The sequence below is a fragment of the Corynebacterium lujinxingii genome, from assembly GCF_014490555.1.
GTDB classification, from domain to species: Bacteria; Actinomycetota; Actinomycetes; order Mycobacteriales; family Mycobacteriaceae; genus Corynebacterium; species Corynebacterium lujinxingii.
In genome coordinates this window covers 113,645-171,315 of record NZ_CP061032.1, presented here as the reverse complement: position 1 = coordinate 171,315, position 57,671 = coordinate 113,645, and the positions used below count along the sequence as shown (strand labels likewise).

The following is a 57,671-nucleotide window of genomic DNA, read 5'->3' as shown; positions in this document are numbered from 1 at the left end:
TGACGCCCTCGGGGGCGTCCTGGATCTGGCGGCTCACAGGTTCACCCGGTTTCGTCACCTTCACCGGGTACGACGGGCTGTTCAGAGAGGCGTCGTCGCCGACCAGGAAGGTTAGCTCGCGCTCGTCGACGGTGCCGTCCGGGTAGGTCGCGGTGATCTTCGGGCGGGCCATGTCGCCCGCCGCCGCACCTTCGGGCGAAGTCGCGGTCACGGTGCCGTCTCCGGCTACGTTGATGGTCCACCCTGCAGGCACAGTGGCCGGGTCAACCGTGTAGGACGCAGGCTTAACCGGCTTTTGGTTCTTGCCGATCACACGCTTGAGCGTCGGCGCTGGCGACGTCATAGTCGCGCCGATGATTCCACGGATGGTCTCAGGCGGGTAGACCACGTCAGTGGTCTGGGTGTTGTTCGGGTCCACGATGACCAGCAGCGGAATGATGTCCTGCGTGCCGTTGGAGTACGTCACCTTCACAATCGGCTGTGCGAAGCTGCCCGGGCGTGCATCAGTACCCGCGGGGGATTCGACGACCACGGTGTAGTCGCCGTTATCCGGATCACGGAAGTACGCGTCCCAGCCCTCATAGACGTTCGAGTCGTCGAGCTCGATTTCCGCGTTGTACTTATTCACCAGGTCTGTGAGCGTGTCGCCGTTGGAGTCCGCGACGTTGGTGAAGGTGCGGGTTTGGCGCCCCTCGGTCGGAGCATTGTTCGCAACACCAGAAGTGATGTTCTGCTGGCGGGAGTCGTAGTTCGGGTCGTGATTCTTCGCATCGTCGATGTCGAAGGTGTTCGTCGAGATGGTCTCGGGCGAAGTGTATCGCTTGGGCGCGAGGCTGGAGTCATAAACCGTATCTCGCAGGCTACCGTTGGCTTCGGCAGCATCCTTCAACCCCTCCAAGTTGCGCGGCATCGCGATCATCTCGAACTTGAGCTTGTCGGTCTGCGTGTATGCGGGCTGGCCCTCGATGTAGTCCGCCATCGTCCAGTAGATGTCGTTGCCCTCGCGGGTGATCTCACCCGGGACCTCATTGCCGTCGGGATCCTTCGCGATGAAGCGGAGGCGCTCGACGGAATCCTCGTCCGCGGAGACGGTACCGACCCTCACGGTCTCACCCGGCTGGATTACCGTGGCTTCGAAGTTGTCGGTATCCAGCTGGTCAGCCCAATCAATGGTGATCGGGGAGCAGTCGGCGTTCTCGCTCGGCCACGGGTTGACAACGCCGTTGACTAAAAATTCGCCACTCTTGGAGAAGAAGTAGCCGTAATCTGCCTTCCAGTCATCGTTGTACTGGCCCTTCCACCCGATGGTCATGCCATCGTTGGCGATCTGATCCACCTGGCCCTCGGTGAGATCCATATCCGCTCTGAACTTCCGGGCCGTCTCGCCGCGTGCCGGCGGTTTGATGACCATATCGGGCACGTCCTCGACGTAGTTCACGGTCCCCGTCGCGGAGGGTCCGATCGTGTCGCCCGGCTGCAGCGGGGGAAGTGTTACCGTTCTGCCCGAAATCGGGGGGTTATTCGGGCCGTCGACGACATTCAAGAAGTTGAACGTGCGCTCGCCGGAGGTGTCCGCCGTGACCTGGAGGCCGAAGTTGCGGTCCGTACCGTTTGCCATGCCCGGCACACGCCGCTCGTAGCTGAGGCCCGAGTTCGACGAATCAGTGTCAGTGAGCGTGGCGCCACAGGTCAACGCCGTGCTGTTGAGCTCGGACTGCTTCGGCTCGACAGGTTCTTGCGTGTCGGTGTAGCGGACGTTCTCAGCTGCGGCGGTGGACGGCGCCACGATTGCCGCGCCGCCGAGGGCGAGCGCGATGGTGGATGTAATAATGACGCCGGAACGGCGGGCGCTAAATGCGCGGTCGTTTTTGGGCACGTGAGCTCCTTACGTAGCGATGCCTCGAGCCGTCGATAAGCGGCTGGCGATAGTTAACATCACATCTTAGCGATGTTTGGCTACACGCGCCAAAAAGATTTTTCCGCCTACTCGCGACCCTTCGAGCCTGCTAAACCCGCTGCGGTGAGCATCGCGCTGAGCAGGAACGCCGAAACCACACTCCGGTAATCCCCTCCGTTTCCGGCCGCAGAAATCACCGTCGTGGCCCAGTGCATTGGCGTGGCCTGAGAGATCGCCACCAGCGTTGCTGGTACCCCACTGGTGGTGGCAGTCCGCCACACCCACCCGACGAGCGCAGCCTGGACAACCGACAACACCCCCGCCATTGCCATACCGACACCTGCCGGGAGCAGCAGGAGTAACACGTACGCCAGACCGGAGGAAGCCAGGGTTCCCCCGAGCATTCCAGCGAAAACTAACAGCGTCGCGCTGAGGTCCAGCCCAGACCCCAGCACCCACGCGAGAATCGCGCCGGCACATGCGATAAGAGTTGAACCCACCCCGAATATCCACCAACGCCTACCTGCAGCAAACCACGCCGCAACCGCCAACGCTGTGCCACCGAATACCGCAAGCACCGCAAGCAGCATCGCGGCCACTGGAGCGAGAGTGGAGCCGGAGTCCTCGCCCTCCTGCGCATTCTGCGCTACTGCTGGCACCGGCAGCGCTGCGCGTACCGCGGAAACCTTCTCGGCGTTGAGCCCGGCCATGTGGTCGATCTTGCCCACGCCGGCAACGAGTTCGTCGATGCCACCTGTCGCCTGCGAGGTTTGCGATTGCAGCTCCGCCAACCCGCGCGCAAGCTCAGCTGAGCCGTTTGTGGCTGTATATATTCCGTCGTGAAACTCGTAGCCGGGTACGGCAAGCTGGTTGGCGAGGTCGCGTGAGCCGTCGCGAAGCTGGTTCATCTTCGTCACAACATCCGGCGGCAACTGAGCGGTCTGTGCTTGCTCCCGCAGCCCTCGCAGGGATTCTCGGGCCTGGACTGCCTCCGGATCCTTCGCATCCTTGAGCTCTTCGAGGGTCCGGTCGATCGCGCCGACCACCTGGCCGCGCACGGCCTCGAAGCCGGTGACCTGGCCAACGACCTCCCCGATGGAGTCTGCCAGCTGGGTCGCGCCGGCCCCAAGTTGGCCAGTGCCCGCCTGGAGCTGGACCATGCCGTCGGAAAGTTGCTGGGAGCCAGTCTGGGCGGCCGTGAGGGCGTCGATAAGCTGCTGGGTCTGCTCTTGGGCCTCCCCGATGCCATCGGCAAGCTGGCTTGCCCCCTCCTCGAGCACCTTCGCCTGCTGGCCGGCCTCGCCTGCGGCCCGGCGTGCGTCGCCAAGATTGTCCGGGCCCACTTGCGGGGCGCCGGAGACCTCCGAATCCCGCGCCGCGTTCGCCCACGTGGACGCGGGACTCATCGGCAAAAACGCGCCGACCACAAGCGCCAGTAAGGCGCACACCAACCGCAGAGCATTGCCCGATTTCATGGGACTGTTCTTAGCACTCACCTGCGTTGCCCTGCGGGAGGCGCACCGCCCACCGCCTTCGTAGGGTTAGAGCCATCCCCCATGTATTGATACTGTCTTTAGCGTTCCGTACAAATCCCCCAAAAATGCATTGAAAAGGGTTCACCATGACTCTTCCCCTTGTCATCGGGCTCGTGGCAGCAACGGTGGTGCTTTCCCCGGTGCTGGTGCGCGCCATAGACAGGAAGGCCGGGTACCCGCTCGCGGCGCTTCTTTTCGCCGCCGCGGCCGTGCTGGGCTCGAAATTTACTTCCGTCGCCCAGGGCACAGACCTCACCTGGACTCGCACGTGGGCACACGATGTGATGGGCACAGGCACGTCGATCGACTTCGCGTTGCGTGCCGATGGCCTCGGCATCTTCTTCGCACTCCTCGCCCTGGTCATCGGCGGTGTCGTGTTCCTCTACTCCGCCGCCTACCTGCCGAAGCGCGACGGCAACACGAGTTTCTACACCATCATGACCGCGTTCACGCTGTCCGTGCTGTTGCTTGTGCTTGCCGACGACACCGTGCTCCTCTTCATCGCCTGGGAGCTCGTCTCCATCGCGTCGTTCATGCTCATCGCGCGCTCCGGCTCGTCCGGCGAGGCCGGCTCCTACCGCACGCTCATCCTCACCTTCTTCGGTGGTCTGACTCTACTGGCGGGCCTTGCGGTCGCGTCGGTGCAGGCGGGCACGACGCACCTCGCAGAGATCCTCGCCTCGGACGTGTGGGGCGACAACCGCGTCACCGTCGTGGTGGCGCTGCTGATCGCGTTTTCCGCTTTCACCAAGGCCGCGCAGTTCCCGTTCCACTTCTGGCTGCCGGAGGCGATGGCAGCCGCCACGCCGGTCTCCGCGTTCCTCCACGCCGCGGCCGTGGTCAAAGCCGGCATCTACGTGCTGCTGCGCTTCTCGACGATCTTTAGCGACGTCGCCGCCTGGAACGTCGTGCTGGTCGTTTTCGGCTTGTTCACCGCGATTATGTCGGCCACCTTCGCCATCACGAAGACCGACCTGAAGCACCTGACCGCGTACTCCACCGTGTCCCACCTGGGCTGGATCGTCGCCGCCATCGGCGTGGGCTCTCCGCTTGGCCTGGCCGCCGCACTGACCCACACGCTCGCGCACGCGCTGTTCAAGTCCTCGCTGTTCATGCTCATCGGTGTTGTCGACCACGAGGCCGGCACCCGCGACATGCGTCGCCTGGGCAAGCTTTACGACAAGATGCCGTTCACGTTTGTCTCCACCGCCGTCGCCGCCGCCTCTATGGCCGCGGTGCCACCGCTGTTCGGCTTCGTGTCCAAGGAATCCATCCTGGACGCCTTCCACGAGACCCCCTACGGCATGGTGCTGCTCATCGTCGCCGGTTTCGCGGCGTTCCTCACCTTCCTGTACTCGCTGAAGATCGTCTTCGGCGCGTTTGTCGACGGCCCGAAGGATATGTCGGGCGTCCACGAGGCCCCGGTCGCGCTGTGGCTGCCGGCCGCACTGCCGGGCTGGATGTCCGTCGTCCTTCCGTTCATGCTGTTCTGGGTGGACAACCCGGTCTCCGCAGGCGTGCGCGCGATCACCGGCGACGACACCTTCGAAACCCACCTCGCGTTGTGGCACGGCGTCACCCCGCCGTTTATCGTGTCCCTGCTCGTGCTGGTCGCCGGCATCGCGTTCATCTTCGTGCGCAAGCCGGTCTTCGAGGCCCTGCGCAACAAGGAATTGTTGCCGGCCAACGGCCCCGAGGTGCTGTCCTGGACCACCCGCGGCATGTCCGAGTTTGGCAAGCAGCTCGGCTCCCTGTCGGACGGCTTCAACCCGTCGCGCCATCTCTTCCCGCTGCTAGCTTCCGTGGTGGGCATGGGATTGACCGTCCTGCTGTTTTCCGACGGCATCGACGGTGTGACCCCGGCACCGCGCGCCGAGGGCATCGACGTGTGGTGGGACCTCATCCCGTTCGCCATCATCGCCATGTCGGTCCTCGGCATGGTGTTCACCCGCTCCCGCCTCGCCTCCGCGGTACTGCTCGGCACCGTCGGCGTGGGCATGACGCTGCAGATGTTCATGCTCGGCGCGCCGGACGTGGCGCTGACCCAGTTACTCGTCGAGTCGCTCACCGTCGTGGTCATCCTCCTCGTGCTGCGCTTCCAGCCGCGGATGTTCCCGGAGACGAAGCCTCGTCGTAAAGCACTCGCTGCTGTCTTCGCGTTGCTGGCCGGCCTGGTCGCCTTCTTCGGCGTGTACGGTCTCACCGGCCGCCGCGGGCGTTCCGAACTCGCCGAGTGGTACCTCACCGAAGGCGGCGAGGTCACCGGCGCGGATAACATCGTCGCGGTGATCATCGTGGAGTTCCGTGGCTTCGATACCCTCGGCGAACTCTCCGTGCTCGGCATGGCCGCCGTGGTCATTGCCGCGGTCGTGTCCTCCGTGCCGCGCCACGTGTTCGAGGCCGGCACACGCCCGCGCCCGTTCGGCCAGTCGCAGCTCAACTCCATCCCGCTGCGCAAGGCCTCCGCCCTCGTGGTGCCGGTCTTGATCGTGCTATCCGTGCTCATCTTCTTCCGCGGCCACACCGCGCCCGGCGGCGGCTTCGTCGCAGCGCTCGTGCTCGCCACCGCGTTCGCCCTGAACTACCTGGCGCGCGGCTCCGACGCGGACGTGGTAGAAAACTTTACCCCGATCCGCCTGATTGGCTGGGGCATCATCATTGCCATCGCGTCCGGCTTCCTCGGCTTCATCGAAGGCGGGTTCATGTACGCCATCCACGGCGAGATCGCCGGCGAGCACCTGACCACCTCGCTGATCTTCGACTTCGGCATCTACCTCGCCGTGCTCGGCATGGTTACCGCCGCAATCAACGCGCTCGGCGGCTACCTGCGCCCCGGCGCCGACCTGTCGGATTTGGACTACTCGCGCGACGAGGCCGAAAACCCGCTGCCGAGCATCCCCGAGCCGCTGCCGCCGGAAAACCCGGTGGACGCCCACCCCGAACCGATCAACCCGGCGCACGACCCGCAACCGGTTATCACGAAGGAGCCCTAACCCATGGTCATGGCACTTACCATCGCAGTCCTCGTCGCGGGATCGGTCTACCTGGTGCTGCAGCGCGGTATGGTGCGCATCGTCTTCGGCATGTCCTTGTTCGGCCACGCCACGAACCTCACCCTGCTCGCCGCCGGTGTCGGCGCGTGGCGCGGCGAGGCCTTCCCGTCGCGCGTACCGTTCGAGGACATGGGCGATCCGCTCCCCCAGGCGTTCGTGCTCACCGCCATCGTCATCGCGATGGCCACCACCACGATCCTGCTCATGCTCGCATCGCTCGGGCGTAACGACGACACCGCCGAGCAGCCCACCGGCACCGACGCCGGCTACTCCAAGATGCGGCTCAGCCCGTCCGCGCTGTCGACCGCCGGCCGCAACGCGCGACTCAACCCCAAGAAGCTGGAAGAGATGCGTGCACGCGAGATCCGCAAAGTCACTAACGACGATCTGAAGGTGAAGGACTAATGGCAGTCGACGCAATCCTCCCCGTCTTCGTGGCGCTGCCACTGATCGTCTCCGCGGTCACGGCGTTGAGCCCCTGGAAGAAACTCAACGACACCCTCGCCCTGCTCATCCCGGCGATCAACCTGGCCCTCGGCGTGTGGCTCTACACCTACACCGCCGAGCACGGCACGATCAGCCACGTCATCGGCCTGTACCAGGGCGGGGTGGGCATCTCCTATGCCGCGGACGCGTTCTCCGCGGTGATGATCGTGACCACCATGCTGGTTGCACTCATGTCCAACTGGTTCGCCATCAACGTCGGCGAAACCCAGGCGCGGTTCTACACCCCGCTGTCGCTGGTGCTCGTCACCGGTGTTTCCGGCGCGCTGCTCACGGCCGACCTGTTCAACTTCTTCGTCATGATCGAGGTCTGCCTCCTGCCGTCGTACGGCCTGATCGCCATGTCGGGCACCCGCCACCGCCTGTTGTCGGCACGCATGTTCGTGCTGGTCAACCTAGCGGCGTCGACAATGCTCTTGCTCGGCGTGGGCTACCTCTACGCCGTGACCGGCGCGGTCAACCTCGCCTCCCTGCAGGGTGTCGCCGCGGGCAACGGGCCGGCCACGGTGGCCACCGGCATCGTCGTCATCGCGATCGCCGCGAAGGCCGGCGTGTTCCCCGTCTACACCTGGCTGCCGCGCACCTACCCGTCGACGTCCGCCGCCGTGATGGGCCTGTTTTCCGGCCTGCACACCAAGGTCGCCGTCTACATGCTCTTCCGCATCTGGGTGATCATGTTCGACATGGACCCGCGGTGGAACACGCTGCTGATCATCGTCATGGTCATCTCCATGATCATCGGCGGTTACGCGGGCCTGGCCGAATCCACGATGCGCCGCGTGCTGGCCTACCAGATGGTCAACGGCATGCCGTTCATCCTCATCATGCTCGCCTTCACTAACGACGACGCCCGCTACGCCCTGGCCGCCGGCCTTCTGTACACGCTGCACCACATGGTCACCATCGCGGCGCTCGTGCTCAACTCCGGCGCCATCGAGGAGACCTACGGCACCGGCACCATGGCGAAACTGTCCGGCATCGCCCGCCGCGACCCGTGGACGTCCGCCGTGTTCGTCGCCGGCGCGTTCTCCATTGTCGGTTTCCCGCCGTTTTCCGGCATCTTCGGCAAGGTCACCATCGTGCTCGCCGCCGCCACCCCCGGCGACTGGCGCTCCTGGGTGGCGATCACCGCGATCATCGTGGCGTCGTTCGGCGCGCTGCTGTCCATGATGCGCCTGTGGCAGCGCGTGTTCTGGGGCCGTCCGATGCAGCACTACCCCGAAGCACTCAACGTGCGCGTGAGTTTCATGCTGCCGTCGGCGCTGCTCATGATCATCTCGCTGGGCATGTTCATCTTCGCCGGCCAGATGTGGGAGATCACAACCACCGCCGTCGACGACCTGCTCAACGTCGACGCCTACACCAGCGCCGTGCTTGGCAGCGACCCCATCGGCGTCCCGGCAGCCAACGACACTTTCGGAGGCGATAACTAATGCGAAGCATCATCCACGGGATCGGCTACGGCGCCTGGCTGATCAAGGAAATCTTCGTCGCCGGCTTCGACGCCGTCGGCAAGGCATTCAACCCGGCCGCCAAGATCGAGCCGATCGTCATCTACTACCCGCTGCGCATCAACACCGACTGGGACGTGTTCTGGTTCACCACCTCGATCACCGCCACCCCCGGCACCCTGTCGATGGGCCTGCGCCACCCCATCACCCCAGGCGGGCCGATCACCCTGCTCGTGCAGGCCGCGTTCGGCTCCGACCCCGAAGACGTCATTGCTTCGCTTGCGGATATGGAAGAGCACCTGCGTCCGTCGGTAAGCGAGCGCCCCATCGACCCGGCAAGCGTGGCCTGGGAACCCTACGTCGACCACGGACCCGATCGTGACGACGACACCGTCCCGCCCGCAGAAAGGATGGACTAGATGTTTGTCACCATCATGCAGGCCTGCCTCATCGTCATGGCGGTGTGCCTGCTCGTCATGCTCGGCGCGGTGATCCTGACCAAGGACGAACTGTCGCGCGCCGTGATGGCCGACATGATCTTCTACGGCATGATCGCCATCTTCTTAGTGTGGACCCTGTTCAACTCGTCCGCCATCGCCTACGAGATCCCGATCCTCGCCGGCCTTGTCTGCGGCGTGATCCCCACCATCTCCATGGCACGCATCATCTCGAGAGGACGCCGCTAATGGCCGCATACGAAATCGCCGTCGCAGCCCTGGTCATCCTGGCCACCATCTGTGTTATCGCCGCTGTCATCCTGCAGTTGCGCGCCCCCGACGCGATCACCCGCGTCAACCTGCTCGGCCCGCTGGTGGTCATCGCGTTTCCGATCCTGATCGTCGCGAAGCTGATCTACTCCTGGTCCACCACCGGCTTCGACCTCAACGACTTCATCCGCGCCGTCATCGCAATCGCCGCGGTGTGGATCGTCGGCTCCGTCGCATCCTTCATCATGGGCCGCTCCCTGTACGGCGTGACCGTCTCAGACAAACGGTAATGTCTTGAGGTTGTGAGCAGGCACGACGAAGGCTACGTCACGGACCTGGCGCTGCGCGCCGGCCGGGGCGATAAAGCCGCGCTCACCGAATTCATCCGGCTGACCCAAGACGACGTGTGGCGCCTGCTCGCCCACCTCGCCGGACCGCAGCACGCCGACGACCTCACCCAAGAGACGTATCTGCGCGTGCTGGGTTCGCTGCCGCGGTTCCAAGGGCGGTCGTCGGCACGCACATGGCTCCTTTCACTCGCGCGCCGCGCGTGGGTGGACTCCGTGCGCCACGACATGGCCCGCCCGCGCAAATCAACCGCCGAATACGAAGACGTCGCCGCGCGCGACCCCTCACCCGACAACCCCAACACGTGGGGCGATGTCATCGACGCACGCTCGCTTCTCGACGACCTCCCGCCCGAACGCCGCGAAGCCCTAGTCCTCACCCAAGTCCTCGGCTACACCTACGAAGAAGCCGCCAAAATTGCCGGCGTGCGCGTGGGCACCATCCGCTCCCGCGTAGCACGCGCCAGGCGCGACCTCATTGCCGGGAGTAATTAGCGCCGTAAAGCTAGGGTTGTAGCCATGCGTATTTCTCAACCTTTGGCACTGATTACTCTTGCGACGGCTCTGGCGGTGTCTGGGTGTTCGTCGGAAAGCAACGACGCCCCTGCCGACAATGCTGCCCACGACGAGCACGACCACCCAGCAGACGGCGGGCCTGCCCCGGCCGGCATCGCCGACGCGACCAACCCGACCTACCCCGTGGGCACCGAAGTCACGCTCACAGCCGACCACATGCCCGGCATGGACGGCGCCACTGCAACCATCTCCGGCGCGTACGACACCACCGCCTACGCCGTGTCCTACACCCCCACCGACGGCGGCGACCCAGTGACTAACCACAAGTGGGTCGTGCACGAAGAACTCGAGGGCGTCGGCGACACGCAACTCAGCGCCGGCGACACCGCCGTGATGACCGCAGACCACATGGCCGGCATGGAAGGCGCGGAAGCGACCATCGACTCGGCCACCGACGAAACGGTGTACATGGTGGACATCGAATCGCCGGAGATGACCATGAAACGGCACAAGTGGGTCGTTGAGAGCGAAATTCAGCCGAAGTAGCGCGGAGAATACACTGATCTAACTATGTTGAAGAACGCACTGTTAATTTCATTTGCCTTCATTGGCACCGTCGTCGGCGCAGGTTTCGCGTCGGGCCAAGAGGCGCTGCTTTACTTCTCGGCCTTCGGCACCCAGGGCATCTGGGGCGCTGTGCTCGGCTCGGTGCTCATGCTCATCGCCGGCGTGACCATCCTCCAGCTCGGCTCCTTCTTCCAGGCCAAGGAGCACATGGAGGTGCTCGGCTCCATCTCCTCGAAGGTGATGGGCTGGATTTTGGACATCGCCACGATTGTCACCCTGTTTTCCATCGGCTTTGTCATGTTTGCCGGTGCGGGCGCGAACCTGAACCAGCAGTTTGGGCTGCCCGTATGGATCGGCGCCGTGCTCATGCTCGCCGCCACCATCGGCTTCGGCATGCTCGACGTGGATAAGGTCACCGGCGCGATCGGCGCGCTCACGCCGTTCCTGCTCGCGTTCGTCATCATCGGTTGCGGCTGGACGTTGATCAACGGTCAGCCCGACTGGGACGCGCTCAACGCAGCCGCCGCGAACGTCGACTCCTCGCTGCCCAACTGGTGGATTTCTGCCCTGAACTACACCGGCCTGAACGTCATGTGCGTCGTCTCCATGGCGCTGGTGATCGGCGGCAACCAGCTGGATACCCGCGCCGCCGGCCTCGGCGGCCTGTTCGGCGGCCTGGGCTACCTGGTCATGCTGATGCTGCTGGTGCTGGCGCTTTTGGTCAAGATCGAGACCGTCGAGGGCCAGGACATGCCGCTTCTTACCCTGATCACCGACATCAATCCGACACTGGGCCTGATCATGTCGCTGGTCATCTTCGGCATGATTTTCGCCACGTCGCTGGGTATGTTCTTCGCCCTGGGCAAGCGCCTCTCCCGCGGCCGCGAAGACAAGTTCCGCCTGATTTTCATCTCCGCGTGCGTCATCGGTTTCGTGCTGTCCTTCGTTGGCTTCCAGCAGCTGGTGTCCACGGTCTACCCGATCCTGGGCTACCTGGGCCTGCTGCTCATCGTCGTCATGACGGCCGCGTGGCTGCGCGCTATTCCGAAGCTGCGCAAGGAGGGCGACCGTCGCCGCCGTGCGCTTGAGCTCACGCGCAAGCGCCTGGACCCGTCGGAGCGCTTCACCAAGAACGACGAGCGCGAACTCGACTACATCACCTCCAAGTCCAACGTGGACGAAGACGAACTCGTCGAGGCGCTCGAGGAGGAGATCTCCCAGGAACTCTCCGAAGACGAGGAATCCGACTTCGACATGGAGGACCTAGACAACCCCTCCGACCTGGTCTACGTCTCCTACACCGAGCCGGTCACGGCCGAGGAGTACAAGAAGAACCCGGACGAGCCGTGGAACGACCACACTGTCGACGACATGATCGCCGCAGAGGAAGCCGAAGAAGCCGCCGAGCGCGAAAAGGAAGAAGGCGGCTCAACCCGCATCTAACCCGCGCATAAAAAATGCGCCTCCACCGCGCGGTGGAGGCACTTTTTCGTGTACCTAGACGAGCAGTTCGGCGATCTGGATCGTGTTCAGCGCCGCGCCCTTGCGCAGGTTGTCGCCAGCGACGACGAACACCAGCCCGCGGCCGCCGTCCACCGATTGGTCCTGGCGGATGCGGCCGACAAGGGAGTCGTCAATGCCGGTCGCTTCACGCGGCGTCGGCACGTCCACCACGCGCACGCCCGGCGCGGCTTCGAGGATCTCCGCGGCACGCTCCGGGGTGATCTCGCGGTCGAACTCGGCGTGCACCACCATCGTGTGGCCGGTGAACACCGGGATGCGCACGCACGTGCCCGCAACCTTCAACTCCGGGATGTCCAGGATGCGGCGGGACTCGTTGCGCAGCTTCTGCTCTTCGTCAGTTTCGAGCGAGCCGTCGTCGACAAGCGCACCCGCCAGCGGCAGCGCGTTGAACGCGATCGGCGCGACGTACGGGCCCAGGTCGCCATGCTTATCGACGACACCATCCCGCACCAGCCCACGCGGATCCCCCAGTTCCTCCACCTGGGTAGCCAGCGCCTCGACGCCGGCCAGGCCAGAGCCAGAGACGGCCTGGTAGGAGGCGACGCGTAGGGTGCGCAGGCCGGCGTCGTCGTGAAGCGGCTTGAGCACCGGCATCGCGGCCATGGTGGTGCAGTTCGGGTTCGCGATGATGCCCTTCGGCAGGTCCTTCACGGTGTCCGGGTTGACCTCGGAGACGACCAGCGGGACTTCCGTGTCCTTGCGCCACGCCGAGGAGTTGTCCACCACGGTTGCGCCCGCGGCGGCGAACACCGGCGCCCACTCGCGCGAGGTGGACCCGCCGGCGGAGAACAGGGCGATGTCGACGTCGTTGACGGACTCCTCGGTGACTTGGGTGAGGTCCTCGACGGTGATCTGCTCGCCGCGGAATTCCAGCGTTGTGCCGGCGGAGCGCGGCGAAGCGAAGAAGCGCACCTTGTCCGCGGGGAAGTTGCGCTCTGCGAGAATGTCGCGCATCACGCGGCCGACCTGGCCGGTGGCGCCGACGACTGCGAGGGTGGTCATGAATAACTCCTTAGCGTCCGGTACCTGCGTAGACCACGGCCGGCTCGTCGCCGCCGAGGTCGAACTTCGTGTGGATTGCGCGTGCCGCTTCGGCCATGTCGGCCTGGCGCACCACGGCGGTGATGCGGATCTCCGAGGTGGTGATCATCTCGATGTTGATGCCTGCGTCGCGCAGCGCGTCGCAGAAGTCGGCCGTGACCCCCGGGTGCGACTTCATGCCTGCGCCGACGAGGGAGACCTTGCCGATCTCGTCGTCGTACGTGACGTCTTCCCAGCCCTCGTTGACCTGCATGGCGCGCAGCAGTTCCATCGTCGCCGCGCCGTTGGCCTTCGGCAGGGTGAAGGTGATGTCGGTCTTGTTGTTGTGCGAGCTGGAGATGTTCTGGATCACCATGTCGATGTTCACCTCCGCCTCTGCGAGCGCGCGGAAGACCTTGGCGGCCTCGCCGACGGTGTCGGTGATGCCGAGGATGGTGATCTTCGCCTCCGAGTCGTCGGTGGCAACACCGGTCAGTACTGCTTCTTCCATGGGGATATCCTCCAATGCTCCGGCGACCAGGGTGCCGGTTTCGTTGCTATACGACGATCGCACCCGCAAAGGCACGTTGAACGCGCGGGCGTACTCCACGCTGCGCAGGACGAGAATCTTCGAACCGGACGCGGCTAATTCGAGCATCTCCTCGAAGCAGAGCGTGTCCAGTTTGCGGGCGTCGGTGACGATGCGCGGGTCGGCGGTGTAGATGCCGTCGACATCCGAGTAGATCTCGCACTCGTCGGCACCCATCGCGGCGGCGAGCGCGACGGCGGTGGTGTCGGAGCCGCCGCGGCCGAGCGTGGTCACGTCCTTCGTTTCACGGTTCACGCCCTGGAAGCCGGCGACGATGGCGATGTTGCCCTCGTCCACAGCTTCCTGCACGCGCCCCGGGGTGACCTCCAGGATGCGGGCGTTGCCGTGGCGCTCGGTGGTGATCACGCCGGCCTGCGAGCCGGTGAACGACTGCACCTTCTCCCCGAGTGCGTGCACCGCCATGGCGACCAGCGAGTTGGAGATGCGCTCGCCGGCGGTGAGCAGCATGTCCATTTCGCGCGCCGGCGGGTTGGGGTTGACCTGTTCGGCCAGGTCGAGCAGGTCGTCGGTGGTGTCGCCCATCGCGGAGCAGACCACCACGACGTCGTTGCCCGCCCGGCGCGTTTCCACGATGCGCCGCGCCACGGCGTTGATGCGCTCGGCGCTTTCGAGTGAAGATCCCCCGTACTTCTGGACTATTAGTGCCATGTCAGCCTTCCCGCGGATCCTTCGTGTATTCCAACGGTCAAGAATAGCGTCCCAAAAGAAGCGTTTTCGAGACTCGCGTTAATATCATTCACCGTGCATAACAATTTTCTCGCCGTCGTGTTCGCGCTCGTTTCGGCGGCCACCATGGCGGGAGGCACCGTCTGGCGCCACCGCATCATGCGCGACGGCAGTTCCGTGTTGCGCTCGATGCGCCGGCCGGCGTGGTGGGGTTCGATGGGGCTGGCGTTTACCGCCTACGGGTTCCAGGCGGCGGCGCTCGCGTTTGGCACCCTGTTGGTTGTGCAGCCGATTCTCGCGCTGTCGCTCATGCTCACGTTGGTGTTTTCGGCGTGGGCAGAGCGCCGCCACATGAAGACCGCAGAGGCGTTTTGGGCGATCGTGCTCACCGCCAGTGTCGCGGGCGTGGTCGTCTTCGGCCGCCCCGTGCCCGGCGAGCGCGACCCCGCGACGTGGGAGTGGGTCACCGTCGTCGGCGTCGGCGCGGTGGTCTCGATCGCCGCGTGCGCGATTGCTTCTCGACGACGCGCCAACTCCCGCGCCCTCATCTACGGCATCATCTGCGGCGCCATGTTCGGCTTCCAGGCGGTGTTTTCCAAGGTGGCGGTGGACGACTTCGTCGCCGGCGGCGTCGCGGGCCTGATTATGTCGTGGCAGCTGTGGGCGATGCTTGTCGCCGCCACCGCCGGCACGATCGTGCAGCAGTACGCGTTCGCCGCCGGCAACCTGGCCACATCGCTGCCCGCGTCGAAGATCGTCGAGCCGCTGCTCGCGTTCTCGCTCAGCCTCACGTTGTTGGGTGAGAGCTTCCGGGACCAGTCGGTGTTCGGCTACGTGTTGGTGGGGTCGTCGGTAAGCGTGATGCTCATCTCCGCCGCATTCCTCACACGAGTGAGCATCAAATGATGTAGTCTGTGACGCATGTCGCAACGGGCGTTTCTCCTTCTACGCCGCGGCGGGAATCAGGCCTTCTAAACACGGCCGGCACCCCGTCGCGGAGTTTCTTCTGCCGGCCGTGGACACCACCACCGACCAAGGAAATTCCCGATGAGCAACGACTTTTTCGCACCGCGTGCAATCCAAACCCCCTCCGGCCCGCGTAACGACGACCAACCCGCCTGGAACAAACAACGCGGCTCCCAGATGCCCGTGGACCGCTACCTCACCTTCGCCGAAGAGGTCGAAGACATCCAGCTGCCGGATCGCACCTGGCCGGACAAGAAAATCACCCGCGCGCCGCAGTGGTGCGCCGTGGACCTGCGCGACGGCAACCAGGCGCTGATCGACCCGATGAGCCCCGAACGCAAGCGCCGCATGTTCAACCTGCTCGTCGAGATGGGCTTCAAAGAGATCGAGGTCGGCTTCCCGTCGGCGTCCCAGACGGACTTCGACTTCGTGCGCGAGATCATTGAGAAGGACATGATCCCCGACGACGTGACCATCCAGGTCCTCGTCCAGGCGCGCGAGCACCTCATCCGCCGCACCTTCGAAGCCTGCGCCGGCGCGAAAAACGTCATCGTGCACTTCTACAACTCCACCTCGAAGCTGCAGCGCCGCGTGGTCTTCCGCAAGGACCGCGAACAGATCAAGACGCTGGCCACCGACGCCGCCGAGCTGATCAAAACCATCGCCGTCGACTACCCCGACACCAACTGGCGCTGGGAGTACTCGCCGGAATCCTTCACAGGCACGGAGTTGGACTTTGCCAAGGAGGTCTGCGACGCGGTCGTCGAGAAGATGGGCGCCACGGCCGACAACCCGATCATTCTCAACCTGCCCGCCACGGTGGAGATGATCACCCCGAACGTCTACGCCGACTCCATCGAGTGGATGCACCGCAACCTGGCCAAGCGCGAGGCCGTGATCTTGTCGCTGCACCCGCACAACGATCGCGGCTCCGGTGTCGCGGCCGCCGAACTCGGCTACCTCGCCGGCGCCGACCGCATCGAAGGCTGCCTGTTCGGCAACGGCGAGCGCACCGGCAACGTCGACCTGATCACCCTGGGGTTGAACATGCTCACCCAGGGCGTCGACCCGCAGATCGACTTCTCCGACATCACCCGCATCCGCGACGTCGTCGAATACTGCAACCAGCTGCGCGTGCCGGAGCGCCACCCCTACGGCGGCGACCTCGTGTTCACCGCGTTTTCCGGCTCGCACCAAGACGCGATCAACAAGGGCCTCGACGCCCTGGCGCAAACCATCCGCCCCGACGCCACCAGCGAGGACGTCACCTGGGACGAGCTGCGCGAGACCATCTGGGAGGTGCCGTACCTGCCCATCGACCCGAAGGACGTCGGCCGCACCTACGAGGCCGTCATCCGCGTCAACTCCCAATCTGGCAAGGGCGGGGTGGCCTACATCATGAAGACCGACCACGGCATCAACATGCCGCGCGCCATGCAGCCGGAGTTCTCCGCCATCGTGCAAAACATCACCGACACCGAAGGTGGCGAGGTCAACTCGAAGAACATGTGGGACATCTTCGCCCAGACGTACCTCGACTTGGCCGAGCCGCTGGAGCTGGGCCACTATCGCATCGACGCCGCCGAAACCGAAGGCGACGACACCCGCGTGACCGCCACCGTCACCTACGAGGGCACCTCGCGCGAGATCGAAGGCGCCGGCAACGGCCCGATCGCCGCGTTCGCGGGCGCGCTCGAGCAGATCGGCATCGACTTCGAGGTGCAGGACTACTCGCAGCGCGCCCGCTCCGCCGGCGACGACGCCGACGCGGCCTGCTACATCCACGCCGACGTCGACGGCACCTCCGCCTGGGGTGTGGGCATCGCCGGCTCCACCACGCGGGCGTCGCTCGAGGCGATCGTCTCCGCTGTCAACCGCTCGAACGCCGCGAACTAGGCAGCTCCGGCGCGGACGTTTATACTTGGCCACACATTTCAGGCTGTGAGGTGAAGTATGCGGACGTACGCGGTGCCCAGCGGTGCCGTCGAGGTGCCCATCGAGCGCACGCTTGCCGACGACCACCTCTCCCCCACCGTCACCCTCCACCCCATCGACGACACGGGGTTTGAGGTGCGCGACGGCGAGGTGGTCGTCGGCACGCTCGGCGCTGGTAGGCGCGCCGACCTCGACCACATCGCCCGCCACGGCTTCATCCCCGAAGTCGCAGCACGCGTGCGCGGCGACGACATCGTGCTCACCCTGCCCCAAACCGCCGCGGCCGTGCCCGCCAACCACCCGCCGCGCGCCCCGTGGGTGCTGCTGCCCGCCGGCGACACCTACGCCATCGGCGCCTACGACGGCTACCGCGGCCCCGTCCAAGTCCTCGCGGTGATCGCGCCGGGTGGTGAGGTCAGTGTGGACGGTGAGGTCGTCGGCAAGCTTGCTGCCCCGGAGCTCGGCGTGGACGCCCTGGCCGAGCGCGACCTTGTCGCCGTGGCGCGCGGCTTCATCGACGACGGCACCTTGACGCTTACCGCGTCCCCCGCCGCCGACGACGCCGAAATCTCCCCGCTGCCCGCGCTGCCGCCCGTGCCGCGCGAGGACGACACTGGCTTTTTCGCCACCGTCGACGCCGAAGCCGCCGCGCTGGCCGCCGACACCGAAGCCGAACCCGTCGAGCCGGCCAAATCGAGCGGGCGCATCACCGGACGCGTCGTCGCCGCAGGCGCGGCCGTTATCGCGTTGGGGATCACGGCGGTCGGCACGACGATGATCACCTCGTCGTGGCGCGAGGACCAAGGCACCGTCGCCCAATTCCCCGAAACGGTGGTCACCTCGGGGCCGACCACCACCACGTCGGAGGAACCGACGACGGAGCCCACCGAGTCCACGGAGCCGACCGAGCCGACGGAGCCGACGGAGTCCACGGAGCCCGCAGCGGAGCCGTCCGAGGACGCCGCGACCACCGCGCCGCCGGCGCCCGCCGTGCGCGTGCCCACGCCGCAGCAGCAACTGCCCGTCCCCGCGCCCGCACCTGCACCCGCGCCCGTGCAGGCACCGGCCCCCGCACCTGCACCTGCACCAGCACCCGCCCCGGCCCCCGCACCCGCGCCGGCACCGGCCCCCGCACCGCGCCAGCAGGCCCCGAAGCAGGAATCGCACCCGTACGAGTACTCCATCGGCGGGCTGCGGGTCCGCTCGAACGCGCCGCTGGACCAGCCGCTGTACGAAATGCAGCCGTAGTACCCTCTGAACAATGAGTGACTACCCCTTCGTCGCAGTGTTTACGCAGGCGACGGGCATCCACCCGTCGACGGCGCGCCTACTGACCATCGACGCGGTCACATTCGACGACTCCGGCCGCATGGGTGAGGACTTCCACGCCGTGGTCAACCCCGGCACCGACGCAGGCCCCGCCCACACCCACGGGCTGACCCCGCACGATTTCGCCCAGGCGCCGCGGTTCTCGCGCCAATTGCGCACCCTGGACAAGCTTCTCGACGACCGCACCCTCATCACCCACGACTCCCCCACCACCTGGGGCTTCATCGTCTCCGAGTCGAAGCGCGCCATGAACGCCGCCGCGCGGGCGAACCGGTCGCGGCGCGGGCGCGGCAACAAGCGCCGCCAGCGGGTGGGGCACGTGCCGCGTCCGGAGGCGATCGTCGACCTGCTCGCCAGCGCCCGCCGTCGAGGCCACGTCCCGGTGGACACCCGCATCAACGCGGTGGCCAACCTCATCGGTGTGGCCTCCCCGCCGGCCGAGGCGTCGCTGGAGCGCGCGCAGGTGCCGGAGGCGGAGTTCTCCCGCGAGCAGACCCTGAAACTTATCGCGATGTACCTGGAGATGGCCGGTGACGTGGTCTCACTCGACCCGGCCGACTTAACGGGCGACAAGTTCGGCCTGCAGCGCAGCGCGATCCGCGTCGACGCGGAAAAGGCCCCGGCGATCGCCGGCAACCCCGGCATTTTGGGCAAGGGGGGCTTGCGGCGCGGCATGGAGTTCGTCGTCGCCGACGATGTGGATGTCGACCCGGACGAACTTATCGACGCCGCCGTGCGCGCCGGCATGACCTACCGCGAAAAACTCACCCGTGAGACCTCCGTGACGGTCTCCGACGCAAAGATGCGCGGCGCGGAACTGCGCGGCAAGGCGATGCACGCCGACCGCAAAAACATCCCGGTGGTCTCCGGCGCGCGCTTCGCCCGCCTGGTGGGTGAGATGGGCGGCGCGGAGTAGCCTTATCCGCATGCAAGGACCCTTCTCCCGAGCCAGGGCTTACTTGGCGACGACCGCAGCCAACCTCGCCACCGCCGCCTCCCGCGCCACCGGCCGCGGCGCCGGCGGCATGATCGGCGGGCTGGTGGCGAATGCGATCGACCCGAACATTATGTCGTCGCTAAGCGGCGGACGCCCCACAGTGCTGGTTACCGGCACCAACGGCAAATCCACCACCACCCGCATGCTCGCCGGCGCGGTGCGCGCGAAGCGCACCGTGGCCACCAACGACGGCGGCGACAACATGGACGCCGGCATCATCTCCGCCCTGCTCGCCGGCAAGGACGCGGAGGCGGTGGTGCTGGAGGTCGACGAGCTGCACGTGCCCAAGGTCGCCGAGCGGCTCAACCCGGCCGCGTTCGTGCTACTCAACCTCACCCGCGACCAGTTGGACCGCGTCGGCGAGATCAACACCATCGAGCGCGCGCTGCGTGGCGCGGTGATGGCGCACCCGGATGCGGTGGTCGTCGCTAATTGCGACGATGTCCTCATCTCGTCCATCGCCTACGACCACCCCAACGTCGTCTGGGTTGCCGCCGGCGCCGGCTGGCTTGGCGACTCCGTGACCAACCCCCGCTCCGGCGGCCACGTCGTACGCACCGACGACGACTGGTACGCCGTCGAGCCGCTCCCCGACGGCCGCGAGTTCCGCCGCCCCGAACCCACCTACACCGTCACCGACAACGCGCTGCAAACCCCGCAAGGCGCAGCCGCGCTCGAGCTCAAACTGCCCGGCCGCGCCAACCGGGGCAACGCCGCCCAAGCCATCGCGGCGGCGGTGGAGGCGTTCCACGTCCCGCTCGACGACGCCGTGCGCGCCGCCGGCGAGGTGGATAACGTCGCTGGCCGCTACACCACCGTGCACCTCGGCGAGCGCGACGTCCACCTCATGCTGGCGAAAAACCCGGCCGGCTGGCAGGAGGCCTTGTCCATGGTCGACCGCGACGCCGACGGCGTGGTCATCGCGGTCAACGCGCAGCAAGGCGACGGCGAGGACGTCTCGTGGCTGTGGGACGTCAAGTTCGAGGACTTCGGCGACACGCACGTCGTCGCCGCCGGTGAGCGCGCCACCGACCTTGCAGTGCGCCTGACGTACGGCCGCATCGACCACGAGCGCATCGCCGACCCGGTGGAGGCGATCCGCGCCTGCCCGCCGGGGCGCGTGGAGGTGCTGGCGAATTACACCGCGCTGCTGAATCTGCGCCGCGCGCTTTCCAAGCAGGAGGATTACCGTGCCTAAACTCACCATCGGCCTGGTCCTGCCCGACGTGTTGGGCACCTACGGCGACGACGGCAACGCGCTCGTGTTGCGCGAGCGCGCCCGCATGCGCGGTGTCGACGCGCGGATCGAACGCATTTTGCTTGACGACGACATCCCAGCCACCTGCGACATCTACACCCTCGGCGGCGGCGAGGACGCCGCACAGTTGCTCGCCGCAGCGCGACTGAACGCGTCGCCGGGCCTTAAGGCGGCAGCTGCCGACGGCCGGCCGATTTTCGCGGTGTGCGCCGGCCTGCAGGTGCTGGGCCGCACGTTCCACGCCCGCGGCGGCGAGGTCGACGGCGTCGGTCTGCTCGATGTGACCACTAAGCCACTTAGCACCCGCGCCACCGGCGAGATCGCCACTATCCCGACGCGCGCCGGCATCACCGCCGAGCTCACCGAGCCGCTCACCGGGTTTGAAAACCACATGGGCGCCACGGTGCTGGGCCCGGAGGCGGCAGCGCTTGGCGACGTCACCCGCGGCGTCGGCAACGGCGCCGGTGTCGCAGACTCCACCGGCGGTGCGAAGGTGGACGGCGTGGTGCAGGGCAGCGTGATCGCCACCTACATGCACGGCCCCGCGCTCGCACGTAACCCCCAGCTGGCCGATCTCCTCATCGCGCGCGCACTCGACGTGCCGCTTGCGGATTTGGCCCCGCTGGACCTCGAGGACGTTTCCCAGCTACGCCGGGAGCGCCTCGCCAAATAGTTTGTCCATCACCCCGTGGTTGGTGTTTTTCACCGGGTAGCCGCGGGGTGAGATCCATACTGGGGCACCCCGGATCATCGCGATCCGGCCGCGCTTCTTCCGCCACGGGTCGTCGTCGTTGATGCGGTTGTGGTACCGGCACAGCGGCGCCAGGTTGTCCAGGTTGGTCTCACCGCCGTGTTTCCACGCGGTGACGTGGTGCAACTCGCAGGCATCGGCTCCGTGACGGCAGCCGGGGAACGCGCACACGGGTGAGACCATCTTCGCCAAATCGCGCTGCTTCTTATTCGCCCGCCGCTCGGTCCGGTACAAGTTCACCGCACCGGCCTCCGGGTGAAACGCGGCCACCTCGAGGATGTCGCCGAACTGGGCCGCTAAAAACTCCGCACCGGTCATCGTGGTGCCGTCCGACAAGGCCAACACGACGTCGTCGCCCTCGCCGGCCATAATCCGCACAAAGTCCGGCACCGCCACCGCGAGGATCGGCCGCGGCACCGCGCGCGCCACCCCGCCACCGCCGAAAAAGATCGACGCCAAATTCTTAGCGATCTGCTCCGCGGCCGGCTTCGCGGGGTCGATGCCTTGCCGGCCGGCGAACTCGATATCGGTGATCTCGCGTTCGTCGAGGGTTAAATGCAGCGTCTTCTTCCCGTTGCGGGCAGGGCCAAACTTCGCCGCATCGCTTGCCGGCGCGTCATGGGCCGGTACTACCTCGCGTGCCGCCTGTTCGATCGCCCGGTAGCCACCGTCGACCTGAAGCAGCGACAGCCGCAGCCCCCACCGCGCGGCCACATCCGACACCTTCGCGATGCGGCGTTCAATCAGCAGCAGTTCATCCAACGAAAACCCGCCCGCCCGTGCAAGCGCCTCACGCTGCTTACGGGTGAACTTCGTGGGCCCGAAATACACCGCCTGCAGCCGCGATAACGCCCGCGCCCGGTCCGGGGCGAAGCCTGCGGCCAGCGCAACGTCGAGGTCGAAGCCGGCCAGCGTCTCCAACGCTGACGCCGACATCGCCTCCACGAGTGCTGCAAACGAATTCATGCCCCAAACACTAAACAGCCCACCCCAAAGCACAAGACCCCGCCGAAAAACTGTGGATAACCCGCCCTACATCAACCGAAAGTTATCCACAGATCAGAGCTTCAACCGCCCGGAGAGGGCGCGCGACAAGGTGAGTTCGTCGACAAACTCCAAGTCCCCGCCCAGCGGCATGCCGGACGCCAGACGCGACACGGTCAGCGACCGGAAATCCTTCAGCAGCCGCGCGAGGTACGACGCGGTGGCCTCGCCCTCGGTGTCGGGGTCGGTGGCGAGGATGACTTCGGTGATGTCGGGGTTGTCGGCGCCGTCGACGTCGTCAAGCACTCCGCCAATGCGCTGCAACAGCGGCGCGATAGCGAGGTCCTTCGGGCCGACGTTGGCCAGCGGGTCGAGCGAGCCGCCGAGGACGTGGTAGCGCCCGGTGTACTCGCCGGTGCGCTCGATGACCTGGATGTCTTTCGCGTCCTCGACGACGCACACCAGCGACTTGTCGCGGCCGGAGTCGGCGCAGATGCGGCAGACTTCCTCGCGCGAGACGTTGTTGCAGATGCGGCAGAACGTCACCCCGTCGCGCACGGCGGCGAGCGCGGCGCGCAGCCTATCGATGTCTTCCGGCTCCGTCTTCAGCAAGTGGAACGCGATGCGCTGCGCGGACTTGGGGCCGACGCCGGGCAGGCGCGAGAATTCGTCGATAAGGTCTTGCAGCGGTCCTTCGAACACGCGGGGGTCCTTTCCGTGGCATGAAAAACGCGCCCGACCGAGTGGCCGGACGCGGAAGTAAGGCGAGTTAGATGATGCCGCCGAACGGGATGTCGCCCGGGCCTGCCTGCGGTGCGCCACCCTGCTGGCCGCCTGCTGCGCCGCCGGTCAGCGGTGCGATCTTCTCCTCGGCAAGCTTGCCGGCCTGCTCGTGGGCGTCGCGGTACGCGGCGAGGATGAGATCCTGCAGGGTCTCAACGTCCTCCGGGTCCACGGCCTCCGGCTTAATGGCCAGGTCGGTGATCTCGGCGCCGCCGGTCATGGTGACCTCGACGAGGCCGCCGCCTGCGGTGCCGGTGACCTCGGTCTGCAGCAGTTCCATCTGCGCCTGCTGCAGCGCGGCCTGCACCTCGGCGGCCTGGCGGATGAGTTCCTGCATGTCTTGCGGCTGGGTCATGATTGCAACCTTTCGTCGGTAGAGATTTATTGGCCATTGTACGCGTCGCGCTACAGCGGCTTCGCGCCGAGTTCGGTGGCGAGCAGATCCATGGCGACCTCGGTGGCGTCGCGGCGATCGGCGGTCTTTTCCCCGTCGCGCGCCTCTGTGATCATGTCGCGCTCCTCGTCCTCGCGCGTGTATTCTGGCTCGGCCTCCTCGTACGGCTCGGGCGGTTCGGGCGGCGGCGGGATCTCGTCGCGTTCGCGTTGGGCGCGCTCGGCGGCTTTTTGGCTCGCGGCAGCGACGGCGGCTTGCCAGCTGTTATCGGGTTTTTTCGGCGGGGCCGGGGCGGGGTCTTCGGGGGCTTCGCTTGACGACGACCCCTCCCCCGGTTTCCACACCTCCCTCGGCGTCGGCCGCTTCACCTGGGCCGCGTCCGGATTGGTCCCGACCACGCAGCGCACCTTCACCGGCGTGCCGAGCTTCTCGCTGAACACGGCGGCGATGTCGGCGTTGTTCTTTTCGGCGTTGATGCGCTCGGCAAGCGCGCCGGTGTGGTGGCCGACGACCAGGGTGTCGCTGTCGAAGCCCAAGGGTTTCGCCTCGGTGAGCATGATCTCCGCGACCTGGTTGCGCTGGCCGACGGATTGGCGCAGGCGCGTCCAGTCGCGCTCGATGCGTTCGTACAGGTCGTCGGTGTCTGGCGCATGCTCGGGCTGCGGTTCCGGTTTCGGTGCCGGCTCGGCCTCGGGCTGCTGGGCCGGCTCGGGTTTCGGCTCGGGCTGCGCAGGGGGCGCCGGCTGCGTAGGAGGTGCAGGTTCCGGCGCAGAAGGCGCGGGCGCTGGTTTGCGCTGCGCGTTGCGGGATTCGCTCGCGGCGGCGGCCGCGGCTGCTGCGGCAGCAGCGGCACCGCCACCAGAAGAAGAACCAGCGGCAGGAGCCGAAGGCGCGACCGACGCAGCGACACCAGCACCGCCAACACCACCACCGCCCCCGGAGACGGTGAGCAGGTGCGCCATCATGATTTCGAGGAGCAGGCGCGGCGAGGTCGCGCCACTTAAGTCGGGCAGGCGGTCGTTGATCTCGGTGGCCAGCGCAGAAAGTCGCGCGGCGGAGAATTGCTCGGCTTCGGCGGTGAGGATGTCGGTGCGGTCGGCGGGGGCGTCGACAAGCCCTTGCCCGAAGGCGTCGGGCACGGTGCGGATGAGCAGCAAATCACGCATGCGGTCGAGCAAGTCGAGTGCGAAGCGGCGCGGCTCGTGGCCGGATTCGATCACTTCGTCGATGGTGCGGAACATTGCGGAGCCGTCGGAGTTGGCGAGGGCGTCAACGGCGGCGTCGAGAAGCGTCAAGTCCGTGACACCCAGCAGCGGCAGCGCGAGGTCGTAGGTCAGCCCGTCGGGCCCGGCGCCGGCCAGAAGCTGGTCCAAAATCGACAGGGTGTCGCGGGGCGAGCCGCCGCCGGCGCGGATGACCAGGGGGTAGACGTTGTCGTCGACAACAACGCCCTCTTCGGCAACGACGCGCTCGAGCAGTTCGCGCATTGCCTGCGGCGCGAGCAGGCGGAACGGGTAGTTGTGGGTGCGCGAGCGGATGGTGCCCAGCATCTTTTCCGGCTCGGTGGTGGCGAAGATGAAGATCAGGTGTTCTGGCGGCTCCTCCACGATCTTGAGCAAGGCGTTGTTGCCCGAGGTGGAGATCATGTGGGCCTCGTCGATGATGAAGACGCGGTAGCGCGACTCGGCCGGGGCGAACATGGCGCGTTCGCGCAGGTCGCGCATGTCGTCGACACCACCGTGGGAGGCGGCGTCGAGTTCCATCACGTCCAGGTTGCCCGGCCCGCCCGGCGCGAGCGCGACACACGAGGCGCACACGCCGCAGGGGGTGGAGGTGGGGCCTTCGACGCAGTTGAGCGAGCGCGCGAGGATGCGTGCCGACGACGTCTTGCCGCAGCCGCGCGGACCCGAGAACAGGTAGGCGTGCGAAATTCTGTTGTTGTCCAGCGCGGTGGACAACGGTCGCGTCACCTGTTCTTGGCCGACGACCTCACCGAACGTTGCGGGGCGGTATTTCCTGTACAGAGCCACGCCGGTTAAGTGTACTAAGCCCCACGATTCCACTGCCCGACATCGGTGCCGCGGCGCCGCAGCCTGCGCGAAAGCACGTCGAGGCCTTGATCGCGGGCGATGTCGAATTCCTCGTCGGTAAGCCCCACCAGCTCGAGCAGCAGGGTGAGTTGGCCGGGTTCGCGGTTAAGCGGGGTGCCGCGGTCGAACAGTTCCGGCTCACGCAGCCACCCGTGGCGCACGTCCGCGCCGAGCCCGCCCAGCACACCTTCCAGCAGCATGCCGGGTTGCGCGGGCACGCCAAGCGTCTCGATCTCCCTCGCCGCGGCCACGACAGCGCGCCCGAGCGTGTGCTTGTCGACGACTCCAGCCGCGACGATTTCGCATCGCACGGCGGTGGTGGGGTCGTCGTCAAGCGAAAGCCCCGTGTCTACCTGGGAGAAGCCGACGGTGCACGCGGCGGGGCGGTCGTTGATGCTGGTCAGGGCGATGGCGGAGGCGTCGATAAGCGTCAGCTCGATGTCCATGAAGGAGCCGAGCCACGCGGCGATCTGGTCAGCGGTCATGGGCCTCGATGCAGGCGAGCAGCACGCAGGTGGCCACGCCGTCCATGGCAGTGCGGACCTCGTCGAGCGGCGGCAGCGACGGCGCGAGGCGGATGTTGGTGTCGGTCTCGTCCACACCGTGCGGGAAGGACGCGCCCGCCTTGGTCAGGGTGATGCCGGCGTCCTTGGCCAGCTCCCAGACGCGGGTCGCGGAACCGCCCTTGATGTCTAAGGAGATGAAGTAGCCGCCGGCCGGCTCGGTCCACTCGGCGACCCCGTAACCGCCCAGTCGCTCCTCCAGAATCCCGATCACGGCCTCGAACTTCGGCGCGAGCGAGGAGGCATGTTTGCGCATCTGTTCGCGCAGGCCCTCGACGTCGCCGAAAAAGCGCGCGTGCGCGAGTTGGTTGACCTTGTTCGGGCCGATGCCGCGGATGGAGGCGTGCGACTCGTACCACGCAAGGTTCTCCGCCGAGGAGGCGAAAAACGCCACACCAGCGCCGGCGAACGTGATCTTGGACGTCGACGACATGTACCAGAAGCGGTTCGGGTTGCCGTTTTCCTCGGCGAGCGCGAGCACGTTCGGATTATCCGGGAACTCACCATCAAGCGAGTGCACCGCGTACGCGTTGTCCCACACCACGCGGAAATCGGGCGCGGCCGCCTCCATCGCGGCGAGCCGCTCGGCGGTCTCGGCGGAGTAGCTAATCCCGGTCGGGTTGCCAAATACCGGCACTGCCCACATGCCCTTGACCTGCGGGTCTTGCACTAGCTTTTCGACGACATCCATGTCCGGGCCGGTCGGCGTCATCGGCACCTGGATCATCTCGAAGCCAAAGTGCTCCGTGATGGCGAAGTGGCGGTCGTAGCCCGGCACCGGGCAGATCCACTTCACCTGCTCCTCGTCCTTCCAGGGGCGCTCGGAGTCGTTGTTGCCCCAGATGTACGACCAGGAAATCAGGTCGAACATGATATTCAGGCTGGAGGAATCCTCCGCGACCAGGCTGTCCGGGTCCAGGCCGAGCGCTTCGGCCCACAGGTCGCGGATGTCGCGGATGCCCTCGAGGTTGCCGTAGTTGCGCACGTCCGCACCGGTAGAATCGGTGTAATCGTCCTCGCCCGGCAGCGCCAGCAGCGCGTTGGAGAAGTCGAGTTGTTCGCTCGACGGTTTGCCGCGGGTGAGGTTGAGGTTCAGGTCGCGGGCTTTGAGTTCGTCGTAACGCGCCCGCGTCTCCTCCGCGAGCTGCGCGAACTGGTCGTCGGTGAGGTCCGTAAGTGACATGCGCTCCATCGTACAAGCTGTGTCCTACCCCACACATAGTAAAGGGACCTCACGCACCTGCCAGAGCTCGCTGACCCTTGCTGCGTTCCCGCCCTGGGGGAGTTCACAAGATAACACCGCGTGAGATCCTGGATGACACTGTAGCCACCCCACCAACCGGAACACAACCTGCGTGCCCCACCAGCAGTTTTGGCGGCGCGGGTGGTGTGCATTAATATGTCCGGAGACGCTTTGAAGGGCGCAGCCCGGAGAAGTTGCTCGCTGGAGGATTCGACTAGCGGCCTATGTCACACGCCTGGAACGCGTGCGGGTTTCACGACCCTCGTGGGTTCAAATCCCACATCCTCCGCCACCTTTCGCCCCGCGGTTTTCGCGGGGCTTTTTTGCTACCGTTTATGGGTTAAACGACAAAAAGTGTGTCTGGTCCGGCGTGTCGTGGGGGTTAGATTTGGCCTTTTTGGATGCCGATTGAGTGGGTGTAGTTGGTGTCGATAGTGTTGTCGTAGAGGGCTGGTCGTCCTGTTTCGTGGTCGGCTTGGTTCTCGTTTCGGGTCAGGGTGGATACTTTGGCGAGTTGGCCCTGTCCCCAGTTGGACTGCTTGGCGATTCGTACTGGGTCGTCAGGCAGTTCCGTTTTTAGGTAGAGCCACCAATCCAGCATCCGGCGTTGGTGTTCGCCGGTTCTGCCGCGGTGTGTTCTGGCGAGCAGTTTGAGCTGGGCGTTGATGCCGCCTTCCAGGCTGTTGGTGGTGCGTTTTATCTGGTCGGGTTCTAGCACTCCGTCGGGTGGGTTGAGGTAGACAAACAGCATCTCGGATCGCCAGAGGTGGTTGAGACTGTTGTAGGCCTTGCGCACATTCGGATGCGTGAACACCTTGATCCAGCTGCCTGTTTTCGGATCCTTCACGAGCGTCTTCTCGCCCATCCAGGTGCGGTAGATCGTGTGGAATTCCTGCAGTTGCGCACCCCACTGGGCGGCTTGATCCAAGGTGGTGATCCGGGTCAGTTTCAGCGCGAGCTGGTAGATCGTGCGGCCAGCATCGGTGCGTGGCCGGGACGTGGTGTAGCGGCGCACCACCCGTTGGGCATGTACGAGGCAGCGTTGGATTTTGGTTGTGGGCCAGCACTTTTTAATCGCGCTCAATGCTCCTTGGCCGCCGTCGATGACGGCGATGAGTGGGGCTTCGATGCGTTCGAGCAGTCGTTGGTAGTCGCGGGTGGTTTCGTGTTTGCACCAGTGCCAGGCAATGACGTGGTCGATCGTCGCCGCGACGATTAAACAGCCGCCGGCGGTGTAGGTGCCGTCGAGAAACACCTGGTCGTAGACCCGTCCGACGTGCCCGGTGGTGGGATCCGGCACATCGACGAGCCAGCACGGTTCAAAGCGGCGTTGCAATGTTCGCGGCGAGCATCCCAGACGGCGGGCAGCAGTATCGAGGTTGACGCCAGTGGTGAGGTGATCGATGAAGGCGCTGAATACTGCTGCGTTGGTGATGTCGCTGCGGCGCTTGACGCTGGAGGCACCGCATTGTTTGCAGCGCCACCTAGTGGTGCCTTTGCTAGTAGTGCCGTTGCGTTTCATTTCGCCGCCGCAGAAGCAGCGTGGTCGGTTCTTTGGCATTGCGACACCACACCACGCCGCGTGTAGCACACCACGGCAGCCACACCGTGGATTTCCCGTCCGGGAGCCAGATATATGCTCCTGGAGCATATATATTCCTAAAACCCAGAGGTCAACCTCTGAAAATCAGCGATTCCGGACACACTTTTTGTCGTTTAACCCCCGTTTATCCCCGTGACCACGCTTGACCGCCTCGCCGAACTGCTCGACGTCAGCGCCTACACCGTCGCGGACGCCGGCATGATCCCCCGCGCCATTGCGCTCGCCGCCGCCGACGAGTTGGGCGTGCCCTACGAAGACGCCTGGACCGCCGAGGACATCGCCGACGCCATCTTCGACAACTTCGCGCAATACGACGTGGGCGCCGGCATCGAGTCGCGCTTACGCACGCTGCTCGCGATTATCGACGACCACTTCGCCGACCAGCGCACCCGCGAACGCAAAGCCCGCACCTCCACCTTTGAGCGGCTTACAGCCGGCGGCTTCACACCCGCGACAACCAAATTGGAGGCCGTCAACCGCATCAGCGCGCTGACCCACTCCGGGCCGGAAACACTCGGCCCCGGCTCGAAGGAGCGCAAGTCGGTGCTGGTCAACCTGGCGACGAAGCTCGACGCGGCCCCGGTGGAGGCGACGAAGATCGAGCTCGGCCGCTGGATCGCCGAGCAGCTAGGCGGCGAGTGGGACCGCCGGCACTTCTCCTCCGGCTACACCATCACGCTGACGGGCCTAAACAACCTGTTACACCTGGCCACCCAACATTTTTCCGGCCCGCACCCCTCTGCCCTGCTGGAGGCCAACGCGCTCGTCGCCGGCGCCGCCGAAGCCTTTAAGCGAGGGGACGTCGAATGGGACCAGGCGCCCTTCGACGGCCGCACCTGCGTGGAGGAGATGTTCGCCGCCGAATACCGCAACCGCAACCAAACGGAGTGGTTTGCCTGGTACGCCGAGTTCAAAGTCCTGCCGTACTACGCAGCGAAGTTCAAGGGCGGGCCGGTGACCATCGGCAACACCGAATTCGACTACCAGGGCACCCGCACCTGGGATTTGAAGGTGCACTCCTTCGACAGCAAGGCGGACCGCACGCCGCTCAACGACCAGTATTCGATCGACCTCGCCGCCACCGACGGCGGGGTTGGCTTCATCGTGGTCAACACCGTGCCCGATTTCACCGGCGAGGCAGACTTCTACCGCTGGCACATGGAAAAACGCGGAAAGGACGCGACCAACCGCAAGCCGAACTCCCGCAAGCTCAAGGTCGCGCACACGATCACCAGTATCGAGGCCTATTACTTCGACGACACGGAAGCTATCGAGCGCGCCATCGAGCAGGGCGCGATCAAGGTATTCAACCAGGGCCGCCAGCAGGACGGGTCACCACGCAAGCCGAAGTACGAAATGGACATGGCCCGCGCCCGCGAACACGGTTCCTTGCTCACGGCACTTCCGTGAGGTCCTGGGCGTAGGCGGCCGCGACGTCTACATCAGCACCGAATACCGCCCGGTTGAGCCGCTCCACCAGCGCGAACGGGTGCTTCACGTTCTCGTTGACGATGCCGGCGTTGAGTTTGGTGACGATGTTGGTCTGTTCGGACGCGCGGATGTCGTCGATAAGCGAAGGCTCGATGTCGGGCACCGGCACCGACATCAGCACGCGGCGGGTCAGGCTCACGCCGCCGTCGTGCCAGCGCCACCACAGGTACGGCGCCGACGAGTTCAGCGTCATGGCGGCGAGGTCGCGGTCGTGCGCGGAAGCGAAGTGCAGCACCTGCTTCGAGCGGCGGCTTAACTCACCGAACGCGGCGGAGACGTAGTAGCGCGGCGTGGTGGCCACGGTCAGGGAAAACTCGGTGGGGCCAGGCACGGCGAGGTCCGCGATCGTGCGCTGCCAGCCGCGCATCTGCTCGTACACACCGTGGTGGTCGGGGTGGATTTTCAGCCACTCGCCGGCCCCGCCGATCTGGCGCGGCGCGAGCAGCGACGGCGCCTTGTCGAGCAACGCGGCCCGCGACGCTGCCCGCCAGCGCAGAATCGGCGTGATTCGCCACGTGTCCCCGTCCGGCGGGCACACGGTCACGGCGGCGCGCACGAAGTTCGTCTTCGACGTGTTCGACGAGCCGAACTTGTAGCCGCGGAACAGGGTGTCGGGCACGTTGTCGAAGACGGTGATGTCGCCGCCGGCGAGGTGGTCGTCGAGAAGCAAGCGCAGCCCCGCGAACTTCGGCGCGCCGAGGTACGACGCGGGGGTGACGGCGATGAAGCCGCGGCTGGTGGTGGCGACGCGCTCGAGGAAGTACGCGAACAAGTCCCTGGTCGCGGCGGTGGCGAAGGCGTTGTCGCGCGCGGTGGAGGCGTACGGCGGGTTCATGATGACGAAGTCGTGGGGCGGGATGTCGTCGTGAAGAAAATCGGCCGCCACACTGCGCGCTGCGAGCGCCTCGAAACCTGCGGTGTCGCCCGGCGCGAGGAAGTGCGCGAGCAACACCGCCGCAGTTTTAAGCGCGACCGGGTCGATGTCCACCAGGTTCAAATGCTTAGCGACGAACTCCGCGCTGTCGCCCTCGTACTGCTGCGCCAAATGCCACGCGAGCACCCCGGTGCCGCAGCAGGGATCCACCCAGGTGCCTTCGGGGAACTGGCGGATGTTCTGGGCCATGAACGCGGCGGCATCGTCGGGGGTGAAGTACTGGCCGGCGTCTTTGCGGGCTTTGCTGTCGGACAAAGCGAGGAAGGCCTCGTAGCAGACGGCGATCTCCCCGATCGTCAAGTTGTCGAACACATCTTCTGCCAATGGCGCCACGCCCAGATAGGCTTCCACCGTCTGCGCAAGGTCGGGCCGCAGCGCGTTCGAGTGCGCCGCAATTCCCCGCAGCCACGCCTGCTGGCCTGCAATTTCGGGGTGTTCGCGCAGGCGGTTGAGCGTGGCGGTGACACGCTTGGCGGAGAAGTTCGGACGATGAGGCACGGTAGGCGAGCTTATAGCTCTTTTCCGCGCGCCCCAACCGGCACTGTTCGTATACTCGGGCGCATGATCGACGCAAAGCTTTACGACGCAATTAACAGCCAAGTCACCGAGGAATACGCCGCCGCCTACATCTACCGCCACCTGGCCAACGAGATGGACGCCTTGTCCTTTCCGGGACTGTGCGAGTGGTTCACCGCTCAGGCGGCCGAGGAGTGCGATCACGCGCAGAAGTTTGCCAAGCACCTGATCGACCGCGGCGAGCACGTCAAACCGGGCCCCATCCAGATCGACGCTCCCGCCATCGAGGGCCCGCTCGACGCGTTCAAGGCCGCGCTCGAGCACGAGAAGAAGGTCTCCGAGCAGATCCGCCAGATCACCCGCCTTGCCGACGAGGTCGGCGACCTCGAGTCCCGCCCGCTGCTCAACTGGTTTTTGGAGGAGCAGATCGAGGAGGAATCCACCGTCGGCGAGATCGTCGACCAGCTCGAACTCGTCGGCGCGGACGGCTCGGGGCTGTTGCGTATCGACGCCCGCCTGGCCGGCCGCTCCACCGACACCACCGTGTAAGTAACTGTGTAAGTAAACGCCGCACGAACTTACGCTAAACTCCCCGCGAAATCGCACTCCCCGGGTCGCGAAATGGTCACAGCCGGGTCACACTGGCCCCGTGACCAGCACGGAGTTCAGCCGCCGCCGTTTCCTGCGGTCCGCAGCCGTAACGACGAGCGCCATCGGCGCGGCCGCCGCGATCCCGAGTGCGCAGTCGCAGATCTCCGTTGACACCTCCCCGGATCTCCACGAGTTCGACCTGCCGCCGCTGCCGTTTCTGCACGGGGTGGCCTCCGGTGATCCGCTGCCGGATGCCGTGGTGATCTGGACGCGCGTCACCCCCGACGAGGCCGCCTTCCCCGGCTCCGGCGTCGGCCTTCCGACCACGCTGCACTGGGAGGTGGCGGAGGATGACGGCTTCGGTGTCGTCGTCAAGCGTGGCGAAGTGATCAGCGATCCGCTTTCCGACCACACCATCCACGTCGACGTCCAAGGCCTCGACCCGGACCGCGTGTACTTCTACCGCTTCACCGTGGTCACCGGGCCGCACGAGGGCGCGGCCTCTCCGACCGGGCGGGCCAAAACCGCGCCGACCGGCACCGTGGACAACCAGCGCTGGGCGGTCGCCTCCTGCGCGAACTGGGAATCCGGGTTCTTTTCCGCCTACGCCGACATGGCGGAGCGCGCCTGGGCAGGCGAGCTGGATCTCACCGTTTTCCTCGGCGACTACATCTACGAATACGCCCACAACGAGTACGCCGGTCGAGGCCCGGTGCGCAAGCACCACCCGGCGCACGAGATTCTCACGCTTGCCGATTACCGCACACGCTACGGCCGCTACCGCACCGACCCAGCGTTGCAGGACGCGCACGCCGCGCTGCCGTGGATCGTGGTGTGGGACGACCACGAGGTGGCGAACAACAACCACCGGGAGGGCGCTGCCAACCACCAGCCGTACGAGGGCGAGTTCTCCGCCCGGCGCGATGCCGCCATGCGCGCCTACTACGAGTGGATGCCCGTGCGCCACACGGAGACCTCCGCGAAGGGCCGGCTGTACCGCTCGTTCACGTTCGGCGACCTGGTGGATCTGACCATCATGGACCTGCGCACCTACCGCGACGTGGAGTTCTGGCGCGGCGGCTCGCGCCAGCCCGGCGACGCGCGCACCATGCTCGGCACCGAACAGTACGACTGGCTCACCGACACCCTCGAACAATCCACCGCGACGTGGAGCGCCCTGGGCAACTCGGTGATGTTCTCCCCGCTGCACATCGGGGCGGTGTTTAACAACCCCGCCACGCGCCCGATTGCGAAGTCGCTCAGTTCCAACATCCTCACCAGCGAAGTGCCCATGCCGGAGATCAACGAGCTGCCGCTCAACGGCGACCAGTGGGACGGCTACGACTTCGAGCGCCGCCGTCTGATCAACACTCTCGGCCGGCTGAACAAAACTCCGATTTTCCTCACCGGCGACATCCACTCCGAGTGGTGCCACTCCATCCACCACGGCGGCGAGGAGATCGGTTGCGAGGTCGTCTGTTCATCAATCACGGCACCCAACGCCGCCGAATCCACCGGTGTCCCGGCCGGCAGCGCCCTGTTCGGCGCCGCGAACCGCTACCTCTACGCCGCCAACCCGGACCTTCAGCACGTCTGCCTGGATTCCCACGGCTACACGGTGGTGGACATCTCCCCCGACACCGTGCGCATTGACTGGATGCGTGTGGACAACGTCCTCGTCCCCGAATCCCCCACGCGCCTCGCCCACTCCATGGTGTGGCGCAAGGACCACGGGTTTATCGCCTAGCCGCTGCGGCGGCGCATCTTCGCACGGCGCATATCGATCGCCAGCGCAATGCCGATGATCGCGGCGTGCTGCCGCTCGTCCAGCCCCGGCTGGATGCGCACCCGGTAACTCGTCTTGCCCATCATCGCGCGCCCCATACCGGAATACTCCGCGTCCACACGCGCGATTTCACGGCCCTGGGAGGTCAGCGTGTAGTTGAGCTGGAAGACCTCGCCGACGATCTCCACGCCCGGAAAGCCCGCGATCTCGACGTCGAATTTCGCCCCAATCCACGCGAACCGTTTGGTCAGCCGCGCCAACTGCATCTGCGGCTCCACCAGGTGCACCGCGTAGGTGTCGCGGATGAAATCGACCGGATCCTCGATGCTCAGCACATGCCTGCCGCCGGTGTCGAACACCTCCACCCCGCGCGACGCTTTGACCAGGTCGCTCATTTTCAGCGTTTGCCGGGCCGTGCCCAGCACGTCGCCGTGTGCGTTCTCGATTGCAAATTCGTCGCGGCCCAGCGCTTTCGTTTGCGTAACGACGATCTCGTTTTCCCTCAGCATGCCCCCGAGCGTAGTTCCCGCGTGGAGGTGTCGCAGGCATGCGAAAGGCCCGGGCGAAGCCGGGCCTTCCTTAGGAGTTAGAGGAGGTTACGCCTCGCTCTTCGGAGCCTTCTCAACGGTGGTCTCCTTAACGACGGTCTCCTCAGCCTGGGAGGAGGAACCCTCAGCGGAGGAACCTGCCGCGGCGTCGCCCTCCTTGGAGGAAGAACCCTCGCCGAAGACGTCCTTCACCGAGGAGCCTTCGCCCTCAGCCTTGGCGGAGCTCTGTGCCCACTCCGGCAGCTCGCCGTCCTTGCACAGTGCGGACAGGACGCCGATGCCTGCAGCCAGACCTGCGATGGACAGGCCGAGCGCGGCTGCCTGGGTGACCTGCGGTCCGAACTGTGCCTGCAGGCGGCCAGCCTCAACCTGGATCTGACGCATCCACTCCGGCTGCGGACGACGGTTGGTGTTGCCGCCGATGCCCAAGTCCTCGAACGGGTTCGGGATGTTCATCTGCGCGGAAACGTTCGCCGCCGCCTTGCCCAGCTCCTGGCCGATCGGGCCAGCCAGCGGCGCGCCGATTGCGACCAGCAGGCCAAGCGGCACCAGCCACAGCAGCGGGTTGGACTCAGACGACATGCCGGCGAGGCACTTCTGCAGGTTCTCCGAGGAGCCCTGCTCGGTCACTAGGTTGTTCGGCTGGACAACCTCAACCGTGATGGTGGTGTTGCCGTCCTTGCCCGGGATGGTCACGTCGTACTCGCCCGACTTCGTGCCCTCCGGAACGGTGACGTAGATGTTGTCGCCCTTGCGCTCGATGATCCAGCCGTCCGGCGTTGCAATCTCGCCGTTGCGGTCGCGTGGCACGTAGATCACCAGCGGGTTGTCCTTGCCCGGTACGGCGGGGATGGTGCCCTCAGCGGAGCGGACCGGAACCTCGATGGTCTTGGTCTCGCCGTTCGGGTAGGTCACCTCGACCGGGACGGTGATCGTGGTGTTCGGCTTCAGGTCTGCCGGCGGGGTGATGGTCAGATCGCCCGTCTTCGGGTCGATCGTGATGTCCCAGCCCTCCGGAACCTTCCAGCTATCCCGGATCTCGAAGGTGATGTCCTTGCCGTCGCCATTCGGGAACTCCGGCGTGAACTGCTGCTTGTCACCCGGGTAGACGATGATGACGTTGCCCGTGCCCGGAACCTCGCCCGGCGCGGTCGTCGGATCCTTCACGGTGATCTTCGCCGGGACCTCGTCGGTCTTGCCGGTCGGGTAGGTGACGGTCACATCGATGGTCTTGGAGTCGCCCGGCTTGGCGTTCTCCGGAACCTGAACCGTGATCTCGCCGGTCTTCGGGTCGATCACCGGCTCCCAGTCGCCCAGGTCCTGATCCGGGGTGATCTCGAAGGTGGAGTCCTCCGGGACGTTGTCCTTGCCCGGGGTCAGGGTCACATCGTCGCCCGGGGTCTTCTCCACCGCCGGGTACTTCGGTGCGCCGTGGACGATCACCTTCGCCGGGACGGTGTCCGGGGTGTCAGAGTTCGGGTCGGTGACGTTGACCAGGATCTCCTTGACGTCGCCCGGGTTAGCGTTCTCCGGGATGGTGACGGTGATCTTGCCGGTTTCCGGATCGATCACCGGCTTCCACTCGCCCAGGTCCTGATCCGTTGCGATTTCGAAGGTGGAGCCCTCGACCACGTCGCCGGTCTGCGGCAGCTCGACGGTCTCGCCCGGCTTGTCGGTGATCTGGCCATATGCCGGCTCGTTGAGCACGATGACCTTGGCCGGAACCTTTGCGTCGGTGGAGCCGTCCGGGTACTTCACATCCACCAGAATGGTCTGGGTGTCGCCCGGGTTCGCGCCCTTCGGAATGGTGACAGTGATCTCGCCGGTGTTAGGGTCGATCTCCGGTGTCCACTCGCCCAGGTCCTGGCCCGGGGTGATCTGGAAGGTGGATCCCTTCGGCAGATCCTTGATCTGGGTCAGGGTGACTTCGGTGCCGCGCTTGCCCTTCTCGGTGCCGTAGCCCGGGGTGGTCACAGTTGCGTCGAAGTCCTTGACGTTGACAACGGGCTTAAGCGTATCGACGGAACCGTCCGGGTACGCCACCTCAACAGCGAACTCTGCGGTGTCGCCGCCCTTGGTGTCCTTCGGTGCGGTGACCTTGAGAGTGCCGTCCTCAGCCGGCCCGGCGGTCCAACCCTCCGGGGCGTTCTTAACGGTGTAGGTGGCGTCGATGACCTTGCCGCGCACGTCGCCCGGCTGCTTGGCCAGCGCCACGTTAACGGTCTTGCCCGGCTTCACGGTTGCCGGGGACTTGTACTCCGGCGCGAACTTCTGCACCGGGACCTCGCCGGTGAACTCCGGCGAATCCTGGTCGACGCGGCCGAGGTCGTCCAAAACGCGCAGCGCCTGCGGCGAGTTGTAGGCCTCGTGCTCGGAGTCCTTGGTCTCCTCGCGCGGCTGCGCGAGCAGCTGCACGTCGACCTTGGCCGGCTTGTTGTCGTCCACGCCGCCGGTCGCGTTCTTCGGCAGGGTGACGTAGACCTTGCCGTTGGCGTCGACACGCACCTTCGCGTCGGTGACAGCCTTGCCGCCCACGGTGACGTTGCCAGTCAGACGCTCGAAGTCGTTCTCGGCGTTGGCGACGGTGATGCCGGTGTCGTACTCGTTGCCGTCGGCGATGATCGCCTTGGACTCGGTGGACGACGCGGTGATCGGCATGCAGTTGTCCGTCTCAAACGGCCACGGAGCGACTTCGACGATGCCCCAGGTTTTCACACTGGTGCCGGTCGAGCCCATGGCGCTGGGCTGGTTGATCTTCCACGCCCACGTCTGTTTATCCAGGGAATTGTTCAGGCCAAGCCCCACAGAAACATTCTGCGTCCCGCGCTTTGCAAGCGTGAACTCCTTGGTGTCGGCCGGAATAATGTCCGTGACGTCGAGCGCGACGGCATCGCCGCTTTCCGGGAACTTGGCATCGAACGTGAGCGCGCCCGGCTGCTGCTCTTTCACCGTGAACGACTGCGTGACGTCCTTGGATGCGTAGTTGATTACGTCGAACTCCGCCTCGGCGCGCTCGAAGATGCGCTCACCCTTCTTGTCCAGGGTGACCCACGTCAGGTATTCGGTGTTAGCCCTGTTCAGCGCGACGCCAGCGGAGACACCGCTCTGGTACGCCTCCCGGGCTTCGTCCGGACGAGAGGTGGAAACGGTGTCCTCCATGACAACCTGGCATTCCTCCTGTCCCGGGTTGCCGACCGCACCCGGTGGGCTGACAAACTTCTCCGGCAGCGCAGTCGCGTGCGGCGCCACGATGGCGGAGGTGCCGAGAGCCAGCGCGACGGCGCTCGCGGCGATCTTCTTCGGGTTCATTGGGTTCTCCTCTTGTCTCAATAAGCAAGTGCCATACATCACATGGACACAAGACTCGGACCCAATATGGACAACATTCAGCAAACATACAACAGTTTTTTACATAATAGACAGCTTATGTTTCAGGAGCCCTTAGGTTTATTGAGACGTCCACAACCATGGATCGAGCGACAATTGCGCCGGATCGAATCGCTGGAGAATCCCATTTACACTGGTCACACCACCGCAGCCAAGCGACGCAGCGATGTCGCCAACCACATCAGCCACACCTTTTTCGGCCAACATCTCCCGCAACGTGACCGCGCCATCGCGCTTTGCCAAACGACGACCTCCCGCCCCGACAACCAGCGGAACGTGAATATAAGAAAACGCTGTGAGCCCTAACTGGTCAGCTAAGTACGCTTGCGCGGGTGCCGACGGCAACAGATCGTCGCCACGCACAATCTGGTCCACCCCCTGAAACCCGTCGTCGACAACCACCGCGAGGTTGTAGGCCCAGTCCCCCGCCTGCGCCTGATCCAACCGGCCACCGCGCTTTAAAATCACGTCGTCAACCGGTCCCGTGTACTCGCCGTGGTAGAAGTCCTGCACCGTCCACTCGCGCGCGTGCGCACGCAGGCGGATGGCGGGGAGGCGGCCCTCTTCGGCGAGCTGGGATCGTCGTAAAGCACGCTGCTCTTCCGTGAGATCGCGGCAGGTGCCCGGGTACATTCCCGGCTGGGTGTGCGGTGCGGAGGCGGCCTCGCGGATGTCGCGGCGCGAGCAATAGCACTCGTAGGTGTCCAGGCGAGCGAGCGCCTCGGCGTACGCGTCGCCGCGATCATGCTGGTAGAGCACCGGCGGATCGAAGTCGAGGCCCAGCGCCTCCAGGTCCTCGATCTGGCGCGTAGCGGACTCGTCGGACGAGCGCTCTGAATCTATATCCTCCACGCGCAGGTAGAACTTCCGGCCGGTCTGGCGCGCAAACAGCCAGGCCAACACCGCTGTTCGCAGGTTGCCGAAGTGGAGATCGCCGCTCGGGCTCGGCGCGTAGCGGCCAGCAGGACCTTGGAAAGCAGACATGTGTGCCATGATATGGCGCATGTCACCGCGTGTATCCCGTTCCCCATTTCCCTATCTTCTCGCCGTGTTTTGCGCGGTGTTTCTCATTTCGAACATCACGGCGCAAAAAGGCGTGCAACTCGGGCCGTTGATCACCGACGGCGCGTTCTTCCTCTTCCCGCTGTCCTACGTCATCGGCGACGTCATCGCCGAGGTCTACGGCTTCAAAACCGCACGCCGCGCCGTGTTCACCGGCTTCGGCATCGCGGTGCTCGCCGTTGCGACGTTCTACATCGCCATCTGGCTGCCGGCCGCCGACTTCTATGACATGCAGGACACCTTCGCCGCCGTGCTGGGGCTTCTGCCGCGCATCGTGGCGGCCTCGCTGGCGGGTTACGTTGTGGGTCAGCTGCTCAACGCGTGGGTGCTGCAGAAGATGAAGGACCGCTTCGGCACCGAACGGCTGTGGGCGCGCCTGATCGGCTCCACCATCGTCGGCGAGTTCGCCGACACGCTGCTGTTCTGCTCGATCGCGGCCGGTGTGATCGGCATCGACTCGGCGGGCTCCTTTATCAACTACGTTGTCGTCGGGTTCCTGTGGAAGACCCTCATGGAGGTCGTCCTGCTGCCGATTACCTATCCGACGATCGCAGCCGTGCGCCGGGCCGAGGAGCGCGTCAGCGGGGAGACTGCGTAGCCGCAGAGTCCCGGCCAGCGTCGTTGGAACATACCCCGCCACCGGGCAGCGTCGGGCAAAACCTGAATTCGTTGGCTTCTCATCCTGGACGATCGCAGTAATGGCCGCGATTTCCGCGGGCTGAATTCAGGTTTTCTCCGACGCTGCCCCGCGTGACTAGTTGTTCCCCGCGTAATAGCGGCCGAGGAACTCGTCGCGGTACGCCTCGTAGTCGCCGGCGTCGATGGCCAGGCGGATGTTGTCCACCAGACGGATCATGAACTCCAGGTTGTGCATCGTGCACAGCGTGCCAGCCAAGAACTCCTTGGCCTTGAGCAGGTGGTGGATATACGCCCGCGAGTAGTTCTCGGAGACGTAGCCGCCGAACTCCTCGTCCACGCCAGAGAAATCGCGTTTGAAGCGAGCGCCGGCGAGGTTCATCCGGCCGTCCAGGGTGTACACGCCGCCGCGGCGGCCCAGGCGCGTCGGGGCGACGCAGTCGAAGGTGTCGACGCCGGCCTCCACGGCGGTGAAAATGTCGTCTGGCTCGGAAATGCCGAGCAAGTGACGCGGCATAGACACCGGCAGTTCGTCGGTGACCCACCCGACGATCGTGCCTAGGTTTTCCTTCTCTAGCGCGCCGCCGATGCCGAAGCCGCCAAAACCCCGGCGCCCCTCATCGCGCGCCTCGCGGTCCAGATCAAGCAGCCCGTGCACAGCGGAGCGGCGCAGGTCCTCGTATTGCGCACCCTGCACGACGCCCCAGAGGGATTGGAGGGGTTTGTCGGGGCGGGTCGTCGTCAAGCGATCGTGCTCAATGAGGCAGCGGCGGGCCCAGCGACGCGTGCGCTCCACGGAGTGTTCCTGGTAGGTGCGCGTGTCGACGAGCGTGGTCAGCTCGTCGAACGCAAACATAATGTCCGCACCCAATTGGTGCTGGATCTGCATCGACACCTCGGGGGTGAAGCGGTGCGAGGAGCCGTCGATGACGGATTTGAAGTCGACGCCGTCGTCGTCGACACGCGCCATGCGGTCCTTGTTGGCGGCGCGGATGTCGGCGTCCGTCAGGCCCGCGGTGTCCATCGCGAGGACCTTTTTAAAGCCGACGCCGAGGCTCATGACCTGGAAGCCGCCGGAGTCGGTGTAGGTGGGCCCGTGCCAGTTCTCGAAGGCCGCGACGCCGCCGGCTTCGTCGACAATGTCCGGGCCGGGCTGCAGGTAGAGGTGGTACGCGTTGGACAACATCGCCTGGGCGCCTGTGGAACGGACCTGCTCCGGGGTGAGCGTTTTCACCGTCGCCTTGGTGGCCACGGGGATAAACGCCGGGGTCTGGATCGAACCGTGCGGGGTGTGGATGACACCGGTACGACCGTGGCGGCCCGGCGCGGGCTCCAACTGGGTACCGACGTCGAACGTGGTGTCGCGGGAAAAGTCCGTCATGCGTGTTCCTTTTCTAGTTCGGTGCCCTCAATGTCCACCTCGGGCAGGAGTTTGTCCAGCCATGCCGGCATCCACCAGGAGGCGCGGCCGAGCAGGTACATGGTGGCGGGGACGAGGGACATGCGGATGAAGAAGGCGTCGAAAAGCACGGCGACGCCGAGCGCGAAGCCGAAGATCTGAATAAACGGCAGCGGCTGATCCAAAAAGGCGATGAAGACGGCGATCATGATGATCGCGGCGGCGGTGACCACGCGCGCGCCCTGGGTGAAGCCTTCGACGGTGGATTCGTGCACGGCGCGTAGGCGGTCGCCGTCATTGCGCAGGTAGGCCTCGCGCATGCGGGTGACCAGGAAGACTTGGTAGTCCATGGCCAGGCCGAACGTGACGCCGATAAGGAAGATCGGCAGGAACGACAGGATCGGCGCCGGGGTGTTCACCAGGCCCCACAGGCCTTCTTGGAACACGAGGATGGTCACGCCGAACGCGGCGCCGACGGATAAGAGGAAGCCGAGCCCGGCGACGAGCGGCACCATGATCGAGCGGAACACGATGACCAACAGCACGATCGCCAGCCCCACCACGATGGAGAGGTAGAGCGGCATGGCGTTCGCGAGCTCTTCGGTGATGTCCATCTGCACCGCCGTCAGCCCCGTCAGCCCGACCTGGATGCCGGTGGCGTCTTCCACCTGGCCGATGGCGTCGCGCACGCCGTGTGCGATTTCCAGGGTGCGCTCCTTTTCCGGGCCACCGGTCGGGGTGGCCAGGATCTGGGCGGCGGTCATGTCGTCGTTGGCGGCGATGAGCTGGGCGTGCTCGATGCCGTTGACGGAGCCGATCTCCCCGACGGTGTATAGGAACGACGCCAGCGCGGCCTTCTCGGCGTCGCCGCCGGCCTCGTCGGGGATCGCGCCCATGTAGGGCTGGAGGATCTCCGAGTCCGGGTTCGCGGTGTGCGCGTCGACGACGAGCAGTAGCGGCGCGTTCACGCCGGGCCCGAAGCCTTCGGCCATGAGGTCGGCGGACTTGCGCTGGGTGGTGTCGTGGTTGGAGGTGCTATCGGACGGTAGCGACATCTCCAAACCGAGCACCGGCGCGGACAGGGCACCGAGCCCCAGCACCACGACAGCCATAACGAGCCCCGGCGCCTTTTCGACGAAGCGCACCCAACGCTTGCCCATCGAATTCGCATCCAGATCCTTCGCCGGGCGCTTGCCCGGGCCGGGGTTGCCGGCCAGGCCGGGGATCTTGCCCGCGAACGCCTTGGACCCCCACGCGCCGAGTAGCGCCGGCACGAGGGTGAGCGCCACCAGCACGGCGATGAGCACGGTCGCGGCGGCGGCCAGGCCCATCCAGGTGAGGAACTCGATGCGCGCGAGCGCCAGCGCCACCAGGGCGGTAAAGACGGTGGTGCCGGCGAAGACCACCGAGGATCCGGCGGTGCCCACCGCCATGCCGGCGGCCTCCTCCGGCGGGAGGTGTCGCGCCTCCTGGCGGTAGCGCGAGAGAATGAACAGGGCGTAGTCGATGCCCACGGCCAGGCCGATCATCACGGCGAGCACCGGGGTGACGTCGTTGAGTTCCACCCAGTGCGTGGTCACCAGCACCAGCAGCGCACCGATGCCCACACCCACCACGGCGGAGATGATCGGGATCACCGACGCCGCCAGGGAGCCGAACGTGACCACGAGCACCAAAAACGCCACGGCCAGGCCGACCATCTCGGAAGTGGTCTTAATGGCGATCGGTTCGCCGAAGCCAGCGCCGCCCGCCTCCACCTGCAGGCCAGCGTCGCGGCCGATCTGCATCGCCTCGGTGACCACGTCGCGGTCCGCCTGGTCGACGGACATGGAGGATTCGGCGTCGAATTCGAAGGTGGTGTAGCCGATGCGGGCGTCGTCGCTAAGCATTCGCAACTGGTACGCGTCCGCATTGGCGCGCTCCTCCGGCATGCCCATCTCGGTCATCTGCCCGACGACCATGTTTTGCAGATCCTTGTTCACCTGCACGGGGTTGCCGAAGCGCTCCCCGTCCACGCCGAGGTGGTCGCGGATGTAGCCGACGGTGGAATCCATCGCCGCCATGTATTCGGGTGTGTCCAGACGCTGCCCCTCGGGCGCGGCGAAGACGAGGTTCACGCCAGGGGCGGTGGCCACATTGCCGGCCTCGGGAAAGTTGTCCTCCATGGTCTGCAACGCCTCGATGGCGGGCGTGCCTTCAATGGCGAACTCGGAGGTGAACGGCTTCATCAACGAAAACGCCCCGGTCGCGGTCGCGCCAAGCAGCACGAGCCAGGCCACGATCACCCGCCATTTGTGCAGGTAGGACCATCGCCCGAGGTTGTACAGCAGTTTCGCCACGTGAACACGGTTCCTTCTGTGTATGGAAAAAGCCCCCGTTGCCGGGGGCTTTAACTCTTGGCGGTAGCGGCGGGATTTGAACCCGCGGAGGTTTTACCCTCACTCGCTTTCGAGGCGAGTACCTTCGGCCGCTCGGACACGCTACCGCGCAATAGATTAACGGTAGCGCTACCGAGAAACCAAATTAGCGCTCAGCTTCGTCGCGCTTGTCCTCGACCTTGGCTGCGACCTCGTTGGCCTTGTCCTTGATGCCGTCGACAGCGTCGGAGAGCTTCTCCTTAGCGCCGCCGATGAGCTGGTCGGCCTTGCCCTCGTTCTGCAGCTTCTCGTTGTCGGTTACGTCGCCGAGAGCTTCCTTGGCGTTGCCCTTGAGCTGATCTGCCTTGTCCTCAAGACCCATGATGATTCTCCTTAGATTCGTTGCGGTCAGTTAGGCCACTAAGTGTAGGCCCAAACCTTCACCTATTGGGTAACGATTCAATTACTCCTGACATCTTCGAAGAAATCCCCCAGCAACCTGACAGTTTCCGCCTCCAGCACGCCCCCGCGCACCTCCGGCGTGTGCAGGTGCCGCGGGTCCCGGATCGCGTCCAGCACACTGCCGACCGCCCCCGTCTTCGGCTCCCACGCACCAAAAATCAATGACGACACCCGCGCCCCCAACACCGCTCCCGCACACATCGTGCAGGGCTCTAGCGTGACGACGAGCTCGCAGCCGTCCAGCCGCCACCTCCCCAACGTCTCGCACGCCTGCCGGATCGCCTCCACCTCGGCGTGCGCGGTCGGGTCGTTGCCCGCCTCGCGACGGTTCACGCCGGTGCCCACCACCTCACCGTCGGGGCTGAACACGACCGCGCCGACCGGCACGTCGCCCGGCGGGGTCGTGCGCGCAACCTCGATCGCGCGCCGCATCCGCTCCTCGGCGCGGCGGGCCGGTGCGCTAATCGACGACATCCGCCAACTCATCGCCAAACCCCAACTCGTCGGCGATGGTTTGGGCGAGATCGGCCGGGTCGGCGTCGTCGTCAAGCAAAATGCTCAAACGCTCCTCGGAAAGGCCCAGGTCGGCGAGGATGGCGAAGTCGCCGTCCGCCCACCCGTCGACGTTATCCAACTCGTCAGGGTCGATGTCCGGGATTTCCACGTCGGCTTCATCGCAGATGTCGGCGGCGAAATCGTCGTCCACCGCCATCGTCGCGTCCGAGATCAACAGACGCACCCGCGACGGGCCGGGGCGCACGATAACCAGGTAGTCCTCTTCCACGTTGAGCAGCGCAAACGAAGCGCCCTCCGCGCGGAGTTTGCGCACGGCGGAAACGGAGGTGGAAAGATCCGTGAAGTCGTCGTCAAACTCGCGCACCTGCCAACGGCCGTCCGTTTGCGCGACGGTGACGGCGTACCCGTCCGTGTAGTCCTGGCTCATGGCACGCCAGCGTAGTCCGCCGTGTCGGGAGTGTCACTAGACTTTAGCCGGTGACTACATACCAACTGCCCCCAATCTGCATCCTCGGCCTCGGACTGATCGGCGGATCGCTCATGCGCGACCTCCACGCGCGCGGCGAACGTGTCTACGGCTTCACGCTGCACGGGGCGCGGGCGGCGCGCAGGGACGGCTTCGACGTCTCCGACTCCATGGATGAGGTGCTGCGCCGCGCCGAAGCCGACGGCGCGCTTATCGTCGTTGCGGTGCCCATGGGCGCGGTTGCGTCGGTGCTGGACCAGGTGGCGTTATATGCCCCGTCGTGCGACATCACTGACGTCGTGTCGGTGAAAAACCCGGTGTACGACCTCATCGTGGAACGGGACATGCAGGCGCGCTACGTCGGCGGCCACCCGATGGCGGGCACGGAGTTCTCCGGCTGGAACGCCTCCCACGAAGGGCTGTTCTCCAGCGCCGCGTGGGCGGTGACCTACGACTACGCCCGCGAGGGGCTCGCCGACCAGCACTGGGCAGCGCTGTTCGGCACCGTGTGCAAACTGGCGTCCGTCGTCGGCGCGGAGGCGGTGCCAGTGCGCGTTGCGCTTCACGACGAAGCCGTCGCCCGCGTCTCCCACCTCCCCCACGTCATCGCGGAGGCGCTGTCACTCGTCGGCGACCGCGGCGGCACCCTCGCTCAGTCCCTGTCCGCCGGGTCCTTCAGGGGTGCGACCCGGGTCGCCAGCACCGAACCCGAACTCGTGCGCAACATGTGCGAAACCAACGCCGAATCCCTCGTGCCGGTGCTCGACGAGTTCATCAGCCTGCTGCAGGACGCGCGCAATTCGCTTGACGACGACCCCGCGTCCCTTTCCCACCTCTCCGAAGCCGGCCACCGCGCGCACCTGCGCATGGCTGCCCGCAAGGGTGCCCGTCGCGAGTCGGTGTCGCCCGTGAAGATCTCGTCGCGCCCCGTCATGCGCGTCCACCCCGGTGCGCCCGGGTGGGTCGATCAGCTGGAGCAGGTCGAATCCCTCGGCGGGCGCGTGGAGGTGTTTTAGGTTTTTGGGGTTCGGGGGTGTTGGACATGCTGACCCGGGCGAACTAGCAGATCAGAGTTTGGCCTCACCGTTTCCCCAGGTGGTATTGAAACCGTCTGTCAGTAATCGGCGGATCTGCTAGTTGGCCTCCCCGCCACTAGCAGATCAGATCCTGAGACGCAGAAAACCCGCCGGTACTTAGACCAGCGGGTTTTGTGCCTAGGTTCTAGCTCTCGCGACGACGGCCGAGCGCCAGGTAGGCACCGCCAATCAGCATCGCGAGGATGCCCAGCGAGATGATCGCGCGCATCGGAGTACCGGTATCCGCGAGATCACCGTCACGCTCGTCGTTGCTACGCGAGGTGGTCGTCTTCTTCGTCGACGTAGAACCGTTGGGCGCCACGCGACCCGAGCCGGAGTTGCGGTTTGCGCTGTAGCGGCTCGCATTGCGTGCCGAGGTCGTCCGGCCCGTCGAGCGCTTCGCCGACGTGCTCGTGGTGGAGCTGCTCTTCGGCAGCGGCGTGCGCGTCGTCTTCTGGCCGCCAACCATGCCGGCAGCACCCGCCATCGCGGCCGCCGGTGCGAGCACGGAGGTCGCGATCGGCTTCAGGTCATCCATCGCCTTCAGGATCTGCTGCGGGCGGTTGAGGGTGGTGACGTTCGGGTCGCGCGGGAGGACGATCTCGGCGGTCTTTGCACCACGATCAACGAGCACTTCCGCGTTCTTGTACCCTTTCGGCGCTTCCTTCAGGGTGAGCTGGATTAGCTCTTCCTTCTTGCCGTCGTCATTCAGGCCGATCCGCACCTGGGCACGGCCATCAGCACCGGTCACACCGCTGACGCGGCCGTCCTCACTCTTGAACTCAGCGCCTTCGACGGCCTTGTCATCGCTCGTACGGACCAGGACGTCCATGACCCACTTGGTTGCCTCAGCGTTTGCCGGGGTGTTGGTCGTCGTAGTGGTGCCGGTCGTCGTCGTTGTGGCTTCAGTGGTCTCCGAGGTGGTCGTGTTCGGCTTCTCCTCGGAAGCCGGGGTCTCTGTGGACTCGTTGCTACCGGTGCCGGCGACGGCCTCGAGGTTTGCTTCCGGGGTGGTGTCGGTGTTGACTTCGGTGACGTTCTCGCCTTGCAGCGTGATTGCGACGTCGTCGTTGGCGAAGGTCGCTTCGTCACCCTCGGAGTAGGCGTAGTTGAGGGCCTCAACGTCCTTGAGGTCGGCGTCGGCCGGAGCGGTCGCTGCCTTGTGGGTTGCGACGGGATCCTTTGCATCGACGTCGAGGGTCCAGACGAATGGCTCTCCCCTGTCGTTGACGCTCAGTGCAACGAGGGTCTTTTCGCCAGCCTCGGCGTTCGGCGCCCATGCAGCAGGGGTGCCGGCCGTCTTGGTGTCCTCGATCTTGAGGTCCTTGGTCACGAACTTGAGATCCGGCGTGCCGGAGCGCGGCTTGTCCTCGGAGAGGTCGAGGGTGTGGATCACGGTGTCGTCGAAAAGCACGAGCGTGCCGTCAGCGGTGAACGCGGCGGTGTCGATTGTCGTGGCGTCGGCGTCCTTGATCTTGATCGGGCCGAGGTCCTTTACCGCACCGTTTTGCGGGGCGATGCGCAGCAGGCGACCTGCGCCCTTGGTGTCCTTCTTTTTCGAGATTGCGTAGAGGCGGTCGTTTTGGGGGTTGCGGGCGAGGGCGGTGAAATCCCAGCCACCGGAGGTCTGCTCGACACCGGAGGTGCCGGCGCCGTCCTCAACGGGCTGCTCGTCCTTTGCCAGCCCTGCAAGGCCCTGCAGCGCCGCAGCGACCTCACCGGCGTTGTCCGTGGTGGCAGTCGCGGACTGCTCGGCCGTGGCCGACTGGGTTGCGGACACGGTCGGCTCGCTCGACGACGGGGTAACCGTCGTGGTGGCGCTCCCGGTCACAGTGACAGCAGATTCCTGCGCCGTAAAGCTCTCCTGCGCACTGGCCGCCGGGACCAGCGTCATCGAACCTGCGACCGCGGCCGCGAGCGACAGCCCAGCGACGCGTTTGACCTTAGAAGTAGCTGCCATTGTTCCCTCTCGAAAATAGAGAAAGCGCGCGTGCGCCCCAAAAACCACCTACGAATGTATACGCCAAACTTGTGCATCTCAATACATCCGACGGATAAAGCAAAACCCGCCCGCAGACTGAACATTTGCTGTCAGTCGCGCGGGCGGGTCAGCGCCTAGATCGCGGGCGGGTTAGTTCGCCGCGGCCTCGTCGGCCGGGGCCTCCTCAGCGTCAGCCTCGTCTTCGTTCTTCTTGGACGAGCCCTCGAAGGAGGAACCTGCGGTCTCGCCCTCGACGTTCTCGCCCCCGGCGCGGCTCGAGGAACCGAAGGAGCTGCCGCCTTCGGTGCCCTCAACGTCCTCACCCTCGGTGCTGCTCGAGGAACCGGAGGAGCTACCGCCCTCGGTCGGCTCGTTCCAGCCGAGCTGGCAAGAGGCGTAGTACAGGCCGGTGAGCAGACCCGCGATGGCCAGCACACCAACACCTGCGGCCGCTGCCGGTGCAGCTGGGTTGATCTGCGCCAGCTGACGGTTCACCTGGTCGATTTGTGCCTGCCACTTTGCCTGGGTCTCAGCCATCCACTGCGGCTGCTCGAAGCCGATGCCCAGGTCGACGTTCGGCATCACACGACGCACGGCCTCGTTGGCCTGAGCCGCGGCTGCGTTGAGCTCGTCTTCGAACATCACGCCGATGCCGCCCATGACGGCACTCAGCAGGCCGATCGGGACCAGCCACGCAACCGGGTTGGACACGGAAGACGCCGTCGCGAGGCACTTGCCCAGGGAGCTGCCATCCTCTTCGATGATGCCGTCAACTTCGCCGTCGACAGCGCCGTTGCCCTCACCATTGAGACCGCCGCCACCGGAAACACCGTTGCCCTTCTCGAGCTGGATGTTTTCGAAGACCTCGTCCTCAGTGTCAACGGTGAACGGCTTGGTCTCAAGAACAGAGCCGGCCTTAAACGAGTTGTTGTTCGGATCCTTCGGATCAACCAGACGCAGGTTGCCCGGGTTCTTGACCTGGAACGTGTACTCGCCGTAGGGGACGCTCTCGAACAGCACATTGCCGTCCTCGTTCGTCGCACCCGCAACAGCCGGGGAGCCGTCGGTCGGCACCAGCGAAACATCAAGGCCGCTGACACCCTCGCCCGGATCCTGCTTGCCGTTGCCGTTGTCGTCGATCCACAGCACCGCGCGACGATCGCCCGCAAGAGCAGCGCCCTTATCGACGATGATGTGCGCGTTGCCCTTCAGATTCTCACGCGGGGAGATGATCAGCACCGACGACGGATCCTCGCCGTAGTCCGGTTCACCAGCGATACCGCGACCACGTGCCGGACGCTTCGGCAACTCACCACGTGCCTCTGCGGCATTGTGGTGACGCAGACCCGGGGTCAGCCCCTCCGGGATCTCCGCGGTGAAGATGACCTTCTGGCCCGGCAGCAGCGTGCCGTTAAAGCCCTCCGGCTCGATGATCTCGAGGTCCTTGACCTTCTTCATCTGCTCCGGATCGAACTTCGGGTGGTTGGGATCGTATTCACCCTCGTACACAGCGTCAGTCAAAGTGACATTCACCATCGGAGCAGAACCGGTGTTCTTCACCTCGTAGGTGAAGCCCATCGCATCCTGGACACCAAGACGAGCCGGCTTATCCGGATTCGTCGCGAAGCGGGCGTTGACCTTCTTCTCCACGGAGCCGTCCATGAACTTCGTGTATGCGGAATCCGGGGCGGAACCAACCTTGTCGCCCGCGCCCGTCACACCGTTGGCGGTGGCGATGTTGTTGAAGTCGAACGCATCCGGCGCGGTCATCTTCGCCTTGAACACCTCGGTGGCACCCGGGGCAAGCTCAGACTCAGCAGTCCAGCCCTCCGGCATGGTCAGCTCAATGTTGCGCTTTTCCAGCTCCGGGTCATCAATCTTGATGTTGCTGATCGGAGTATCGCCAGTGTTGGTGATGAAGAACTCGTAGTAAAGATCCTCGCCAGCCTTCATCGTCCAGACGTCGTCGACAAGGTTGCCGTCGTCGTCCTTGACCTGCTCGTTGAAGTCAGCGTCGCGGCCCCAGACCTGCTTTTCCAGCTCAAGGGACGCGTTTGGCGTCAGGTGAATCTCCGGGAGTTCAACCTTGTCGCCCTCACGGACCGGGACCTTGATCGGATCAACATCACGATCATTGCCCGGGGTGAGCACCTCAACCTCGTGCACACCCGGGATGACATCGTCAATCTTGAACGAACCATCATCCTCGACCGGCACAACCTTGGAATTGCCGCGCGGATCGGTCACCACAACAACAGTGCCCGGCACAGCCTTGCCGTTACCGTCGTCGACACGGCCCTCAATGGACTGCGTCTCAGGCGCCTGCACGCGAATCTTATCCAGGTTCGTCGGCTCGTCCTCCTTCACCGTGACCTTACGGTCCAACGGGTCGCCGTTGACATCGACATCCGGCCAACCCTCCGGCAGGGTGATGTCCAGGTCGAACTCGGCTTCACCGTCCGGGAAGTAGTCGAAGTCGATCTCCGGGGTGACGAAGAAACCGTCCTCATCAACCGTGACCGGGATCTCGTAATCGAAGGTCTCACCGGTAGTCGGGTCGACCACGCCTTCCTTCACGAGACGGATCTCGGAATCGCGGATCGGGTTGTTGCCGTCATCAAGCAACCAGCCGCCGATCGTGCCCGGCACGATACGGTCCGACTTATCCTCCAGATCACGAGTCGGGTTGGTGGAGACAAACGGCGGGATCTCCGTCGGCTTGCCATCCTTGACCTCAACCACCTGAGGCTTCGGATCGTTGTGGCCCTCCGGGGTCTCCACGGAAACGACGTACTCGCCGTCCGGAAGCTCCGGAATCGTGAACTCACCGTTCTCGTCGGTCTCAACAGGCTCGCCAACCTTATTGCCCTTGTCGTCGGTGACAGTCACCTTCGACGGAGTCCGGTTGCCGTTCTCATCCGTGCTCGGCAGCGGGTCGCCCTTATCATCAGTGACCTTGCCGACGATGGCGCCAGTCGGCTTGTCATCCTCGACCGGTGTCGATGTGGTCGGTTCCGGGGTCGACGTGGTCGGTTCCGGAGTTGACGTGGTCGGTTCCGGGGTCGACGTGGTCGGTTCCGGAGTTGACGTGGTCGGTTCCGGGGTCGACGTGGTCGGTTCCGGGGTCGACGTGGTCGGTTCCGGAGTTGACGTGGTCGGTTCCGGAGTTGACGTGGTCGGTTCCGGAGTTGACGTGGTCGGTTCCGGAGTTGACGTGGTCGGTTCCGGGGTCGACGTGGTCGGTTCCGGGGTCGACGTGGTCGGTTCCGGAGTTGACGTGGTCGGTTCCGGGGTCGACGTGGTCGGTTCCGGGGTCGACGTGGTCGGTTCCGGGGTCGACGTGGTCGGTTCCGGAGTTGACGTGGTCGGTTCCGAGGTCGTCGGCGTCGGCGTCGGAACCGGAGTCGGATTGAGGTTATCCAGCTCGGTGTTCTGGTCTTTCTCCACCGTCACCGTCTGCTCAGCAGGCGCGGTGTACCCATCCTTCGGCGTGACCACAACGGTGTAATCACCCGTCGGGATGTCCTTCAGATCCAGGTTGCCGGATTCATCCATCGGCACCTCAAGACGCTCCTGCGTCTCCGGGTCAACCAACTCAACCTTGGACACCACATCCGGATCAACCGAACCAGACACCGAACCCTTATCACGCGTCGGTGCCAACTTCTCCAGCGTGGTGTTCTGGTCTTTCTCCACCGTCACCGTCTGCTCAGCAGGCGCGGTGTACCCATCCTTCGGCGTGACCACAACGGTGTAATCACCCGTCGGGATGTCCTTCAGATCCAGGTTGCCGGATTCATCCATCGGCACCTCAAGACGCTCCTGCGTCTCCGGGTCAACCAACTCAACCTTGGACACCACATCCGGATCAACCGAACCAGACACCGAACCCTTATCACGCGTCGGTGCCAACTTCTCCAGCGTGGTGTTCTGGTCTTTCTCCACCGTCACCGTCTGCTCAGCAGGCGCGGTGTACCCATCCATCCTTCGGCGTGACCACAACGGTGTAATCACCCGTCGGGATGTCCTTCAGATCCAGGTTGCCGGATTCATCCATCGGCACCTCAAGACGCTCCTGCGTCTCCGGGTCAACCAACTCAACCTTGGACACCACATCCGGATCAACCGAACCAGACACCGAACCCTTATCACGCGTCGGTGCCAACTTCTCCAGCGTGGTGTTCTGGTCTTTCTCCACCGTCACCGTCTGCTCAGCAGGCGCGGTGTACCCATCCTTCGGCGTGACCACAACGGTGTAATCACCCGTCGGGATGTCCTTCAGATCCAGGTTGCCGGATTCATCCATCGGCACCTCAAGACGCTCCTGCGTCTCCGGGTCAACCAACTCAACCTTGGACACCACATCCGGATCAACCGAACCAGACACCGAACCCTTATCACGCGTCGGTGCCAACTTCTCCAGCGTGGTGTTCTGGTCTTTCTCCACCGTCACCGTCTGCTCAGCAGGCGCGGTGTACCCATCCTTCGGCGTGACCACAACGGTGTAATCACCCGTCGGGATGTCCTTCAGATCCAGGTTGCCGGATTCATCCATCGGCACCTCAAGACGCTCCTGCGTCTCCGGGTCAACCAACTCAACCTTGGACACCACATCCGGATCAACCGAACCAGACACCGAACCCTTATCACGCGTGACCTTCACGTTGGCAATAGCTTCGCCATCTTCAGGCACGTTAACCGAGGTGTCGCCCTCAACCGTGTAGCCCTCCGGGGCATCGACTCCCACCGTGTAGTCGCCGATCGGGGCAGCATTCCACGTAAACGAATTTTCCCGCGGGCCGAATGCGTATGTCACCCCGTCGTGAACCGCATTAATCTCAACCGGGGTATTCGTGGTTAGGTTGACCGTTAATTTGCCGCGTCCAGAAGAAATCTCGAAGTTCTTCGTGTCGGTGCCGTTATGCGTGACGGTTGCCGACTGGCCACCGCTGACCGAGTACCCATCAGGCACAGTCTCGGCAACTACTTCCACGAGGTAGTCGCCGGTCGGCAAGTCCGAAATCGAGTAAGAACCATCGACGACATCGACCACCTCGGAAACGCCTCGAGTCGTGTCATCTTTGCCGGTCACGCGGACCTGGAGATTCGCCCCACTAGGAACATTCGACACAGAACCACCAATAGAGCCGGTCTCGCGCTGCGGCGTTAGATCACCGAGCCGGGTGTCCTCACCAGCCTTCACCGGCACCGTACGATCCGCAGGCTTCACATAACCATCAGCCGGATCAATCACCAAGGTGTAATTCCCCTCCGGCAACTCACCCAACGTCACCTCACCCGTGGTGGCATCGATCGACGCTGTGTAGCGCTTACCCTGCGCATCAACCAGCTCAACCTTGTCAACGCCCTTCGGATCAACCGTGCCAGACACCGAGCCCTTGGAGTAGGAGATAACTCCCGCCTGACCAGCCGCATTCGGAAGATCAGCCGAGCGAGGGTTTCCTTTACCATTGACTTTGACGGTTCCGTCTGCATTGAGCTCCACCGCAGAAATCCGGTTTGGATCCGCAGCAAACCGCACCGAGCCATGGGCCTTCATGTCTTTAATTGGCTCATCCAGCGTAAAAACGAAGCCGCGACCGTCGGCATCAGGCACACCGATTCCGGAAATGGATTGTTCGTATGTATCCGCTTTGCCGTTCTGGTCCGTAAACCCGTAGCGATAAACGGCCTCAACAGGGAATGACTCGGTTACGGTGAACTTCCGGTTTTTGTACTCCAGAGGTTTCAACCTCACATGGAAGGTGTCGATTTTACCTGGCACTTCCCGAAGGTCTGAGAATACGGAGTAAAAAGCGTCACCCTTGTCGTAATTTACAGAAGCTGTTACTGGCATTTCGTTGGCAGCATTAGCCGTTTGGGCCTCAGCAAACCCGGAACCACCCCCACCAACAACACTCGGCACGGTCAAGCCGGAAAGCGCCAGCGACACAGCGGTCATGCCCGCCACTGCGGTGCGCTTGCCGGAGAAGCCGCGGCGGGCTGAACGGTCCGCGGAGGAGGATGCGTTATAGCGCTCAGGGTTCGAAGGGCCCTGGGCGGCATTCGAGTTGAACTCGAACGGGTTAGAAGCGTTCTTCAAAATTGCTCCAATGGTTGTTTGTTCAATATGGGAGAAATTCGAGCAAGAAGTACATAGAACACGAACTTCAGGCACGAGACTGTTGAACAAATTACCAATTTGGACAGGCGTTTTCAAGCACGCTTCCACGCCAAATACACGTTTCATCAGCGCTTTTTCAGGATTAAACGGATTCTAAAGTTCTTCGAAAGTAGCTCTCAGCAAGCGACGCACAAACAAAACGCCCCAAGCGGAATGCTTGGGGCGTGAAATGATTGGTGCGCCCGGAGGGATTCGAACCCCCAACCTTCTGATCCGTAGTCAGATGCTCTATCCGTTGAGCTACGGGCGCAGTGTCTCTCGACAACGAAGAAGAACATTACACCCAGGTGAACTCACCGCCAAAACGTCAGTTCAGCAACGGTTTTAGAGGCCAAGAACGGTCTTAGCAATCGCGAAGTAAATCACCAATCCGGTCGCGTCGCAGAAGGTAGAGATGAACGGGTTGGAAAACACCGCCGGGTCCGCGCCGACAGTCTTTGCGACGATCGGCATCATGCCGCCCACAGTCGCAGACATCGCACACACGCAGAAGAGTGTGGAACCGATCACAATCCCGATATCTTGCCCGAAAACGGCCCACGCGATGCCCAGACCGAGCACGCCCAGCACCGCGCCGAGGGTCGCGCCGACGCGGAATTCGCGCCACATGACTTTCAGAATGTCGCCTTTGGTGACGTCGTGAAGCGCAAGCGCACGCGTCACCGTCGTCGCCGCCTGGTTGCCGGTGTTGCCGCCGGTGCCGGTGAGCAGCGGGATAAACAGCGACAGTACGGTGACCTCGGCGAGCGTGTCCTCGAAAATACCCAGCACCTGCACAGTCAGGATCGCGGAGACCGCCAGCACGAGCAGCCACACGATGCGCGAGCGCACCAGATTGAGCACAGGCGTGGACAGGTACGGCTGCTTCAGCGACTCGGCACCACCCTGGCGCGCGGAGTCCTCGCTGTCGGCGTGCTCGACGATGTCCTGGGCCTCGTCGTAGGTGAAAATGCCGACCAGGTTGCGCTCGTCGTTCACCACCGGAAACGCCAATAGCCCTGATGACAGCAGGCGGCGGGCAGCGTCCTCGGCGTTGTCGTCGTCACGCACAAACGGCGTGTCGCGCATGACGTCGCTGGCGCGCTCGTCGGCACGCGCTTTGAACAGATCGCGCAGGCTCAGCACACCCGCGAGAAGGCGCTGGTCGTCGACAACCGGCACGGTGTAAATCGTCTCCAGGTCATCAACGTTGGCGCGTAGCTTGTCGACGACCCCACGCACCGTCTCATCAACCCCCACCACCTCAACATTCGGCGACATGACACGGCCGACGGAGCCCTTCTCGTAGCCGAGGATGAGGTTCGTATCCGCGCGCTCCTCTTCGTCCAAGTCGTTGAGGAAGCGCTCGGCGATCTCCGGCGGCATGTAGTCCAGGAGCATGACGCGGTCTTCGGTGCCGAGGGCGTCGAAAAGCCCTGCGACCTCATCAGCCCCGAGCGCTTCGACGATCTCGGCCTGGTGAGCGGGATCGAGGGCGTCGAAAAGCACAGCGGCCCTGCCGTGCGGAAGGAGCCGCACCAGCACCGCGCCACGCTTCGCGGGTTGGCGTTCGACGAGGTCAATGACGTCATCGAGCGGCATCTCCGACAGGCCGTGCTGGATCGCGTCCAGGTCCCTTGAGCCCAACCTGCGGCGCCGCAGCTTCTTTTCCAGGTCCGCGATCATCTCCGCGTTCATCGTGTTCACACCGCGAGCGTACCCACCCCGCCTACACCCGTCCGCGCGGACGCACAGCCGATCTGAATGAAATGTGTCAAGATTTGCTGGTATTTGCGATTAAGCTCGCGAAAACCTGGCAACTTCCTGGCGTTCGCGCCCCACACCGAGGAGTCTTCATGGCTAAAACCGTCCGTTCCCGACGCGTCACCATTGCGGCGGGCGCACTCTCCCTGGCGCTGGTCGCGCCGTTCGTTACCCCGGCCCAGATCACCCCAGTCGCAGCTGCCGTCGACGCGTCCGCGTTCGAGACTCGCTACGACACAACCAATATCTGGGACTCCCAGGAAGCACAGGTCGAAGGCCTCACTCTCGAGCCGGGCGACAGCATCGCTCCGACCGCCAACACCATCTTCAACTGGAACTTCAGCACCGACAACGGCGTGCTTACCGTGATCCGCCCGTCCTCCACCGCAGCGTTCCGCTCCGGCAACGTGGACATCCCGGTGAAGGTGACCCCGGCCGAGGGCGAGGAGTACCGCACCACACTGCGCCTCAACATTGTCGACGAACAACCGCCGGTGACCTACGAAATCCCGCCGGTTGAGACCCGCGAAACCCTCGACTTCGAAGGCGGCCGCTCCGTGGTCGTCGACGCCTGGGACGTGCCGGAAGGCGTCACCGTGGACAAGCAAGTCGGCTTCCAGTCCATCGGCGTGGTCGGCTGGGACGTCGAGGCCCAGAACGGCAAGATCGTGGTCAAGGCGCCGGGCACCTTCACCTCCGGCGACGACGTGGACATCCCGGTGACGTTTACCGACGGCACCTCCACCGCCGACCGCACCCTGCGCATCCGCGCCCTGAACCCGCAGACCACCGGCGAGGACATCGCCGGCACTGTGGGCACCATCGTGGGCAACGTCATTGGTGGCGCAACCGGCACCGCTGGCGCAGGCGACCTCGTAGGCAACCTCATCGGCGGCCTGGGCGGCGGCGGTGGCCTGAGCGGCCTTATCGGCGGCCTCATCGGAGGTGGCGACGGCAGCGGCAGCGGTTCGGACTCCAACACCGGCGGCACCGGTGGTGGCTCGCGCGGCGGCTTCCTCGAGGGCATCGTCAAGGTCGAAGTCCAGCCGAGCGCAGTCGTGATCACCGACAACGCCAACAACAACGGTTCCAACAACTCCGTGGTTGTCACTGACAACGCGAACCCGAGCGACATCGGTTCCAACAACTCCGTCGTGGTGACCAACAACGCAAACCCGACCGTCGACATCCGCGACAACGGCTCGAATAACTCGGCCGTGGTCACCAACAACGCCAACCCGTC

At 64.9% G+C, this 57,671-nt stretch carries 45 protein-coding genes, 3 tRNA genes and 1 other RNA gene (2 of these 49 running past the window's edge); 22 read left to right on the top strand and 27 right to left on the bottom strand.

The window, feature by feature from the left end; genetic code table 11:
* Both IAU68_RS00745 and IAU68_RS00740 read right to left on the bottom strand, forming a co-directional pair.
* Positions 1-1,876, bottom strand: the 5' end (the start) of a protein-coding gene (locus IAU68_RS00745; protein WP_171193181.1) for a G5 domain-containing protein. It extends 6,143 nt beyond the left edge of the window; the window shows 1,876 of its 8,019 coding nt (coding positions 1-1,876); it begins with the start codon at positions 1,874-1,876; the stop codon falls past the left edge of the window.
* Between the two features lie 107 nt (positions 1,877-1,983).
* A complete protein-coding gene (locus tag IAU68_RS00740; protein WP_171193180.1) occupies positions 1,984-3,372 on the bottom strand; it encodes a hypothetical protein in 1,389 nt (462 codons plus the stop codon).
* Positions 3,373-3,518: 146 nt separating this feature from the next.
* Here IAU68_RS00740 and IAU68_RS00735 point away from each other — a divergent pair, with 146 nt between their 5' ends.
* From IAU68_RS00735 to IAU68_RS00695, 9 genes are read left to right on the top strand one after another with little or no spacing between them, the layout of a single operon-like run.
* Positions 3,519-6,425 (top strand): DUF4040 family protein, encoded by a 2,907-nt coding sequence (locus IAU68_RS00735; RefSeq protein ID WP_171193179.1) that lies wholly within the window; start codon positions 3,519-3,521, stop codon positions 6,423-6,425.
* Between the two features lie 3 nt (positions 6,426-6,428).
* Positions 6,429-6,890, top strand: a complete 462-nt coding sequence (locus tag IAU68_RS00730) for a sodium:proton antiporter (protein WP_171193178.1) — start codon at positions 6,429-6,431, stop codon at positions 6,888-6,890.
* Complete coding sequence (locus IAU68_RS00725; RefSeq protein ID WP_171193177.1) at positions 6,890-8,422, top strand: monovalent cation/H+ antiporter subunit D family protein; 1,533 nt, start codon at positions 6,890-6,892, stop codon at positions 8,420-8,422. Before IAU68_RS00730 ends, IAU68_RS00725 begins: the two co-directional genes overlap by 1 nt.
* Positions 8,422-8,859 carry a monovalent cation/H+ antiporter subunit E gene (locus tag IAU68_RS00720; protein ID WP_202880126.1) on the top strand — a complete coding sequence of 146 codons (438 nt, stop codon included), beginning with the start codon at positions 8,422-8,424 and terminating at the stop codon, positions 8,857-8,859. The genes IAU68_RS00725 and IAU68_RS00720 overlap by 1 nt, the downstream gene beginning before the upstream one ends.
* Complete coding sequence (locus IAU68_RS00715) at positions 8,860-9,126, top strand: cation:proton antiporter (RefSeq protein ID WP_171193176.1); 267 nt, start codon at positions 8,860-8,862, stop codon at positions 9,124-9,126.
* Positions 9,126-9,437 carry a Na+/H+ antiporter subunit G gene (locus IAU68_RS00710; protein WP_171193175.1) on the top strand — a complete coding sequence of 104 codons (312 nt, stop codon included), beginning with the start codon at positions 9,126-9,128 and terminating at the stop codon, positions 9,435-9,437. The genes IAU68_RS00715 and IAU68_RS00710 overlap by 1 nt, the downstream gene beginning before the upstream one ends.
* 12 nt (positions 9,438-9,449) lie before the next feature.
* Positions 9,450-9,989, top strand: a complete 540-nt coding sequence (locus IAU68_RS00705) for an RNA polymerase sigma factor (protein WP_171193174.1) — start codon at positions 9,450-9,452, stop codon at positions 9,987-9,989.
* A gap of 24 nt (positions 9,990-10,013) precedes the next feature.
* Positions 10,014-10,556: a YdhK family protein gene (locus IAU68_RS00700; RefSeq protein WP_171193173.1), complete on the top strand. Its 543-nt coding sequence runs from the start codon at positions 10,014-10,016 to the stop codon at positions 10,554-10,556.
* 24 nt (positions 10,557-10,580) lie between these two features.
* Positions 10,581-12,020 carry a YkvI family membrane protein gene (locus IAU68_RS00695; protein ID WP_231699046.1) on the top strand — a complete coding sequence of 480 codons (1,440 nt, stop codon included), beginning with the start codon at positions 10,581-10,583 and terminating at the stop codon, positions 12,018-12,020.
* Between the two features lie 54 nt (positions 12,021-12,074).
* Here the strand turns inward: IAU68_RS00695 and IAU68_RS00690 are convergent, their stop codons facing one another.
* Together IAU68_RS00690 and IAU68_RS00685 are read right to left on the bottom strand one after the other, a co-directional pair.
* Complete coding sequence (locus IAU68_RS00690; RefSeq protein ID WP_171193172.1) at positions 12,075-13,103, bottom strand: aspartate-semialdehyde dehydrogenase; 1,029 nt, start codon at positions 13,101-13,103, stop codon at positions 12,075-12,077.
* A gap of 10 nt (positions 13,104-13,113) precedes the next feature.
* Positions 13,114-14,379, bottom strand: coding sequence for an aspartate kinase (locus tag IAU68_RS00685; RefSeq protein ID WP_171193171.1), 1,266 nt, complete (start codon positions 14,377-14,379; stop codon positions 13,114-13,116).
* Positions 14,380-14,472: 93 nt separating this feature from the next.
* On the opposite strand from IAU68_RS00685, the gene IAU68_RS00680 reads away from it, so the two are divergent.
* The 6 genes from IAU68_RS00680 (at position 14,473) to IAU68_RS00655 (ending at position 21,555) form a co-directional block, all read left to right on the top strand.
* Complete coding sequence (locus tag IAU68_RS00680) at positions 14,473-15,303, top strand: DMT family transporter (protein WP_171193170.1); 831 nt, start codon at positions 14,473-14,475, stop codon at positions 15,301-15,303.
* Between the two features lie 141 nt (positions 15,304-15,444).
* Positions 15,445-17,259 (top strand): 2-isopropylmalate synthase, encoded by a 1,815-nt coding sequence (gene leuA / locus IAU68_RS00675; protein WP_171193169.1) that lies wholly within the window; start codon positions 15,445-15,447, stop codon positions 17,257-17,259.
* A 57-nt stretch (positions 17,260-17,316) separates the two neighbouring features.
* Positions 17,317-18,546, top strand: a complete 1,230-nt coding sequence (locus IAU68_RS00670) for a hypothetical protein (RefSeq protein ID WP_171193025.1) — start codon at positions 17,317-17,319, stop codon at positions 18,544-18,546.
* 13 nt (positions 18,547-18,559) lie between these two features.
* Positions 18,560-19,543: an exonuclease domain-containing protein gene (locus IAU68_RS00665; RefSeq protein ID WP_171193168.1), complete on the top strand. Its 984-nt coding sequence runs from the start codon at positions 18,560-18,562 to the stop codon at positions 19,541-19,543.
* A gap of 10 nt (positions 19,544-19,553) precedes the next feature.
* Positions 19,554-20,822 (top strand): Mur ligase family protein, encoded by a 1,269-nt coding sequence (locus IAU68_RS00660; RefSeq protein ID WP_171193167.1) that lies wholly within the window; start codon positions 19,554-19,556, stop codon positions 20,820-20,822.
* On the top strand, positions 20,815-21,555 hold the full coding sequence (locus tag IAU68_RS00655) for a type 1 glutamine amidotransferase (RefSeq protein WP_171193166.1): 741 nt from the start codon (positions 20,815-20,817) through the stop codon (positions 21,553-21,555). The genes IAU68_RS00660 and IAU68_RS00655 overlap by 8 nt, the downstream gene beginning before the upstream one ends.
* Here IAU68_RS00655 and IAU68_RS00650 read toward each other — a convergent pair.
* From IAU68_RS00650 to ffs, 7 genes are all read right to left on the bottom strand, one after another.
* Positions 21,529-22,599: an HNH endonuclease signature motif containing protein gene (locus IAU68_RS00650; RefSeq protein ID WP_171193165.1), complete on the bottom strand. Its 1,071-nt coding sequence runs from the start codon at positions 22,597-22,599 to the stop codon at positions 21,529-21,531. The two genes, IAU68_RS00655 and IAU68_RS00650, sit on opposite strands and share 27 nt — an antisense overlap.
* 93 nt (positions 22,600-22,692) lie before the next feature.
* On the bottom strand, positions 22,693-23,319 hold the full coding sequence (gene recR / locus IAU68_RS00645; protein ID WP_171193164.1) for a recombination mediator RecR: 627 nt from the start codon (positions 23,317-23,319) through the stop codon (positions 22,693-22,695).
* 67 nt (positions 23,320-23,386) lie between these two features.
* Complete coding sequence (locus IAU68_RS00640; RefSeq protein WP_171193163.1) at positions 23,387-23,755, bottom strand: YbaB/EbfC family nucleoid-associated protein; 369 nt, start codon at positions 23,753-23,755, stop codon at positions 23,387-23,389.
* Between the two features lie 50 nt (positions 23,756-23,805).
* Positions 23,806-25,824, bottom strand: a complete 2,019-nt coding sequence (locus tag IAU68_RS00635) for a DNA polymerase III subunit gamma and tau (protein WP_171193162.1) — start codon at positions 25,822-25,824, stop codon at positions 23,806-23,808.
* Between the two features lie 14 nt (positions 25,825-25,838).
* Positions 25,839-26,369, bottom strand: a complete 531-nt coding sequence (locus IAU68_RS00630) for a hypothetical protein (protein WP_171193161.1) — start codon at positions 26,367-26,369, stop codon at positions 25,839-25,841.
* Positions 26,359-27,630: an aminotransferase class I/II-fold pyridoxal phosphate-dependent enzyme gene (locus IAU68_RS00625; protein WP_171193160.1), complete on the bottom strand. Its 1,272-nt coding sequence runs from the start codon at positions 27,628-27,630 to the stop codon at positions 26,359-26,361. The genes IAU68_RS00630 and IAU68_RS00625 overlap by 11 nt, the downstream gene beginning before the upstream one ends.
* A gap of 37 nt (positions 27,631-27,667) precedes the next feature.
* Positions 27,668-27,763, bottom strand: an RNA gene (gene ffs, locus IAU68_RS00620) — signal recognition particle sRNA small type.
* A 130-nt stretch (positions 27,764-27,893) separates the two neighbouring features.
* On the opposite strand from ffs, the gene IAU68_RS00615 reads away from it, so the two are divergent.
* A tRNA-Ser gene (locus IAU68_RS00615) sits at positions 27,894-27,982 on the top strand.
* Positions 27,983-28,072: 90 nt separating this feature from the next.
* Here the strand turns inward: IAU68_RS00615 and IAU68_RS00610 are convergent.
* Positions 28,073-29,251, bottom strand: a complete 1,179-nt coding sequence (locus IAU68_RS00610) for an IS1249 family transposase (protein ID WP_171193159.1) — start codon at positions 29,249-29,251, stop codon at positions 28,073-28,075.
* Between the two features lie 174 nt (positions 29,252-29,425).
* On the opposite strand from IAU68_RS00610, the gene IAU68_RS00605 reads away from it, so the two are divergent.
* On the top strand, positions 29,426-30,703 hold the full coding sequence (locus IAU68_RS00605) for a hypothetical protein (RefSeq protein ID WP_171193158.1): 1,278 nt from the start codon (positions 29,426-29,428) through the stop codon (positions 30,701-30,703).
* Here IAU68_RS00605 and IAU68_RS00600 read toward each other — a convergent pair.
* On the bottom strand, positions 30,687-32,216 hold the full coding sequence (locus IAU68_RS00600; protein ID WP_202880125.1) for an N-6 DNA methylase: 1,530 nt from the start codon (positions 32,214-32,216) through the stop codon (positions 30,687-30,689). The two genes, IAU68_RS00605 and IAU68_RS00600, sit on opposite strands and share 17 nt — an antisense overlap.
* A 66-nt stretch (positions 32,217-32,282) precedes the next feature.
* On the opposite strand from IAU68_RS00600, the gene IAU68_RS00595 reads away from it, so the two are divergent.
* Positions 32,283-32,783 (top strand): ferritin, encoded by a 501-nt coding sequence (locus IAU68_RS00595; protein ID WP_171193332.1) that lies wholly within the window; start codon positions 32,283-32,285, stop codon positions 32,781-32,783.
* A gap of 100 nt (positions 32,784-32,883) precedes the next feature.
* Positions 32,884-34,572: an alkaline phosphatase D family protein gene (locus IAU68_RS00590; protein ID WP_171193157.1), complete on the top strand. Its 1,689-nt coding sequence runs from the start codon at positions 32,884-32,886 to the stop codon at positions 34,570-34,572.
* Here IAU68_RS00590 and IAU68_RS00585 read toward each other — a convergent pair.
* From IAU68_RS00585 to gluQRS, 3 genes are all read right to left on the bottom strand, one after another.
* Positions 34,569-35,120 carry a phospholipid scramblase-related protein gene (locus IAU68_RS00585; RefSeq protein ID WP_171193156.1) on the bottom strand — a complete coding sequence of 184 codons (552 nt, stop codon included), beginning with the start codon at positions 35,118-35,120 and terminating at the stop codon, positions 34,569-34,571. The two genes, IAU68_RS00590 and IAU68_RS00585, sit on opposite strands and share 4 nt — an antisense overlap.
* A gap of 87 nt (positions 35,121-35,207) precedes the next feature.
* Positions 35,208-38,468 (bottom strand): YPDG domain-containing protein, encoded by a 3,261-nt coding sequence (locus IAU68_RS00580; RefSeq protein ID WP_171193155.1) that lies wholly within the window; start codon positions 38,466-38,468, stop codon positions 35,208-35,210.
* A 138-nt stretch (positions 38,469-38,606) separates the two neighbouring features.
* Positions 38,607-39,530 (bottom strand): tRNA glutamyl-Q(34) synthetase GluQRS, encoded by a 924-nt coding sequence (gene gluQRS, locus IAU68_RS00575; RefSeq protein WP_171193154.1) that lies wholly within the window; start codon positions 39,528-39,530, stop codon positions 38,607-38,609.
* Here gluQRS and IAU68_RS00570 point away from each other — a divergent pair.
* Positions 39,529-40,206 carry a queuosine precursor transporter gene (locus IAU68_RS00570; RefSeq protein ID WP_171193153.1) on the top strand — a complete coding sequence of 226 codons (678 nt, stop codon included), beginning with the start codon at positions 39,529-39,531 and terminating at the stop codon, positions 40,204-40,206. The two genes, gluQRS and IAU68_RS00570, sit on opposite strands and share 2 nt — an antisense overlap.
* A 156-nt stretch (positions 40,207-40,362) precedes the next feature.
* Here IAU68_RS00570 and tgt read toward each other — a convergent pair whose 3' ends face one another.
* The 6 genes from tgt to IAU68_RS00540 all read right to left on the bottom strand — a co-directional run bounded on the left by tgt (position 40,363) and on the right by IAU68_RS00540 (position 45,405).
* On the bottom strand, positions 40,363-41,625 hold the full coding sequence (gene tgt, locus IAU68_RS00565) for a tRNA guanosine(34) transglycosylase Tgt (protein ID WP_171193152.1): 1,263 nt from the start codon (positions 41,623-41,625) through the stop codon (positions 40,363-40,365).
* The gene (locus tag IAU68_RS00560) at positions 41,622-43,982 is read right to left on the bottom strand and encodes an MMPL family transporter (RefSeq protein WP_171193151.1); all 2,361 of its coding nucleotides are present in this window, start codon (positions 43,980-43,982) and stop codon (positions 41,622-41,624) included. Before IAU68_RS00560 ends, tgt begins: the two co-directional genes overlap by 4 nt.
* A 58-nt stretch (positions 43,983-44,040) precedes the next feature.
* Positions 44,041-44,128, bottom strand: a tRNA-Ser gene (locus IAU68_RS00555).
* Between the two features lie 38 nt (positions 44,129-44,166).
* The gene (locus IAU68_RS00550; protein ID WP_171193150.1) at positions 44,167-44,382 is read right to left on the bottom strand and encodes a CsbD family protein; all 216 of its coding nucleotides are present in this window, start codon (positions 44,380-44,382) and stop codon (positions 44,167-44,169) included.
* Positions 44,383-44,459: 77 nt separating this feature from the next.
* Positions 44,460-44,948, bottom strand: a complete 489-nt coding sequence (locus IAU68_RS00545; RefSeq protein ID WP_231699045.1) for a nucleoside deaminase — start codon at positions 44,946-44,948, stop codon at positions 44,460-44,462.
* On the bottom strand, positions 44,923-45,405 hold the full coding sequence (locus IAU68_RS00540; protein ID WP_171193149.1) for a tRNA adenosine deaminase-associated protein: 483 nt from the start codon (positions 45,403-45,405) through the stop codon (positions 44,923-44,925). The genes IAU68_RS00545 and IAU68_RS00540 overlap by 26 nt, the downstream gene beginning before the upstream one ends.
* 50 nt (positions 45,406-45,455) lie before the next feature.
* Between IAU68_RS00540 and IAU68_RS00535 the strand changes: the two genes are divergently transcribed.
* Positions 45,456-46,460, top strand: a complete 1,005-nt coding sequence (locus tag IAU68_RS00535) for a prephenate dehydrogenase (protein WP_171193148.1) — start codon at positions 45,456-45,458, stop codon at positions 46,458-46,460.
* Positions 46,461-46,665: 205 nt separating this feature from the next.
* Here IAU68_RS00535 and IAU68_RS00530 read toward each other — a convergent pair whose 3' ends face one another.
* From IAU68_RS00530 to mgtE, 5 genes are all read right to left on the bottom strand, one after another.
* The gene (locus IAU68_RS00530) at positions 46,666-48,480 is read right to left on the bottom strand and encodes a hypothetical protein (RefSeq protein WP_171193147.1); all 1,815 of its coding nucleotides are present in this window, start codon (positions 48,478-48,480) and stop codon (positions 46,666-46,668) included.
* Positions 48,481-48,651: 171 nt separating this feature from the next.
* Positions 48,652-52,485 (bottom strand): SdrD B-like domain-containing protein, encoded by a 3,834-nt coding sequence (locus IAU68_RS00525; RefSeq protein ID WP_187767829.1) that lies wholly within the window; start codon positions 52,483-52,485, stop codon positions 48,652-48,654.
* Positions 52,460-54,751, bottom strand: a complete 2,292-nt coding sequence (locus tag IAU68_RS00520) for an MSCRAMM family protein (protein WP_187767828.1) — start codon at positions 54,749-54,751, stop codon at positions 52,460-52,462. Before IAU68_RS00520 ends, IAU68_RS00525 begins: the two co-directional genes overlap by 26 nt.
* A gap of 108 nt (positions 54,752-54,859) precedes the next feature.
* A tRNA-Arg gene (locus tag IAU68_RS00515) sits at positions 54,860-54,935 on the bottom strand.
* 74 nt (positions 54,936-55,009) lie between these two features.
* Complete coding sequence (gene mgtE / locus IAU68_RS00510; RefSeq protein WP_171193330.1) at positions 55,010-56,362, bottom strand: magnesium transporter; 1,353 nt, start codon at positions 56,360-56,362, stop codon at positions 55,010-55,012.
* Positions 56,363-56,520: 158 nt separating this feature from the next.
* On the opposite strand from mgtE, the gene IAU68_RS00505 reads away from it, so the two are divergent.
* Positions 56,521-57,671 carry the 5' portion of a beta strand repeat-containing protein gene (locus tag IAU68_RS00505; protein ID WP_171193146.1) on the top strand. It continues 1,189 nt past the right edge of the window, so the window shows 1,151 of its 2,340 coding nt (coding positions 1-1,151); it begins with the start codon at positions 56,521-56,523; the stop codon falls past the right edge of the window.

What these genes read in the sequence shown, in the direction of transcription:
- IAU68_RS00740 (WP_171193180.1), bottom strand. Translation starts at nt 3,372, where the DNA reads ATGAAATCGGGCAATGCTCTGCGGTTGGTGTGCGCCTTACTGGCGCTT.
- IAU68_RS00735 (WP_171193179.1), top strand. Translation starts at nt 3,519, where the DNA reads ATGACTCTTCCCCTTGTCATCGGGCTCGTGGCAGCAACGGTGGTGCTT.
- IAU68_RS00730 (WP_171193178.1), top strand. Translation starts at nt 6,429, where the DNA reads ATGGTCATGGCACTTACCATCGCAGTCCTCGTCGCGGGATCGGTCTAC.
- IAU68_RS00725 (WP_171193177.1), top strand. Translation starts at nt 6,890, where the DNA reads ATGGCAGTCGACGCAATCCTCCCCGTCTTCGTGGCGCTGCCACTGATC.
- IAU68_RS00720 (WP_202880126.1), top strand. Translation starts at nt 8,422, where the DNA reads ATGCGAAGCATCATCCACGGGATCGGCTACGGCGCCTGGCTGATCAAG.
- IAU68_RS00715 (WP_171193176.1), top strand. Translation starts at nt 8,860, where the DNA reads ATGTTTGTCACCATCATGCAGGCCTGCCTCATCGTCATGGCGGTGTGC.
- IAU68_RS00710 (WP_171193175.1), top strand. Translation starts at nt 9,126, where the DNA reads ATGGCCGCATACGAAATCGCCGTCGCAGCCCTGGTCATCCTGGCCACC.
- IAU68_RS00700 (WP_171193173.1), top strand. Translation starts at nt 10,014, where the DNA reads ATGCGTATTTCTCAACCTTTGGCACTGATTACTCTTGCGACGGCTCTG.
- IAU68_RS00695 (WP_231699046.1), top strand. Translation starts at nt 10,581, where the DNA reads ATGTTGAAGAACGCACTGTTAATTTCATTTGCCTTCATTGGCACCGTC.
- IAU68_RS00690 (WP_171193172.1), bottom strand. Translation starts at nt 13,103, where the DNA reads ATGACCACCCTCGCAGTCGTCGGCGCCACCGGCCAGGTCGGCCGCGTG.
- IAU68_RS00685 (WP_171193171.1), bottom strand. Translation starts at nt 14,379, where the DNA reads ATGGCACTAATAGTCCAGAAGTACGGGGGATCTTCACTCGAAAGCGCC.
- leuA (WP_171193169.1), top strand. Translation starts at nt 15,445, where the DNA reads ATGAGCAACGACTTTTTCGCACCGCGTGCAATCCAAACCCCCTCCGGC.
- IAU68_RS00670 (WP_171193025.1), top strand. Translation starts at nt 17,317, where the DNA reads ATGCGGACGTACGCGGTGCCCAGCGGTGCCGTCGAGGTGCCCATCGAG.
- IAU68_RS00665 (WP_171193168.1), top strand. Translation starts at nt 18,560, where the DNA reads ATGAGTGACTACCCCTTCGTCGCAGTGTTTACGCAGGCGACGGGCATC.
- IAU68_RS00660 (WP_171193167.1), top strand. Translation starts at nt 19,554, where the DNA reads ATGCAAGGACCCTTCTCCCGAGCCAGGGCTTACTTGGCGACGACCGCA.
- IAU68_RS00650 (WP_171193165.1), bottom strand. Translation starts at nt 22,599, where the DNA reads ATGAATTCGTTTGCAGCACTCGTGGAGGCGATGTCGGCGTCAGCGTTG.
- IAU68_RS00640 (WP_171193163.1), bottom strand. Translation starts at nt 23,755, where the DNA reads ATGACCCAGCCGCAAGACATGCAGGAACTCATCCGCCAGGCCGCCGAG.
- IAU68_RS00630 (WP_171193161.1), bottom strand. Translation starts at nt 26,369, where the DNA reads ATGACCGCTGACCAGATCGCCGCGTGGCTCGGCTCCTTCATGGACATC.
- IAU68_RS00625 (WP_171193160.1), bottom strand. Translation starts at nt 27,630, where the DNA reads ATGTCACTTACGGACCTCACCGACGACCAGTTCGCGCAGCTCGCGGAG.
- IAU68_RS00610 (WP_171193159.1), bottom strand. Translation starts at nt 29,251, where the DNA reads ATGCCAAAGAACCGACCACGCTGCTTCTGCGGCGGCGAAATGAAACGC.
- IAU68_RS00585 (WP_171193156.1), bottom strand. Translation starts at nt 35,120, where the DNA reads ATGCTGAGGGAAAACGAGATCGTCGTTACGCAAACGAAAGCGCTGGGC.
- IAU68_RS00580 (WP_171193155.1), bottom strand. Translation starts at nt 38,468, where the DNA reads ATGAACCCGAAGAAGATCGCCGCGAGCGCCGTCGCGCTGGCTCTCGGC.
- IAU68_RS00570 (WP_171193153.1), top strand. Translation starts at nt 39,529, where the DNA reads ATGTGTGCCATGATATGGCGCATGTCACCGCGTGTATCCCGTTCCCCA.
- gluQRS (WP_171193154.1), bottom strand. Translation starts at nt 39,530, where the DNA reads ATGTCTGCTTTCCAAGGTCCTGCTGGCCGCTACGCGCCGAGCCCGAGC.
- tgt (WP_171193152.1), bottom strand. Translation starts at nt 41,625, where the DNA reads ATGACGGACTTTTCCCGCGACACCACGTTCGACGTCGGTACCCAGTTG.
- IAU68_RS00550 (WP_171193150.1), bottom strand. Translation starts at nt 44,382, where the DNA reads ATGGGTCTTGAGGACAAGGCAGATCAGCTCAAGGGCAACGCCAAGGAA.
- IAU68_RS00545 (WP_231699045.1), bottom strand. Translation starts at nt 44,948, where the DNA reads ATGAGTTGGCGGATGTCGTCGATTAGCGCACCGGCCCGCCGCGCCGAG.
- IAU68_RS00540 (WP_171193149.1), bottom strand. Translation starts at nt 45,405, where the DNA reads ATGAGCCAGGACTACACGGACGGGTACGCCGTCACCGTCGCGCAAACG.
- IAU68_RS00530 (WP_171193147.1), bottom strand. Translation starts at nt 48,480, where the DNA reads ATGGCAGCTACTTCTAAGGTCAAACGCGTCGCTGGGCTGTCGCTCGCG.
- IAU68_RS00525 (WP_187767829.1), bottom strand. Translation starts at nt 52,485, where the DNA reads ATGGATGGGTACACCGCGCCTGCTGAGCAGACGGTGACGGTGGAGAAA.
- IAU68_RS00520 (WP_187767828.1), bottom strand. Translation starts at nt 54,751, where the DNA reads ATGAAACGTGTATTTGGCGTGGAAGCGTGCTTGAAAACGCCTGTCCAA.
- mgtE (WP_171193330.1), bottom strand. Translation starts at nt 56,362, where the DNA reads ATGAACGCGGAGATGATCGCGGACCTGGAAAAGAAGCTGCGGCGCCGC.